Annotated in this window: 55 protein-coding genes, 1 tRNA gene and 1 riboswitch; of the genes, 3 read left to right on the forward strand and 53 right to left on the reverse strand. The window is 34.5% G+C overall.

Annotation, left to right across the window (positions count from 1 at the left end):
• From CTER_RS01035 to CTER_RS01130, 19 genes are all read right to left on the reverse strand, one after another.
• Nucleotides 1–338 (reverse strand): BppU family phage baseplate upper protein (locus CTER_RS01035; protein WP_004623106.1); only part of this gene is annotated, 338 nt, incomplete at its 3' end.
• Between the two features lie 14 nt (nucleotides 339–352).
• On the reverse strand, nucleotides 353–604 hold the full coding sequence (locus CTER_RS01040; protein ID WP_004623095.1) for a hypothetical protein: 252 nt from the start codon (nucleotides 602–604) through the stop codon (nucleotides 353–355).
• Nucleotides 601–1,719, reverse strand: a complete 1,119-nt coding sequence (locus CTER_RS01045) for a hypothetical protein (RefSeq protein ID WP_004623104.1) — start codon at nucleotides 1,717–1,719, stop codon at nucleotides 601–603. The genes CTER_RS01040 and CTER_RS01045 overlap by 4 nt, the downstream gene beginning before the upstream one ends.
• Before the next feature lie 3 nt (nucleotides 1,720–1,722).
• Nucleotides 1,723–3,513, reverse strand: coding sequence for a DNRLRE domain-containing protein (locus CTER_RS01050; RefSeq protein WP_004623076.1), 1,791 nt, complete (start codon nucleotides 3,511–3,513; stop codon nucleotides 1,723–1,725).
• The gene (locus tag CTER_RS26705) at nucleotides 3,513–5,213 is read right to left on the reverse strand and encodes a hypothetical protein (protein ID WP_004623099.1); all 1,701 of its coding nucleotides are present in this window, start codon (nucleotides 5,211–5,213) and stop codon (nucleotides 3,513–3,515) included. Before CTER_RS26705 ends, CTER_RS01050 begins: the two co-directional genes overlap by 1 nt.
• 176 nt (nucleotides 5,214–5,389) lie before the next feature.
• On the reverse strand, nucleotides 5,390–5,821 hold the full coding sequence (locus CTER_RS01060) for a hypothetical protein (protein ID WP_004623079.1): 432 nt from the start codon (nucleotides 5,819–5,821) through the stop codon (nucleotides 5,390–5,392).
• A gap of 16 nt (nucleotides 5,822–5,837) precedes the next feature.
• Nucleotides 5,838–6,413 (reverse strand): major tail protein, encoded by a 576-nt coding sequence (locus CTER_RS01065; protein ID WP_004623055.1) that lies wholly within the window; start codon nucleotides 6,411–6,413, stop codon nucleotides 5,838–5,840.
• A gap of 1 nt (nucleotide 6,414) precedes the next feature.
• Nucleotides 6,415–6,765 (reverse strand): hypothetical protein, encoded by a 351-nt coding sequence (locus CTER_RS01070; RefSeq protein WP_040759948.1) that lies wholly within the window; start codon nucleotides 6,763–6,765, stop codon nucleotides 6,415–6,417.
• The gene (locus CTER_RS01075) at nucleotides 6,762–7,172 is read right to left on the reverse strand and encodes an HK97 gp10 family phage protein (RefSeq protein WP_004623061.1); all 411 of its coding nucleotides are present in this window, start codon (nucleotides 7,170–7,172) and stop codon (nucleotides 6,762–6,764) included. The genes CTER_RS01070 and CTER_RS01075 overlap by 4 nt, the downstream gene beginning before the upstream one ends.
• Nucleotides 7,172–7,507 (reverse strand): phage head closure protein, encoded by a 336-nt coding sequence (locus CTER_RS01080; RefSeq protein WP_004623050.1) that lies wholly within the window; start codon nucleotides 7,505–7,507, stop codon nucleotides 7,172–7,174. Before CTER_RS01080 ends, CTER_RS01075 begins: the two co-directional genes overlap by 1 nt.
• Nucleotides 7,507–7,791 (reverse strand): head-tail connector protein, encoded by a 285-nt coding sequence (locus CTER_RS01085; RefSeq protein ID WP_004623077.1) that lies wholly within the window; start codon nucleotides 7,789–7,791, stop codon nucleotides 7,507–7,509. The genes CTER_RS01080 and CTER_RS01085 overlap by 1 nt, the downstream gene beginning before the upstream one ends.
• A 36-nt stretch (nucleotides 7,792–7,827) precedes the next feature.
• Nucleotides 7,828–8,913, reverse strand: a complete 1,086-nt coding sequence (locus tag CTER_RS01090; RefSeq protein WP_004623051.1) for a phage major capsid protein — start codon at nucleotides 8,911–8,913, stop codon at nucleotides 7,828–7,830.
• A gap of 46 nt (nucleotides 8,914–8,959) precedes the next feature.
• Nucleotides 8,960–9,571, reverse strand: coding sequence for an HK97 family phage prohead protease (locus CTER_RS01095; RefSeq protein ID WP_004623090.1), 612 nt, complete (start codon nucleotides 9,569–9,571; stop codon nucleotides 8,960–8,962).
• Complete coding sequence (locus CTER_RS01100) at nucleotides 9,561–10,814, reverse strand: phage portal protein (RefSeq protein WP_004623039.1); 1,254 nt, start codon at nucleotides 10,812–10,814, stop codon at nucleotides 9,561–9,563. The genes CTER_RS01095 and CTER_RS01100 overlap by 11 nt, the downstream gene beginning before the upstream one ends.
• A 226-nt stretch (nucleotides 10,815–11,040) precedes the next feature.
• Nucleotides 11,041–12,708, reverse strand: a complete 1,668-nt coding sequence (locus CTER_RS01110) for a terminase large subunit (protein WP_004623057.1) — start codon at nucleotides 12,706–12,708, stop codon at nucleotides 11,041–11,043.
• Nucleotides 12,708–13,103, reverse strand: a complete 396-nt coding sequence (locus CTER_RS01115) for a phage terminase small subunit P27 family (RefSeq protein WP_004623063.1) — start codon at nucleotides 13,101–13,103, stop codon at nucleotides 12,708–12,710. The genes CTER_RS01110 and CTER_RS01115 overlap by 1 nt, the downstream gene beginning before the upstream one ends.
• A gap of 155 nt (nucleotides 13,104–13,258) precedes the next feature.
• Nucleotides 13,259–13,717: a hypothetical protein gene (locus tag CTER_RS01120; RefSeq protein ID WP_423219190.1), complete on the reverse strand. Its 459-nt coding sequence runs from the start codon at nucleotides 13,715–13,717 to the stop codon at nucleotides 13,259–13,261.
• A gap of 8 nt (nucleotides 13,718–13,725) precedes the next feature.
• The gene (locus CTER_RS01125; RefSeq protein ID WP_004623035.1) at nucleotides 13,726–13,971 is read right to left on the reverse strand and encodes a hypothetical protein; all 246 of its coding nucleotides are present in this window, start codon (nucleotides 13,969–13,971) and stop codon (nucleotides 13,726–13,728) included.
• A 50-nt stretch (nucleotides 13,972–14,021) separates the two neighbouring features.
• Nucleotides 14,022–14,288: a hypothetical protein gene (locus CTER_RS01130; RefSeq protein ID WP_131469358.1), complete on the reverse strand. Its 267-nt coding sequence runs from the start codon at nucleotides 14,286–14,288 to the stop codon at nucleotides 14,022–14,024.
• Between the two features lie 155 nt (nucleotides 14,289–14,443).
• Between CTER_RS01130 and CTER_RS01135 the strand changes: the two genes are divergently transcribed.
• Nucleotides 14,444–14,635, forward strand: a complete 192-nt coding sequence (locus CTER_RS01135; RefSeq protein WP_423219189.1) for a CopG family transcriptional regulator — start codon at nucleotides 14,444–14,446, stop codon at nucleotides 14,633–14,635.
• 135 nt (nucleotides 14,636–14,770) lie between these two features.
• Here CTER_RS01135 and CTER_RS01140 read toward each other — a convergent pair whose 3' ends face one another.
• From CTER_RS01140 to CTER_RS01165, 6 genes are all read right to left on the reverse strand, one after another.
• Complete coding sequence (locus CTER_RS01140) at nucleotides 14,771–15,592, reverse strand: hypothetical protein (RefSeq protein ID WP_004623048.1); 822 nt, start codon at nucleotides 15,590–15,592, stop codon at nucleotides 14,771–14,773.
• Between the two features lie 69 nt (nucleotides 15,593–15,661).
• Nucleotides 15,662–16,618 (reverse strand): hypothetical protein, encoded by a 957-nt coding sequence (locus CTER_RS01145; protein ID WP_004623053.1) that lies wholly within the window; start codon nucleotides 16,616–16,618, stop codon nucleotides 15,662–15,664.
• A 1,339-nt stretch (nucleotides 16,619–17,957) separates the two neighbouring features.
• Nucleotides 17,958–19,103 (reverse strand): hypothetical protein, encoded by a 1,146-nt coding sequence (locus CTER_RS01150; RefSeq protein ID WP_004623056.1) that lies wholly within the window; start codon nucleotides 19,101–19,103, stop codon nucleotides 17,958–17,960.
• Nucleotides 19,104–19,109: 6 nt separating this feature from the next.
• Nucleotides 19,110–19,349 (reverse strand): hypothetical protein, encoded by a 240-nt coding sequence (locus CTER_RS01155; protein ID WP_004623043.1) that lies wholly within the window; start codon nucleotides 19,347–19,349, stop codon nucleotides 19,110–19,112.
• A gap of 76 nt (nucleotides 19,350–19,425) precedes the next feature.
• Nucleotides 19,426–19,641, reverse strand: a complete 216-nt coding sequence (locus CTER_RS01160) for a hypothetical protein (RefSeq protein WP_004623065.1) — start codon at nucleotides 19,639–19,641, stop codon at nucleotides 19,426–19,428.
• A 954-nt stretch (nucleotides 19,642–20,595) separates the two neighbouring features.
• Nucleotides 20,596–20,868 carry a hypothetical protein gene (locus tag CTER_RS01165; protein WP_004623083.1) on the reverse strand — a complete coding sequence of 91 codons (273 nt, stop codon included), beginning with the start codon at nucleotides 20,866–20,868 and terminating at the stop codon, nucleotides 20,596–20,598.
• 152 nt (nucleotides 20,869–21,020) lie between these two features.
• On the opposite strand from CTER_RS01165, the gene CTER_RS01170 reads away from it, so the two are divergent.
• A complete protein-coding gene (locus CTER_RS01170; protein ID WP_004623047.1) occupies nucleotides 21,021–21,242 on the forward strand; it encodes a helix-turn-helix domain-containing protein in 222 nt (73 codons plus the stop codon).
• Between the two features lie 469 nt (nucleotides 21,243–21,711).
• Here the strand turns inward: CTER_RS01170 and CTER_RS29025 are convergent, their stop codons facing one another.
• The 13 genes from CTER_RS29025 to CTER_RS01230 all read right to left on the reverse strand — a co-directional run bounded on the left by CTER_RS29025 (nucleotide 21,712) and on the right by CTER_RS01230 (nucleotide 30,623).
• The gene (locus CTER_RS29025) at nucleotides 21,712–21,837 is read right to left on the reverse strand and encodes a hypothetical protein (RefSeq protein ID WP_004623033.1); all 126 of its coding nucleotides are present in this window, start codon (nucleotides 21,835–21,837) and stop codon (nucleotides 21,712–21,714) included.
• A 78-nt stretch (nucleotides 21,838–21,915) separates the two neighbouring features.
• Complete coding sequence (locus CTER_RS28635; RefSeq protein ID WP_004623085.1) at nucleotides 21,916–22,722, reverse strand: helix-hairpin-helix domain-containing protein; 807 nt, start codon at nucleotides 22,720–22,722, stop codon at nucleotides 21,916–21,918.
• Nucleotides 22,723–23,108: 386 nt separating this feature from the next.
• Entirely contained in the window at nucleotides 23,109–23,480 is a 372-nt protein-coding gene (locus tag CTER_RS01180) for a hypothetical protein (RefSeq protein ID WP_004623069.1), read from the reverse strand.
• 328 nt (nucleotides 23,481–23,808) lie between these two features.
• Complete coding sequence (locus tag CTER_RS01185) at nucleotides 23,809–24,024, reverse strand: hypothetical protein (protein WP_004623041.1); 216 nt, start codon at nucleotides 24,022–24,024, stop codon at nucleotides 23,809–23,811.
• Nucleotides 24,025–24,356: 332 nt separating this feature from the next.
• Nucleotides 24,357–24,554: a hypothetical protein gene (locus tag CTER_RS01190; protein WP_004623034.1), complete on the reverse strand. Its 198-nt coding sequence runs from the start codon at nucleotides 24,552–24,554 to the stop codon at nucleotides 24,357–24,359.
• Between the two features lie 281 nt (nucleotides 24,555–24,835).
• Complete coding sequence (locus CTER_RS01195; RefSeq protein WP_004623124.1) at nucleotides 24,836–26,224, reverse strand: hypothetical protein; 1,389 nt, start codon at nucleotides 26,222–26,224, stop codon at nucleotides 24,836–24,838.
• A gap of 287 nt (nucleotides 26,225–26,511) precedes the next feature.
• A complete protein-coding gene (locus tag CTER_RS01200) occupies nucleotides 26,512–26,940 on the reverse strand; it encodes a hypothetical protein (RefSeq protein WP_004623052.1) in 429 nt (142 codons plus the stop codon).
• A 126-nt stretch (nucleotides 26,941–27,066) separates the two neighbouring features.
• Nucleotides 27,067–27,348 carry a hypothetical protein gene (locus tag CTER_RS01205; RefSeq protein WP_004623036.1) on the reverse strand — a complete coding sequence of 94 codons (282 nt, stop codon included), beginning with the start codon at nucleotides 27,346–27,348 and terminating at the stop codon, nucleotides 27,067–27,069.
• Nucleotides 27,341–27,598 (reverse strand): hypothetical protein, encoded by a 258-nt coding sequence (locus CTER_RS01210; protein ID WP_004623066.1) that lies wholly within the window; start codon nucleotides 27,596–27,598, stop codon nucleotides 27,341–27,343. Before CTER_RS01210 ends, CTER_RS01205 begins: the two co-directional genes overlap by 8 nt.
• A 221-nt stretch (nucleotides 27,599–27,819) precedes the next feature.
• Nucleotides 27,820–28,134 (reverse strand): hypothetical protein, encoded by a 315-nt coding sequence (locus CTER_RS01215; RefSeq protein ID WP_004623040.1) that lies wholly within the window; start codon nucleotides 28,132–28,134, stop codon nucleotides 27,820–27,822.
• A 153-nt stretch (nucleotides 28,135–28,287) separates the two neighbouring features.
• Nucleotides 28,288–29,232 (reverse strand): tyrosine-type recombinase/integrase, encoded by a 945-nt coding sequence (locus CTER_RS01220; protein ID WP_004623122.1) that lies wholly within the window; start codon nucleotides 29,230–29,232, stop codon nucleotides 28,288–28,290.
• Between the two features lie 146 nt (nucleotides 29,233–29,378).
• Nucleotides 29,379–29,461, reverse strand: a tRNA-Leu gene (locus tag CTER_RS01225).
• An 88-nt stretch (nucleotides 29,462–29,549) separates the two neighbouring features.
• Entirely contained in the window at nucleotides 29,550–30,623 is a 1,074-nt protein-coding gene (locus CTER_RS01230; protein ID WP_004623049.1) for an HD-GYP domain-containing protein, read from the reverse strand.
• A gap of 243 nt (nucleotides 30,624–30,866) precedes the next feature.
• On the opposite strand from CTER_RS01230, the gene CTER_RS01235 reads away from it, so the two are divergent.
• On the forward strand, nucleotides 30,867–31,673 hold the full coding sequence (locus CTER_RS01235) for a metallophosphoesterase (protein WP_004623046.1): 807 nt from the start codon (nucleotides 30,867–30,869) through the stop codon (nucleotides 31,671–31,673).
• A 92-nt stretch (nucleotides 31,674–31,765) separates the two neighbouring features.
• Here the strand turns inward: CTER_RS01235 and CTER_RS01240 are convergent, their stop codons facing one another.
• The 15 genes from CTER_RS01240 to CTER_RS01305 form a co-directional block, all read right to left on the reverse strand.
• Nucleotides 31,766–33,496, reverse strand: a complete 1,731-nt coding sequence (locus CTER_RS01240) for a phospho-sugar mutase (protein WP_004623087.1) — start codon at nucleotides 33,494–33,496, stop codon at nucleotides 31,766–31,768.
• A 174-nt stretch (nucleotides 33,497–33,670) separates the two neighbouring features.
• Entirely contained in the window at nucleotides 33,671–34,351 is a 681-nt protein-coding gene (locus CTER_RS01245) for a hypothetical protein (RefSeq protein WP_004623042.1), read from the reverse strand.
• Between the two features lie 125 nt (nucleotides 34,352–34,476).
• Complete coding sequence (locus tag CTER_RS01250; protein WP_004623097.1) at nucleotides 34,477–35,172, reverse strand: LrgB family protein; 696 nt, start codon at nucleotides 35,170–35,172, stop codon at nucleotides 34,477–34,479.
• On the reverse strand, nucleotides 35,169–35,519 hold the full coding sequence (locus CTER_RS01255; protein WP_004623054.1) for a CidA/LrgA family protein: 351 nt from the start codon (nucleotides 35,517–35,519) through the stop codon (nucleotides 35,169–35,171). Before CTER_RS01255 ends, CTER_RS01250 begins: the two co-directional genes overlap by 4 nt.
• Before the next feature lie 63 nt (nucleotides 35,520–35,582).
• On the reverse strand, nucleotides 35,583–37,562 hold the full coding sequence (gene uvrB, locus CTER_RS01260) for an excinuclease ABC subunit UvrB (RefSeq protein ID WP_004623038.1): 1,980 nt from the start codon (nucleotides 37,560–37,562) through the stop codon (nucleotides 35,583–35,585).
• 144 nt (nucleotides 37,563–37,706) lie between these two features.
• Complete coding sequence (locus CTER_RS01265; protein WP_004623110.1) at nucleotides 37,707–38,276, reverse strand: manganese efflux pump MntP; 570 nt, start codon at nucleotides 38,274–38,276, stop codon at nucleotides 37,707–37,709.
• 216 nt (nucleotides 38,277–38,492) lie between these two features.
• Nucleotides 38,493–39,503, reverse strand: coding sequence for a tryptophan--tRNA ligase (gene trpS / locus CTER_RS01270; RefSeq protein WP_004623082.1), 1,011 nt, complete (start codon nucleotides 39,501–39,503; stop codon nucleotides 38,493–38,495).
• Between the two features lie 155 nt (nucleotides 39,504–39,658).
• Nucleotides 39,659–39,835 carry a hypothetical protein gene (locus tag CTER_RS28150; RefSeq protein WP_004623102.1) on the reverse strand — a complete coding sequence of 59 codons (177 nt, stop codon included), beginning with the start codon at nucleotides 39,833–39,835 and terminating at the stop codon, nucleotides 39,659–39,661.
• A 212-nt stretch (nucleotides 39,836–40,047) separates the two neighbouring features.
• Nucleotides 40,048–40,989 (reverse strand): ABC transporter permease, encoded by a 942-nt coding sequence (locus tag CTER_RS01275; protein ID WP_004623044.1) that lies wholly within the window; start codon nucleotides 40,987–40,989, stop codon nucleotides 40,048–40,050.
• 5 nt (nucleotides 40,990–40,994) lie between these two features.
• The gene (locus CTER_RS01280) at nucleotides 40,995–42,074 is read right to left on the reverse strand and encodes an ABC transporter permease (RefSeq protein WP_004623120.1); all 1,080 of its coding nucleotides are present in this window, start codon (nucleotides 42,072–42,074) and stop codon (nucleotides 40,995–40,997) included.
• A complete protein-coding gene (locus tag CTER_RS01285; RefSeq protein WP_004623092.1) occupies nucleotides 42,075–43,604 on the reverse strand; it encodes an ABC transporter ATP-binding protein in 1,530 nt (509 codons plus the stop codon).
• 258 nt (nucleotides 43,605–43,862) lie between these two features.
• Nucleotides 43,863–44,963: a BMP family ABC transporter substrate-binding protein gene (locus CTER_RS01290; protein ID WP_004623074.1), complete on the reverse strand. Its 1,101-nt coding sequence runs from the start codon at nucleotides 44,961–44,963 to the stop codon at nucleotides 43,863–43,865.
• A 97-nt stretch (nucleotides 44,964–45,060) separates the two neighbouring features.
• Nucleotides 45,061–45,633: a xanthine phosphoribosyltransferase gene (locus tag CTER_RS01295; RefSeq protein ID WP_004623072.1), complete on the reverse strand. Its 573-nt coding sequence runs from the start codon at nucleotides 45,631–45,633 to the stop codon at nucleotides 45,061–45,063.
• 150 nt (nucleotides 45,634–45,783) lie between these two features.
• Nucleotides 45,784–45,885: riboswitch (purine riboswitch) on the reverse strand.
• Between the two features lie 92 nt (nucleotides 45,886–45,977).
• Complete coding sequence (locus CTER_RS01300; RefSeq protein WP_004623037.1) at nucleotides 45,978–46,490, reverse strand: QueT transporter family protein; 513 nt, start codon at nucleotides 46,488–46,490, stop codon at nucleotides 45,978–45,980.
• Between the two features lie 293 nt (nucleotides 46,491–46,783).
• The gene (locus tag CTER_RS01305; protein WP_004623108.1) at nucleotides 46,784–47,740 is read right to left on the reverse strand and encodes an MraY family glycosyltransferase; all 957 of its coding nucleotides are present in this window, start codon (nucleotides 47,738–47,740) and stop codon (nucleotides 46,784–46,786) included.
• Nucleotides 47,741–48,420: the final 680 nt, after the last annotated feature.

The following is a 48,420-nucleotide window of genomic DNA, read 5'->3' on the forward strand; positions in this document are numbered from 1 at the left end:
ACTGAAACTAATGTAACCGTCTTGACAGTGATTCTTTGTATACCGCTAAAGATTTCTATATAAGCTTTAACCAAGCCATTTACTTGTAATTCCGTAGTTCCGACATCATATATCAATTTATTATCATTAACAGTGGGAATACTTTGAACCAATATGCCATCAGGACGTTGTAAAATTATTTTATAAGTATAATTTGAAAGATTAACAGGCTGATCGTCATTTGTGATTGTTATTATTACCTTGTTTAATGTATCTCCTTGCGTGAATTCAATATATTGTTGCTCAGTCTCTTTTTTAATATCAAGGGTAATATTATAAATTTTTTCAATTTCGGACATTTCCTCACCCTTCACTAATTCTTTATTTTTCCTAAAATCACATAGGTGCTGCTTACTGCTGCTAACAGAACTCTATCATTGATTGCAGGAGTATATGAAGCTAATATGGGATATTTTTTTGCACTAGAAGTACTCTCCCCATCGAATTTTATCTGTGGAAAACCGTTTGTAAATAATGCTGTTACTGTTGCAAGTTTAAAAGTTTTGTAATCATTATCTTTATTGATATTATTAAAAAAATCAAAAGCGCTTGGTATTTCACTCATATATTTATAACCCTCCTTACGCTATGGCTCATTTTCGCACCAGCCTGTAAATCTATGCTCCATTCGGTTTCAATAAATTCAGATGCAATATTTAAATTTTTATATTCAATATACAAAACATTCATAAAGTCATGATGGGGCATTAAGCAGGTATTAAAGTAAAATTTTTCATATATATTACTTGCATTATAAGAAATACGGCGTGTATAGTTATCTAAGACTTCCTGAGAATATATATCATCAATTTGCCTAAAATCTGTAATTACACGTCCTCTATTGATTGTAGAAGTAATAGAATTTAGAGAATCATTGACATATACACTTGTAAGCGGTGCCTTTTCTGGGTTAGAAGCTGTTATAATCCACTTGTTTGGGACATTAAAAAGGTCAAGTTCGTTTACTGCTCCATCATATGTAATACTTAAATCGTCTGTCTTATATGAATATTCCGTTTCACGGTCACCCGGTAATATATATGGTTTACTGGTAAAGTAACCGAAAGTATCAACCCATATAGATGTAAAATTAATTTCTGATAATAATTGATTTATAGCTTCTAGTTTAGATGTTCCGATTTCGAATTCTTTATCAATAGATATAATACCATTGTGATTTGTAATGTTAACTTTTCTTATCCCAGCACTATTTAAAATTGTAGTTATTGCATCTATGTATTTTGTGTTAGCTTGTATATAATACCTATTATCAAATCTATTTTCATTTAATATAACGCTTGGATCGTAGGCTTCTACTTCTCTCCAAACACCGAAGTTATCTTTTCGCGTTGGAGACGATAATAAAAACATACCTAATGGCCACTTAATAAATTTCCCATCTGGCATTTTTAATAAAAAGACTGGTTGTACTCTATCATTCAACCAGTCAACATCCTTTAATTCTGTTTCTCTAAAATTAAAAATTCCTGTTCTCTTTATATTTGCAAGACTATTAAAATTTATTGAATTTTCTGAATCTGCTACTAATAATTCACCAATTTTGACCTCGTATTTGTTGAGCAGATCATACCTGAATTTAACTTCTCTAACCCCGTTTTTAGCATGAAGCTGATTTATTACATCTGTTGTGCTATATTCTCCTATAGCCAAATTAAGCATATTTTACACCTCCAAATACTCGTTGTAATCAGTCTGATTAATGGATAGATTAACAACATATCCAGCAAAATGATCTGTTACATTTATTCCACTGAGGTTTCCATAAAATTTATGTCTTCCGTCCCTATATAAAACAATTCCTTTTAGGTATAGAATGTTAAGTAGTTGCTGATATTCTGTATCTTCTCTAATAAAGAAAGATAAAGTTATTCCATACGCTAAGTGTTCCGAATATTCCATAACAGGATATTCCCGGCCGGAAAAATAGCTTATTGAATTCGGTGTGCTGATAGTAATATTCTTAACTGGCCTTTCATTTAAACTATATTTAATTTCAAATATATTACTTAAATCTGTCACAGGAGATAAAACAGACCTATTGATTTTAGCTGAAACAATAGTCTTTATATCACTGTCAAGGTAGGTTCCTGTACTACTAATAGCACGTACAAAATATTGATATTGCTTATTACTTTCAACTGTGAAATCCTTAAGATTATTGGTTGTAGATTTTGCAATACATTTAAAACTACTAGAACTGTTATCCGCTCTATAAAGTAATAAATACCTATTATCTGAAATGTTACTTACAACATCAATATTATATTTACTACTAGTAAGTACAATAGGCGGCTTTACTGGTTTCGGAGTATCTATTGTAAAATTGACGTTTGCCCATTCCGAATACAAATCATATTCGTTTTTAACTCTAACCCTAGCAATATAATTTCCGTCCATTAAAAAAATGGCAACTGTATGAGTTTTTGTGCTAATGCTTGATATATTACCAGTATCATAAACAATATTTTCATTCTGTAATATTTGAATTTGATACACTTGCTGAGAATCAGAATTCCATGTTATGGTTGGTTTAGGAGTATTCGTATTTGTTATTCCTGTTATTGTTGGAGTTGATGGAGCACCTATACATGTAAAAACCTGAACCGAGCTTTCAGGACTGGCTTCTCCATACCTATTGTAAGTTATTACCTTCCAATTTATAGCTCCTGTTGGTAAAGTGTTTGCTGGCATGTCATAATAATTATTTGCTGTAATTTGCGTTATAGTTGTCCATGTAATACCGTTAGTACTCCATTTTAGGTCAAATTTATTTTGCACATCCCCTGCCACTGGACTATTATAAGCCCAACTAAATCTTATAGTCTCTGTTTTATTTACAAAAATCCCTATAGGACTTAAAGGTGTGGGGACAGATGGAGGTATATCCTCAAAAACTATACGCAATACAGGAGGTGTTGAGGTCTCTCTTGATGCAACTATCATGTTATCGTTAACATCAGGATGGTTTATGTTTATGACAGGATCATCCCATTGGGCTATGATATTTCCCATTCTAGCAATCCCTGGGTCTTCAGAAAAATGTGTGAGGTCAATTTCAATCCAACTATTTGCCGGTAAAGTCGTGAGGTTTTGGTTCTCGTCAGCATCATTACCTCTCAAAAGCGGGTATGTAATGCCTTCTTTAAAACAATTGTTAAAAGTAGCTGTATACTCATACCAAGGCAAAGTTGGGAATCCTATGTTTATTATGCACCAAGATTCTTTTACCCTTCTGTATTCAAGGTTATATAATCTTAGTTTTGCGCTTATAATTTCTTTGTTTGTCGGATACAAGCTCATGTTAAATTTTAACAATATATAAGTATTTGCAGTGTTATTGTTGCTCTCTCCACCACCTCGTAAATATGTTGAGCCACCATAATTAGTATTAGGACTTACCCTATTTATCCACGTGTCCTCTGTACATGGTATATCTAATACATGTTGCGCCATTATCCTATCACCATCCCTACTCTACTTGCTTGATTTGTTCCTTTAATAAGCTTGGTTATATCATTAAATTCCTTTACGTTTTTTGGGTCTATAATGATACTTCCTGCTTGGAAAATATATGTTTCACTGGCTACTGCTGACGTACGAGCCATTGCTGTTGATAAATCGTGAGGATAGACTCTGGAACCAGATGGTAAATCAACAATTTCTCCACCCTCTTCGTTTATCCAGGTATATCCTCCACGCCAATTTGTAGTACCATTGGCATTATGTCCCATATTAATCTTATTACCTGCATTGTTAACAGTGTTGGTCATATTGCCTACACTACTTCCAATATTAGTCATAGTCCTATCTAGTTCGTCACCTTTACCCACTATTACCGCAATAATTGCAGCCAAAGCTATCAATGCAGCAGTAATACCAACGACTATCATAGTCGTCTTTAATGTTGCTGGATTCATGGCAGAAAATGTTGAAGTAATATCTCCAACAGCCTTGATAACAGAAATTGCTACAACCGAAATACCCCCAATTATTGCAACTGTTGCAAGTATCTTCGGATCAAGGTTATTCAACATTTCAAACAGTCCTGTCAAGACTGGTAGCATAACAACAGCAATACTATTTTTAAAACTTTGAGATTGATTATTGAACATCTGCATTGCATCATCTAAACGGCCAAATGAATCCAGTGTATTTGAATCCATAACATAACCCATTTGCCGCGCTTGATCTCCAAATTCTTTAAGAGTTTTACTACCCACATCAATCAAAGGATTTAATTCTTGCGCTGACTTTCCAAATATTTGCATAGCCAGAGCATCCCGCTCTGTTTCATTTTTTACTTTCCCTAATGCATCTATTAATTCGTAAAACATTTGTTCGGAATCTTTTAACTTACCATTGCTCGTGATACTTAAATGCAGTGTCCTAAATGCTTCTGAAGCTTCTTTACTTCCGCCTTTTGCATCATCCATACTTTTAATCATTTTTCGCATTGCACCTGTCATATTTTCAGAAGAAACATCAATAAGTTCAGATGCATAATTCATTTCCTGAATAGTATCTGTAGATAAACCAGTTATTTTTGATAGTGTCAATATTTCATCTGCTGTTTTGGCAGTCTCAATTGTTGCTTTTGATAGCCCTGTAATTAATGTTGCTGTTGCTCCTACCAAGGCTAAAGTTGAAACTTTCTGACCATCCAATGCTTTTATAGCCTGTTGAGCACCAGACGGAAGATTTATACCTAAAGAACTTATAACACTATTTAATTTGTCACCAAATTCAGATGTCTTTTTCTTTGTTTCATCTGTTTCATCAGCAAATTCTTTCAGTTCCTTTTGGTTATCATTAAGTTCTTTTTCCATTTTTATAAGTTCAACTTCGGCAAGATTTAATGATGTCTGCCATGTCATTGTTTTCTTATCAGCTTCACCGTACTTTTGGGCGGCATTAGTTAAAGCATCTCTAAGTTTATCGACTTTTTCTTTTTGAGAATTGAATCTGTTTTCAAGAACTATATTTTTCGCTGATAAAGCTTCTAATGATTTTGAATTATCGCTATATCTTGCAGTTACCAAACTTAATTCACTTGCTGTTACCCTTAATCCATTATTTATATCTGTTACAGCCTGTTTAAATTCTTTTTCCCCATCAATTTTTACTGTAGCTCCTAATGTTGGCTTTCTTCCCATTACTCACACTCCTTCTGGGATAATATCATCAATAGTTGTTGATTTAGAGGTTTTAATGCCATAGAAATGACAATAACAATCAAACAATTTGTCAAGCTTTCTTAGTGTCATTCTCCAAACCTCATCTTCTGAATATCCCAGTAAAGTTTTCCCTCTGAAAATAAGCTGTGCAAAATCTACTTCTTCTTTTCGCTCTGATTCTGCACAGCCATCAAGTTTTTTCCGATTTCCTCTACCTGTCTGACTTTATCTTCAGGTAAACCCTTTAAAATGGCTTCTTGAACTTTTTGCTGTAATACACCAAATCCACCCAATCCCTGAACATATCTACATAGCTTTCTTTCATCATATAATTGCTTTTTATCAGGATTTTTATCATTCCAGATTTCAACTCCTTCATTAACCATTTGAACAGCTAGCCATTTGGTTACTTCAAGGTTGTTTGCAGAATCATTTAAAATATTATCCATTCTTCCATACTTATTTATAGCATCACTCATTACATTTAAAGTGAATACGAGTTCTCTTTCTTCATCCAACATTACTTTTACACTTGTGTTTTTAATATCACTCATAATATAAAAGGAAGGGGTTAATTCCCCTTCCATACCTCCAATCCTTTATTTAAGCTATATTTGCCATACTATTTAACCATACTCTTGCTGTTGCTTCAGTATCAACAGTAACTTCTTTCTTCCAGTCACCTTCAGAATTCAACATAATTGTTCCTGTGGTCGTAGGAGTCTGGAACGAAACCTTTTCACCTTTTGTTTCATACGATTCAGCCGGAATACCGAACTGTACTTTTGTTAACCAAATTGCTCTATACTTTATTACCCCTTGCACAACTCTTGAAGCGTAGAATCCGACACCAACATAAGCTCCGGTGTCACCGCCCCCGGCTACCAGCATTTTAGTTGTGCTATCTCCTTCAATTTCAGCATTTACAAGTTTATGCCCATATAAATCAGCCTTTACTTCATCTTCCAAATCATCAACCTGTAATGCTATAGTCCCTTTTGAGAATTGCTTTACACTTTCCGCTGCACCATCATCTGCATACAGGATAGCATCAGCTATATCAATACTTAAATCAGCTTTAATAGCCTTTGCCATAACTTTTCCTGAATTGTATGTAATAGTTCCATTAGTTTCAGCATATTTACTATAAATTGGATTCTTAAGTCCTATAACGGCCATATTAGTAATCTCCCTTCACTGTTTCAGATATATCATCATAACGTACCTCAATCACGATATGATAATATTTTTCTTCTTTTTCATAAAATTCACTTGTAGATAAATAAATAAACCCTGCATTTCGCAAGGCTTTACGAATTTCTTTTGATTTACTTTTAGGATTATTGGAAGTAAAATAATGAACCTGCACTATTGCACTTTCAGTTATATCCAAATCATCTGCATAATCTGTAGCTCTGTTATCAGCATCAATAAATGTTATGTACTTAGATTCATCACCCGAATATGTTATCGATTCTACGGGCAATCCTATATCTTTTAAAGCGTTAATTATCAAAGGGTTAGTATTCACCACTCACCACCAACCTCTCTGTTAAACACCTCTTGCATAGCATCATTAACATTCTGCTCCACATCGTTGACACTTTTGTCCATAAAAGGCTCAGCAGTTCTATCTTTCGTACCATATTCAATAACATTAGCTTTTAAGTCGTTAGGAGTTCGCTGTTTATCACTACCATAACCATCAAAATATACTTTCCCATAGTATCCTCCCGACTTACCGTTTGATGCTTTTTTTACTTTCACTGATCTCTCTAAATCACCAGATTGCTTATGTTTTCTCACGTTATATTTAATAGAATCTGCTACTATTGGTGTAGCTTTATTAATCATTTTGGGAGCAATCTCATCAATATTAGCTAATTTTTCTAACTGATTCATTAACTCAGTAGGCATTTCAAATGAAAAGCTAGCCATTAATCCTTCACTCCTTTTATTATCTGGCAGTCAATATACATAAAATTATCTTTATAATTTCCTTGGTAAATACGGATAACTTTATATATTTCATTCCTGTATATAACCCTCATTGACTCATCAATTTTGTTGTTATATCTGACTTTGCATGTGATTGTCTTAACTTGCTGCTCTGAGTTCAGTTGATAGAAAGCACTTCCAGATAAATCTTTTACATTAGCCCATATGGATAAAAAGTCATTCCACTCTTTATTAGAAAATCCATCTTTATCTTTTTCGACCTCATCAAATAATTTCCTAATGATTATTCTTTTATCAAATTCACCTGCATTCATTATCCAGACACCTCACTAAATAGACTTAATTTATCTAGAATAGTTGTAACTATTGTATCTTGCTTGGTTTTATCTGGAATGTTTGCACTTCTATTTTCATATAAATCGTTTATTATTTTTTTCTGAACCAATTCAGCAAGCTTAACAGCTTTTACATCTTTTTTATATCCTGAACCCACACAGCTATCTATATAAATTTGAGATGTTTCAATTAGTTCTGCCAAAAAAATATCTTCTATTTCGTTGTCTATTCTTAAAAACAATTTTAATTCGCTTAAGGTCATTTATAAAACCTCACTTTCATAATAAAGAGGAGGGATTTAAAATTCAATTTTCTTTATACTTCTTGTTGATCCAGGTATAGGAATAAATCTTTCAAGAATTCTCAGCTTAATAGTATCATCATTAAATCCTGCTTCAGTACTTCTTGCTACAGTTACTACCTTTCTGTCACAATACTTTACAGCCTCTTTTATGTTAGCTATGTAGAAAACATTCTTACCTTCAGTTGCTGGAAGCATTTCATCCTCCACTGTAACAATAGGCTTGCTGTGGAAATATTCTACGCCATTAACCTCTGTAATGAGATTTAAAGGTCTCTTCTGAGAATCCTTCATATTCTTTAAGAGTACATAACCACTCACGTTAGTAAATGTTGTAAGTCCAGACTTTACTGATGGCAGTGCTGAATCAATAGCCTTTTCTAAATCTTCATACGAAGTTGCATCCGTGATAACTGTTGCATTGTCTTTTATCACTTTAAGGATTTTAGAGTTTTCTTTAACTGTAGCTATATTAGCAAAATTCTTTTTTACCAATGACTCCATTTCAACTTCAGCATCATCAACTGTTTCAGAATTTAATGTCTGAATCAGACCAACTTTGGCACACTTAAAAGAAATATCATCAGTAACAAGAGTTCCATCAACAATATCTTCCCCCTCACCAATATCAGCCAATTCATTCTGATCTAAATTTACGACTGGAATTGTACCCTCATTTTTTGTAACAGGAATTATGTCACATAATTCCCTCAACGAACCGTAACCTTTCTGAATCTCTATAAGTTGATTTACAAACTGTTTAGGAATGACAGCTCCATTATCAACACTGTTAATATTGGCTCTTTCTTCGGCAGTTGTTTCTTTACCCATAACATGCTTTACTACCGCCCTAAATTCATTAACTTTGTCCATATTTTTATTACCTCTTTCTTCATTACCCTTTTGGTTTTCCAGTTCCGCTCTTTCTTCGTTCTCTTTTTCTTCTGCAAGTTTTAACAGTTCTTTGGCCTGTCTGATTTCTTCCTTTAATGCCTTGGCACCCTCTACATCCCTTGCTTCAATTTTCTGTCCAAGCTCTTCAGTCTTTGCTGTAATTTCGCTTCTTAATTCATTTATGTCCATAAATATTTACCTTCTTTCTTATTTTTTGATATAAAAAAAGAACTACCTAAAGTAATTCATTTTCAAGTTTTATAAGTTCCAAATCTGTTTTAAGTTCCACCAACTCTTTTTCCTGAAGTATTCTGTTCCTCTCTTCAGCACAAATCTCTCTAGCCCTTGTAAATACATCTACAGAGGTATCTTCATATTGTGGAATACACAATATTGAACCTTCATATAATTCAACCTTTAATAATGTTCTTACTACAGTATCATCAACCGAATTATAGTGTATATCCTCTTCTTGACAATAAAATCCGAAAGAGCAGCCTTCAATAAGTCTTTCCCTTATTAATTCAATAGCATCTTTACCATATGTAAGATTACTATTTATTGTTGCCTTAAATCTCAAACCGATATTATCGACTTCAAGAATTAATGTACCTGTTTTAGTACTTGCCAGAGGCTTTGACCAGTCATGATGATACAATAAAAATATATTGTGGCCATCAGCTATTGTATCATCAAATGCATGTCTATCTACTTGTTCCCAATAGCCTTCCCATAATTCTGAGGGACTGTCAAATTTAGCAATATATCCTTCAATCTCAACAGAGTTACTTTCAACTATTTGCCTAATTTCATAATGGTCTATTTTTCTGAATTCTCTATTTTCCATTTGTATTTTCACCCCCTCCCCCAGATTTATTTTTCAAATAGCTAACATTGCCAGCTAATAAATCTCTAAGAAGTATTTGTCCTGAAGGAAGTGTTATAATAGGCTCTCCACCCAGTTTAGGAACTCCAAGGATTCCTCTTGCATAATCCAGGTCGTAGACCCCATTATTAACATAAGAATTAATAACTTTGGCCTGAGTCTTACTATCTGTTCTTAATAAAACATTTATATTGAACCTTATTTTATAACCTAAACTCCTTTCTTTTTCTGTTAGTAACTTCCAATCCATTTCTTGCTCAATGGCCTCAAATATTATTAACAATGTATCAGATAGAAATTTAAGATTATCTTGTTCTTCAGACTTGGCATTCTCTTTAACAAATCCCAGTTTAGATAATGGTACACCCATCATAGTGGCTATTTCCTCTTTTGAAAGTCTTCGAAGCTGTTCGTATTGTGCATCTGCAAGTGATAAGTTGAGTGCTTGAATACTGTATCCTGCCGGAATTGTGAATATCTTGCCATTACTACTATAAACTCTATCGAACAGTTTCTGTGTCTTTTTTAAATCAGTTTCATTCTTTATATCACTGGTAAGTTGTACGACAACCTTATTAGTCAATCCATTACAAAATAGGGTATTGAGATATTTTTGACTCTTCAATGAAGTATCAATACTTTCACTCAATATTTCTCTTGTAGCTTTGGTATTTATTCCATCTAATGTAAAATCTCTAAGAATAATTATATCTTTATCAAAACAACTCCCAGTTTCACCATTAACACATTCAAAGTCATACAGTATTTTATTTGTTTTGCTACCTTTGATTAGGCCTTTATCATCAACTGTAATTTGTTTTATTTTAGCAGGATATAAACCTTCAACCATCCCTTTTTTATCTCTATTAATAAACAAACCGCTTATTCCCTCGTGTTTAGCTATAGTAACAAATGCTTTTACAGTATCTATTGCAGACATATACGGGTTGAATCTTAATCGCAATTTATCATGGAGATAATGTGATTTTACAATTTTCTCACCTTTATCAGTCTCCTGTTTAACCTGTAGACTACATTTGGCAATACTTTCTGATATAATTTTTATAGCTGAAAAATATGTATTTTCCTTTGGCATACCTTCAAAGTCAGAAATATCATAACCTTTTTCGAAGCTATATATATCCTTCCAGTCGTTTACATTATGGGTTTTAGATTCACGTTTTTCAATTTTGTCAAATATCAATTATTTCGCCTCATTTCTGTCTAAATTTAAATAGGAATATGCTATAGGCCATTAATGCAAAGCCTACAAAGTATAGTCCTAAATACAAATTTACTAAAAAATTGGTGAACACTATTATAAAAAGCCCAATAAAAAAGACCATTTCAATAACAAAATATCTTTTAGAAACAGCCAGTTTTAATAGTTTATTAAGTTTTTCTTTCACTTTTTTTCACCTCACCTTACCTTACCAATCCATTTGATTTAATACATCTAGTGCATCATAGTGTCCTATTCCATTTTCTTCAATCGCTAATAACAATCCCATTAACATTGCTACAATTCCGTCTATTACAAATTTTGATTTCTTTTTACTGTACTTAACATCCATATTTTCGTTATAACAGGCCACACAGTTCTTAGCCATAAAATGCAATACATCATTATTTGCAATAATTAAGTTACCATCAATTAAAAGATTCTCAAAATCTCTTATAGCTCTAGTCATAGTGACTGTACCCTGCCCAAGCGGAACCATATCCCAGGTATCTTCTAGCCTACTCATTATTGTCGGTGAACCAAACCTATCAAACCCAATCTTTTGAATATCATATTCCTTATCAAGTTCATACATTTTTTCAAGTACCTCTTCGAAACGTATATATTTACCTTTTGTAGTAAGAAGAAATTTATTTTTAACCCATGTTGAATATGGATTCTTATCTTTTTCCTCTCGCTCCAATAATGTATCCTTGGGTGTAAATAAGTATGGAACTACTATATATTTTCTTGTATCTTCATTGAAAAATATCAAAACAAATGCAGTAATATCATGATTACTACTAAGGTCAAGACCTCCCCAGCTTCTACAGCCCTTCAATTCCTTAATATCAATATCTTTTACACATTGATGCCACAATTCCATGTTTATGGCATTCTTTATATGATCAGTAGCTACATGCTGGTTTAAGAATAGTCTTCTGAAAATATTTTCCTGGAGCGGCATTAATTTTACTCGTTTTGCAAAATTTACTATATCTTCAGGCTTTCTAAAATCTCCAAGTGCTGGATTTGCTTTAAACCATTGCTCATAATCATCTATTTCGCAATCTTGGTCGGCTTCATAGATTTTATAGTAAAATGTTTCATCTGGCTCTTCACTAGTTCCCTCTTCTAATTGCTTACACATAGTGTATAGCTGCATTTCTAAATTAATAGGGTCTTCACCAGATGATGCAGTTGTAATTGTAAAAACTAAGGGATCGTCCCATATGCCCTGACCTGTGGTTAGCTTTCCATAGATTTCATCACTTGAATATTCATGAATTTCATCAAGAGCACAGCAATATACGGCATAGCTATCAGCTCCCCCACCATCATTAGAGAGTACAAGAAGTTTATTCTTGTTATCTTTTCGAATAATAGTCTTAGTGCTATCAAGTATTTTACACTTCTTCAATAATGACTTATTACTTTCTACGAAGGCTTTAAAAGTGTTATATAACTCTGTAGCTTGCTTTACTGTATTTCCAACGATAATAAAAAGGGCACCGAATATCTTCGGCTGACAAAAGAACAGGTACGACATGATAATACCAATTAGAAAAGATTTACTATTCTTACGAGCAATATTTATATGTGCTTCTCTAAACCTTCTTAGATTATTACTTCTATGCTTAACACATAGGATTTCTGATATAATTTCAAATTGGAATTTTAGAATTTTAAACTTTTTGGATGTTCCTTTATCATTTTTTAAAAGACTTATGTACTTAAATATTTTCCGGGCTTCATCAACATCATAATAGTATGTTTCATTATCCCATTTTTCCTGCATTTCAACTAAGAATGATTCTAATTTTAATTTCTGTTTGATCCTGTTATCTTCAAGTAATTTTTGTAATATTGGATTCATTATGACATCAATTCGTCCATATCTTTTTCATCCTGAGTTTTATTAGAATCATCATCATTTGCAGGACTATTTTTATTCATTCTTGATCTAGCAGCAGGAGTTAAACCTAATTCACGGGCACATGTTAACATTGTTTTTTGTGCATTTGATGATATGGTAACCTCTGGATATTGACTTGGATAGCCACTTTTACAAATATAACTGTAACCATTCTTTTTCAAAAACTTTTCACATCTTAACCACTTATCATAACTATCAGCATACAACTCTAATGTTTTATAATCTTTTTCAGTGAACTCTTTACCTTCTTTCAACAATAATTCCGCAATCCGTTTATATTCTTCTTTACCTTTTGGCCCCAACCAACTGGGGACTTTTATGTCCAAAAATTCCATACTCATCACCTCATTTCTACATAAAAAATAACCACCCCCATATAAAAAGTGGTCAAAAAATTTACGAACACTTGGGGGTCGCGATATTTCTAGCTTACAGGGTTTTTCACGCCCCTCCCCCATGTTCAGATTTAAATACATTAGTCTCGTCACACTCAAATCACAAACGCATCATTCCATTTCTGTTTCAAATCAAAAAGAATTTTCTGCATCTGTTCCTTTTCTCTTTGCCCTTTTAAGTATTCAACATGAATTCTTTGATGATTTGATTCACTGATATAAATCAAATTCTCAGTATCAAATCGACTGTTCCAATCATCCTCTATCGGAATAATATGATGAACTGTAAACCCAGGAACTAAATTACCTGTCCTAAAGAACTCTATGATATCAATAGAAAAACAATTAGCTATTATTGCATCTCTGATCCTTTTCCAATCGTCAGAATTGTAAAATGACTGATACTTCTTTTGTTCAGCATCTTGCATACGTTTTTTACTATATACTTTATATCTTTCCTTCTCGCTTATATCAAATTTTTTCCGATGGTAATCACAATATTTAACACCATCTTGAATAATCTTTGTGCATCCTCTATAGCTGCATAGTTTCATTAATGGCACTATGATCTATCCTTGCTTATTAAATGTATTGTCTTTGACTTTGGTATAAATGCTAAATTATATTGACTTTTATCATATCCATGTTGTTCAATTAATTTGAAAACATTATCCCTATATAATTTAGCGTAAAACTTTCTTTCACTATCATCAAAGTCTATATCGTATATATAATTATTAGATAGTTCTAAGCACTTTTCGTACAAACTATATATCTCATCTGGAATATCTATATAAATCTTATTCATTTAAGTACCTCAATTTATCTTTCTTCTCGCACAATAAAAGAGACTCAGTATCAACTAAGTCTCTTATAATTACTTTTATTCTTTTTTGATTTAACAGTTTTTTTATGTTGTTGTTCATCTTCCATATCATTATTCCTTTTCCAAAGTACATACCCAGTTCCAAAACTAAGAATAGAGAATAGAGCTGCCGCACCAGTTTCCACATACTGGCAATTGTTGATAGCTATAACAGCTATTGCAAAGTTGTAGCCTGAATAAGAAATACTTATTAATGACACAAACCAATCATCCATAATCAAATTAATTATTTTCTTCATACCAATCCTCTCTAAATAATCTTTAATTACTTGTATTATCTCCATATACTTCCATTTCCTATTATCATATCATGTTTGTAGTTTTAAGACAATACAAAAACAATACATTTGTAATATATCTATATATCTGGACATACTTATACTATGTAATAGAGGTGTTTCAATTGGGTGATTTTATTGTAAAGAAAAATAAGACTGAACAAACCACTGTGATAAGTTTGAGAATTGATAAAGACTTATTAGAAAAATATGATGATATCGCTAATAAAGCTAATATCAGTAGAAATGAATTAATTTCTAAAGCTCTCGAATTTAGTCTTCGGAATTTAAAATTAATTGACGATTAGTATTATTTTTATTGGGTTTAAAAATGTGATATATTACTCGGATATCCTGCTCCGATAAGTTTTCATGACCTTTTATAAAATCTTTTATATCCAATTTGACCTCCATTTTTGGGGTAACAAAAAAGAGCCTTATGGTTAAGGCTCAAATTCTTCATAATTATCTAATGAAAGCACCTTTTTTCTTTTATCTTTTGGTTCTCGTTTTGGAATTACATAATTATTAAATAAATGGCTTAGATATTTATTCTGCAATTCATTGGAAAAATCCCCAAGATAGGAACTACACTCATAATATAATGATTCTAAATTTCTTATTTTTTCTTGAATGTTCTCTAAAACTACATTATTAATTTGATTTTTCAAATTTATATCAGAAAACAATTCTACTTGATATATACTTGTTATTTTTAAATAACTTATAAAATATTCATTCAACTTACTTAATAACAATTGGTAAATTGGCACAAACTCATTTAGAATTACTTGTTTAGATTCAAATATAGTCCAAAACAAATTAAATGAATTCGTAAGTTCTTGGAATGTCAGTCTTATTTCTTCAAATTTATCCATAACTAATTTAATATGTATATTCAAAACAGATTCATAAGTACTATATACACTATCAGATCTATTCACATTTCTTAATCCTAATTCATTAAAAGAACACTTATATTGCTGAAGAAAGAAAATAAAATCTGATAAATTACTATTTGTCCTTAACAATGAATTTTTAAGAATATATATTTGATAAATTATATCCTGTGATGACTTTATCTGCAAATCTGAAACTAAAGATTTTTTCATTTGCTTAAGACTAAGCCTATAAGTAATATACCAACCAAGAGTTATGCTTAACAAACCCACCAATACTGTTATTAAAGTGTTCGCATCAAATAATGGTTTGTCCAATTTATTAGAAATATTATTTAAAGCTGTAACAATATCATTTGTATTCAACCTAATCACCTCCACTACACGGTTACATATTCTGTAAAGTTTAGTGATTTTCTGTGTAATATGTAAATATTAATAATAAATAATTATTACATCTTTCCGATTATCGTTACTATGATCTGTTAATGAGTGTATGATTTTTATTTTATCTATAGATTCTGTTTGATGTTTACCTTTAAACTTGTCTATTTCAAGAAAGATTAACTCCGGTTTCACACTTTTGATGATTGCTTTTTTAGATTTAAATATTCTCTTTAATTTTGAAACTAACTTCTCTTTTCTTTTAGCCTCAGTTTCATCTATAATTGGTTGTATTATATCAACCAAGCTCTTTTTTATTCGCATTGCTGGTTGATTATCAGTTCTAATAATGTACTCATCATTATCTTCACATATAAGATACCCGACAATATGATTACTTTCTATCATCTCTTTAAAATACTCAGGTTTTGTCACATAAAACTTATATTTTTTTAAATTGCTTATGTGATGTATACTCATAATTAATCCAGATAAAAAAATAGATAAAAAATACCCTAAAGATATAAGAATAATTATTGAAGTTAAATCATTTTCTAAATTCTGTACAAGGCTTATCATAAATACCATTCCAGAAATAAACAAAAAAATGATATTTACAAGATAATATCCTTTTTTACTGACATTAATTTTTACAGCAGAAAACATAATTTTTTTATATTTCTTAATAAATACGTTGCTAAAAATATAAAAGATAACTAAGTAAAATGTAAAATATATTATTATTGATAAATAATTTCGTATATATTCTTCACTATTGACCTGACTATTTTTTGGGGATTCATAAAAAAATATCGCGTAAAAAGCTAATCCATAAAATAAGCCAACAAAAACATAAAACATTGCCATTATTGTAATTGGCTTATTATAAGATTTGCTAAGTCCTTTAAAGCTATCTATAACGTTATTAATATTAATACTATAAATAAAAACACTAATAATTAATAAGCCTGATAAAATGATTGTTACATTCTTTAAAGTTTCAAACATATAAACCTCCTGTAAAATACACTTTTACTAATATTCTACAGGATGATTAATGAATCATCAATAAATATTAAAGACCTCAATGCATTAATTAATGTCTATTCAGGAAAAACAGTTTTAATATTACTTTCTAATATACTCGAATTCCAACTCAGTAATTTTTTTAATAGCTTCATTTAATACACCAATGTTATTGTCTTTTATAGCCTGGTATATAAATCCTAATCCTCAAAGATATAAACGTCTGTTTTTGTTAATGGTTTCTATGCGCCGAAGATTACCACAAACTTCAATTTAAATGCCAATAGTTTTATATACTACAGGTAAATTTGTTCGACTTTATACCTTGATATAAATTTTATTCCTTTTTAAAACAGGCAGCTACCCCGAATTTTGAGGTAGCCCAGCCAAATGAAAGGATGATATATATGAACGGCAAGTTATTAACCGTAAATATCAGACGCCCATATTATGGGCAATTAGAAATGAATTTTGGGGGAACCATAAATCTCAAGCAGTAATGAATTAAATAATATCCATCTTTTATCTCATTAGTTATGTTTCCCTTAAATACCATTAAGGAAATATGGGCATAATTTTAAAACCCTGGTATTTCAAGGGTTTTAAAATTATTATAATTTAAATATATACTCAAATGCAGCCATACCAAATCTTTTAGCTCTGATTACATTTTTTTCTTTTCCTAAAGTTTTTTACATTATTCCTTACTTTTTCCTTCCTATTTTCCATTGAACACTTATGACAATACTCTTGTGAGTGATTTTTTTTATTAGTAATTTCTACCAAGTCACCACATCTCTCACAATAAATATTACCAGTAGATATATTATTCTTTAAATTTTTAACGATAATATTTTAGTTATATCCATATACAAAGTTTTAGCAAAATTATAAACCCGTTGATATTAGCAATATTGTTTTACCACTAATTTTAAATATTTAGCTCATATCTATATGATTTTTTGAGTATTTCTGCACCTTCAATGTGTTGTATTTTTATTCCATCTATGATATAAATCGCCTCCTATATTTATCACGATTGTTTATTTAACTATTCAATACTATTAATTTATAACCAGGAAACCAATTGGCAATTGCGGTTGTTTTTGTTTTTCTACGCTGCGCTTCGAAAAGACAAAAGACAACTCGACAATTGCTCGTGCTGCGCACGAAATTTATATTTTTTATTTTTAAATTGATTGATTTGTAGTAGAATATTACAATTATACTTAGAGAAAAAACGTTCCATTTCAAAGTACTAAATAGTGATTATTATATATTTATGAGTTTGAAATGGAACGTTTTGGGGAATCAAATAGAATCAGAATGTCAATTCATTCTCAAAAATACTTTGCCACATTTCTTGATCTTCTTCATTTTGATTCGAAATAAATTCTGAATACATTTCAATTTTCTTAATCTTTTTATTGTTAATAGATGTTATATTCAATATTTGTTGTTTTATATCGACACTATTGATATTTATTAATAAATCTATTACATATTTACCAAATGAAAGATAATTATTTGCAATACGATTAATTACCTTGCCCATTCTAGGTGGAGGTTTACCTATCAAATTTTCTGCTTTTTTTCTAGCCTCCTCCTGCCTTGCTTCAAGTTTTTTATAAGTCGTTTCAATTATAATATTATTAAGCTGTTTCATTAATATTGAACTGCTTTTTGATATATTAGCTAACTTATCTTTATCAAAATTAATCTCATAGGCTTGATATATATAATTTAATTTTTCAACATTTTCTTTTACTACACCTTGTACTTTTGTATAATATTCATGCCTTAGTGTATCGTTATAAAATAATTCGCTCTTTTTTCTTACGCCAATTTCTTTAAGTATATCTATTTCCACTTGTTGGATCATTTCATTTTCATCTTGGTTTGCCGGTCTATGTTCATTACAAAATGCCATCATATAAATACTGCTATATGTAATTAATTTGTGTTTCTCAAGTCGCTCAAGGCTTGATTTTAATGAGGATTTGATGGTTTCTTTAATAATATAAAGTACATCATACATAGCTGTTTCATTTGTATCTTGTACATTATAATGACACAAAGACAAGAATTTTTGTTTGTTATCTTCCGTAATACAATAATTTTTGTTGACCATTCCGAAAATGTAAGCCAATTTGTTTGAAGTCGCATATGTCGGGGTCGAACCACACATATAAAGATATTGCTTTAATAATTTATCAATATAACTGCTGTATATATTGTGATTACCTCCTCTTTTATCAATTTTTTCTTTGGGTTCAGTAAAAACTTTTGTTATTATAAAACTATGCCCTTGTAGCTCCCAATAAAAATACCTTTTCCAATTTTTAAATTGACTGTTTCTGGAATTGCCTCGGCTACGTTCTTTATCATTTAGTATAAAACATAATTCAGAATATTTATATTTTTTATTAAGTATCAATTGACTGATATCTAAATTGATTGATTTCATTATTGATTAATCGGTATCCTTTCTGCCATATGTACTCTTTAAAATATTTAACTGAGTCAATGCACTTCTAAAGTTTTCTGTATCCTTGAAGTTATAAATGATATTCCCATCATTAGTAAATTTGAAATATCGGAAACCTAAAAAGCTTAATGCTTCAGCAAGATATCGTTTCCTGATTTCATAATATTTTTTATTGGCTTGACTATCTTTTTTATTCTCCATGATAAACCTCATTACTTCTAACATTTTCAGCAATCTCCTCTATGCACTTTCTGTTTAGTTTAGTTTGAAAGAGCAGGTTCTTCCTGCTCCCAACGCACAATTATTTTCTTAACTTAATATTTATTGGATCTCCGTGATGTGGGTGTGGCTTTCCATCTCGAAGTATATTTTGATATATATCAAATATAATAATGCCTTCAGCTATTAATTCTTCTAGAATAAGTTTAAATTCATTATTGGTTATTCCATACCTACGATATCTTAGCGGGATTCCTGATTTTAAATCATTTATTATTTTCTCTTTTAAATCTAACATTTTAATTACCTCCAAAACATTTATCAATTTTTATAAAAAAATTACCTCTAGCTTTTTACTTTTGCTCCTCCCAATTACACATACCATGTCCATTTAAAGCCATTTTTTGTTTAATACAAAAGTATTAAATAATACTTGAGTTATTTGATACTTTGTATTATAATTGTTATGTAATATGTCTAATTTACTTTATTTAGTTTTTAAGGAACAGTTGGGAGCTATCCAATAAAAACACAACAAAAATTAGTGCTTCTTAATAGCATAAGAACTAAGCACTTACAGTAAAGTTTTGATATAAAGTTTATAAGTTAACTACAATCAAATAATACATCATCCTTTCCTTGAGTATTTTGGAGTTGAGTCAGCAAAATTGCAGACACGTACCCCCAAGTTAATTATACTCTTTTTTGCATATTTGTCTATTGTGTGATTTGTACAAATTTGATATGATTTTAATTACATTTTCAAATATTTATTTTCAAGGTTCAATTAATTTTATGCATCCTTTATAACTTATTATTTACCGATTTAGTGTTCTCTGTCAAGTTATTAAAATACAATCTACAAGATTAAAGGGTGGTAATGTCTCCCTGTACCGTTGGGTGTCCCACTACCTGCTAAATTTATAGCAGGTTTCGGCATAGTCCCTCTATGCCCTCATCAGGTGGGTTATTTTTTATTGAAGCGCGGATCATCAAAATATCCTTCAGGAAAGTCTATATAAGGCTTAATCAAATGTGGAAAATAATTATGCTTAACTTGTTCTATGAACCTAAGACGTTTGTATGTATACCAGGAATTAACTAAATAAAGTTTAATGTTTAGTGCTGATGATACTATTAATAATATTATTAAAATATTCAGATATATCACGTTCCCTTCCCTTATGCATATTTCGGCTGCATCCGGACAGCGTTTCGGAATCAGTGTCCGGATGTGCCTGAGAATGCATCTCTATATCTCTACCTCTACAATTTCAAATTTTCTCTCTCTATTTTCAACTTCTACCCTGTGTATGTTTTTCTGTAGCCATTTTAAAACTTGTATAATATCATTTTTGGAATAGATTCTTGCCATTTCACCAAGGATCTTCTTTTGAACCTCATCTTTGACCATATATGTCCATTTATCTGATAATGAACATTTGTGAATGGTATCCTTATCACAATAATTCCCCAAATCATCCTTAATGGCATAGAATTTTGTACATGATAAAATATTAATCATAATTTTATTCTCCCCTCATTTATTAGCTTTGCCGTTTTTTGTTTTATGTTATAATCTTATTATAATCTGCACTTTATATAATGTCAACATTATATATTGAATAATTTATATAATTTTGATATTATATAACCACAAAATAATGAGGTGATTTTATGATTAAAGTTAAAGTAATTGAAAAGCTTCATCAAATTGATAAAAGTATCTATTGGCTAGCTCAAGAATCAGGTATAAGTTATCCTACCCTTCATAAAATAGTAAATGAAAAGACCTCTTCAATTAGTTATGAGGTCTTAAATCAATTATGTAGAGTTTTTAACTGCCAATTGGGAGAATTATTTGAATATGTCTCTGATGCAGAAAAAGAAACCCCTTAAGGCTTCTTCTTACTTTAAAATATCCACTATTTTTTGACGAGGGAAACCCGTCAACTTTTGGACTTTTTCTTGCAGCGGTAATATTTTAATTCATTTACTGTTTAGGTGCAAATTTTTAAATTCAATGGATTTATCATTATACACTGTTATAGTTTTAAATACATTTTTCAAATTGCTATTTTTCCACCTTGAAGCCGAGTATGCAAATATATCATTTAGTTCATCCTTTAATTATAAATCATCATTTGGATTTACTTTAGGGGTCTTTAGCAATTCAATTTTAGCTTGTGTCAATCTCTCTAATTCCTCGTCAATTTTTTTTATTTGTAATTCATACAGAGTTAGGTACAATAGAAAAAGGACAAGTATTTGCACCTTTAATAAAAAAAATTCTGTAATACTTCTGCTCTACTTTTAATATCACTGTATCTTTTTAATACCCTAAAACATTTTTTATGAATTTTTTTAACTAGAATTTTAAGATATATATATCTTCATAAAAAGCATGTTCCTCCATTTCTTTTAAGTTTTTTTCTATCTTTTGTAATTCTTCGTCTGTCACCCCAGCCATTTCACAAAATTTTTGTAAGTTCATCTTTGCGTCCTTAGTTTTCGTATATCCTCCATAAAGTTATTAGTTATTGTCTAAAAGCTGAAAAAGCTCCAATAAAGGCTACACTTCAAAATAGGTCTTTAATCTCTCAAATTTTTTCTTTCCAATTCCGTCAATATATCTTAACTCATCAATTGACTTAAATAAATTTTTCTCTCTATAGATCAATATTTTCTCATACCAGTATATATTGAATCCAGGTATTTTTAGAAAGTCAGCATATTTTGCCGTATTTAGATTAATTTTGGGAATATCTTCAATTGAAACAACCGGTTCTTCGTTGCTAATTTTATTTTGTTTTTTGTTTTCTTTATAGTTGTCTACAGATACTGAAATTACTGGTTGACGTCCATTTAGCTTTTTAAGTATATCGTTTAGATATTTATTTAAAACGTCATTCATAAATTCAAAGTCATCAGAACTTATCTTTCTTTTTTTGAATTCATTCTCCAAATTGAAAATAAGAATTCTTGTATAAAGAAAATTTATGCTTAATTCCTCTTGTTCCTTATCTGGAATAATTTCAACCATCGGAGATGTATCTTCTTCCACGATCTCATTAAAAGAAATAACTATTTCATCTTTATCTGACTTTAATGATGACTCTCCTATGATAAGCAATTTATATGATAAGGTTAGTTTACTTTTTTTAAGGCATTCTTCAATCCTTTTACTTTGAATATGCATAACTCTATCATAATAATCCTCTAATCTATCATTTTCCCTGTTATAATACTTTTTGATTGATTCTTCATAAATATCTATAACAATTGAATTTTCCATATCTAATTTGGAATAAGTAAAATGAATTTCTATTTTATATGTTGAATTTTTAAGCTTATCAATATTTTCCTCAATTGCTATCAAAATTTTATTCTCAATGCCTTTTTCAAAAAAAATTGTTATCTTGCAATTTTATCTCCATAATTGTTTCTCCTGTATACAATTAATTTTAGAAAATAAGCTAGCTAGTTAACTTAATTTCCATTATACGCAACCAAATTATAATGTCAATAAAAAAATCCAAATTTTCAATTTATCTCACTCATGATCTGTTTCTCTAGCTCTTACACATCATATTATAATATTTTAATTTATTTTGGTTAATTATACGAAACCTTTATCCCAGACGGTTATATGATTCTTTATAAAAAGTACATTAAGATTTTTATGTATTATAATATTCTAATTAAAAGACAAACAAAAAAAACGCCCCCGGCTAAAGGCGTTGAGCTATTACTTTCTCTATAAAACTAAATTTTTATACCCATAGCTTCAGCAAATTCATCCCAATGCTGATATTCTCTAACCTCTTTAAGATTTCTTTTAAAAATGTTATCATATTCAGTTTCTTTTACATCTGGATAATAATATGTAAAATATCCTTCTCCTGGCATATATGATTTTTTATTTACAACAATGGTACTTAACAATGGCATACCCAATTCTTTACATACATCAGATACAATGCCTAAAGGATAATCTAAATTTCTTGGGCCAATCTTTCTGTTTATTTTTTCAGATAATGATCCATAAGTAATCAATGCATGTTCTGGATCGTTTTTTAATAGTATTAATAATTGTTCAATAATATCAATACATATACTATCCATGTCATTATTCATTAATAATCCTCCAATCCAATTTTATTATATAAAATAGAATTTCTTATAAGAAGTCTACCATTTTATACTAAAATATAAGCGTTAATACTACATTTATCCACATCCCAATGAATCCATAAACTAAAGATGATGTAAGTCGGTTAAATGCCCATTTATTATTTTTGTGATCTTCCTTATCTCCCATTGTACATAAGGCTATATCCCTCCCTAATTTACCTTCAGAATGTTATTAACATATCAGTAAACGGTCATGCAACTTGAGCAATTCCAGGGCATTTAGCTCGGGCAGAAACACCAAAACTCTTCTTATCCAACTTCTTTTATTGATCTATTTAACTTGAAATTGCTCAGAATCTTCATCAAATACAAATCTTGATAAAGTCTCATAAATGTTCTTTATATCAAAAGCTTTCATGTAGCAAAAGAATTTCTGATCCTTTGTTATTTTCCATTTTCTCGCAGATAATTGTGTTACATTATATTTATCTCCATCTATATATAAATCAAATTGCCCTTTGTCAGTTTCATTATAGCCGTTTAACATTTGAATTTTCTCTCCTGGATAAAAATAGTATTTTTAACTAACTTATTTCATATTTATCATTAACAATTAGTCTATGCATGTTATAGTTGGAACTACCAAGGCTCCTTTTTTCTAACTGTTCTGTAAGTTCTTTTTTCTGTACTTTAAAGCCATATTTAATTCTCCTTTTAGCTGTTATTCTAAATTTATATTTATTGATGCATTAATTTAAATTCTATTAATATTCATGATTTCATCCTCATGTATTATCTGTTAATAAACCCAGGACATTCTTCATGCCAACTAGATTCAGATCAATACATTTCAATCTAACCTCCTTTTTATTACCTTATTTATTTTTCACTCCATTTACTCTCATTGATTAGAATTTGCTTGAGTTGCTTAAACAGGTGAGGATTGCCTCTCTTTGATATCACATTATTATTTACAGATGTAATTCCTGTGATACCTTCTTGCTTACCAAAGGAGATTTTAATTGACCTACTGTTTTCTTGCCAAAAGGATATTTCCATATGATGTGTTATTGGCATAATCAACCTCCAAAATTAGCATTTTTTTACTTAATTGTATCGCTATAGAGGGTAACTTGCAAGAAAAATGTCAGTAACAGAGAATCCATAACTGGTTTTTCGATGTTTGCAAGGGTTTGAATTATGTCCATTTTAAGGTGTTGGTATTATTGCACCTCAAAAAATGAGTCCGTCTGAAGGACTGAGTTTTGCAATCGCCAAATACGATTAGTTTTCTCCAGGTTATTTAAAAAGATTACACGAGAGTATAAATATTCCTTTTTGTGGAGGCAATCTTTTGCTTAATCTCTATTTAATGATGGTATCCTACTAATGTTACCAATATCATATTTAGATTTTTCCTCTTTAGATTTCCAACTTACTTTATTTAACATTTCCTCAAGAGATTGTTTAGCTTGTTTATCATTCATAAAAATTAAAGGGGTCTGTCCTTCACAAAAAATTTTAAGAACTCCTGTAGAATACATTGATTTACGTTTATCATTAAACTCAATACTGTTATTTACATAATCATGTTTAATATAATAACCACTTCTTCGTAAAATAAAATCAACTTTGTTAAATAGGCTTTTTATATTACTATCTATAAAAACAATAGAAAGTTTTTTGGACAGTATTGAAAAATCTATTGAATAAGAAGAATTAATAAAAACCTCTCCGAAATTTAGCATGAAATCTTTGATATCACATCTTAGTATATACTCAATCCTATCATCTTGGTTTTTATAAGAAAAAAATATATTGCTATCTCTGAATTCTATAAATTTAATTTGTAATTTATCAACTGCTTCCTTTAATACCACTAATCTGTTTTTTATAAAATTTTCTTCATATATGTACTTTATAGTATTCTCATTAATAAGACCATTATTTTTCATTATTGCTACTAAAACACGTAGCTTATTATTATCTATAAGCCAGTTTCTTACTTTCGAGTCACAAGCAAAGTTACTATTTATATGAGTTTCTACAAACAGTTTAGATTTTTGCTCATATTCATCATACTTCATAATTATATTGTTTAGATGTTCTAATTCTGAATCTTTACTTTTACCTTCGATATATGAGTCATATAAAGTAAAACCCTCCTTAATTGCCAACTTTAAGCCTTCATTAATGTCAAAAGGTAAAATCAGAGGAATTTCTTCATAATCTATCTTCCATTGACTTAACCTATTTTCTATACCAGGAAACAAGCTATTAATTTTATTTATTCTTTCAATCCTTTTAAATTTCTTTATTCTATCATTCTTTATTTGGGATAATTGTCTATGATTAAATCCCAAACTCGGAAATTTATATATACATTCAGAGCCGACATTAAGTTCTTTTTTATTATTTTTATTAACAATATAATATACTAATTTATTTTTAGTATTGCATAAGGAACAAGTTGGCCATTCATCTTTACTACTAGGCATCTCATTCATACGATTACTCGCATACCATTCATTTGATGCTAATTTAACTAACTCATTAAAGGTATATTCAAAAAATGTTTGTGTTTGTTTATTAAAATCCTCAGTGTCCTCAAAATCTGATTTATAAATTTTATCATACTTTGTTAAAATTTGTTCAACAACAGGGTATTGTTTAACTACTTCAGAGTTTAAGACAATTTGTCTATCTTCCAAAGAAACTAGATTATGGATTTTCCTTCTGTTGACCATCGGCACACCTCTTTCTATAAAATAGGTAACTAAGTTATATTAGTTTGATGCTATGCAAATATTAAATAGAAATTTGGAATGAAAATTAGATATACTAATCTGTGTATAAAGACATTAAATGCTATGAATAAAGTATTTTTTCTATATCTAGTATTGCAAAACAATCTCGCTACTATATATTGTAACATACTTATGATATTAATTCAAACATATGTTTGTAAGATTTAGTAACAAAAAAACCCTGTCGGTATTATCGGCAAGGCTCTTGGATGTGCTTTGGTTATAACTTATGCTTTTTTTACAATAAACGTAAACTTCCAAATAGCTTTGTTTCCTGAGTATCTACCTCTATTTTCCGCTACAGTTACCTGGGATGTATATGTAGTATCTTTTTTAACCTTTAATTTACTAATTGGGATAGATAGAGTTTTGGAACCAATATCAGGAATGCTATCCTCTTCTTCAACAGAAGATACTATAGTAATTTTACCTGTTGGAGTTGTAGATATGGAGATTGAATCCCCTTCAGCTAATTCTTTTTTATTAACTGTGCATCCAAATGACCATTCATTGCCAACGTGGTTATTTTCGACACATTCAATTGAATCCAACTTAACAGTCACTTTCACCTTAGAAGTGGCTGCTGCTGTAGTAAACAAGTTACATGAGATTATAATGCATAGCATTAAGAAAAAACTTATGAATCGTTTGTTCATCTTAATCATCTCCAATATATGTAATGTTTTACCTATATTGTATCCTCATAACAATTTATATGCAATAAAATGACAATATTTTTTAATCAAAAAAACGCCTCCATTTTGGGGAAGGCGTTGACAATCTTAATCATCTGGATGATACTTTTCAATATATTCCTTACACTTTTTATGAAGTTCGGGAATTAAATCAGTAGTATTAATGCTTTTTATATACTCTTTAGCCAGTTCTATATTTGATTCATATTCTATCATTTCTTCATTTGTTGGTATCCATATTCCCAATGCTCCTTCTAATGTATCAACTAATGCAATTATTTCGTCTTTAGTAAATAGGGAATCATCATATTCTATATTAATCTCTTTCAATTTCTGCAAGGCACTATGTACATCTTTATAATCAATCATTTATTTCCCTCTTCTCTGCCCACTCCAACAAACTCTTAAAACAATCTTCTAGTGCTTCTTCTTTGCATGAATACTTTTTAATACAAAAGATTTTAGTTACCTCTTTTCCACCTTCGTAAATTGTATAACTGCAACCATAATCATTATTATTGTATGAATACGTCAAACTAATATCTGTTGAGTAATTTGGTGGGAAAACATAATGGTATTCCGTTGTTGTTGATAAATATGTATTCTCTGGTATATTCATATAAACCTCCATTAGCATTATTTCCCTATATTGTATCGCTGTGGAGCAGAATTTGCAAGAATATGTAAGATTGTTGTTGTGGCTCTATTAAGCGACCTCGGATTTTATGATAAGAATATTATTTCGTTCAGATTTTCCATTGTAAATTAATCAAATACAGCCGTTCTGACCGTCTATTACGAGATACAGGTATAAACGTATTTAGACGGTTTAAAGCTATTTTAGCGCTTAATTTTACGTTCTACAAAAAATTTGAATTCCCCATCATCAAAAAATAAATAAGTCTCTTTATTGCATATACGCACTTTATAGCGTATACCCGTCCCTCCGACCTTAAGGCTCGCTGCTTTTTTCATCTCAAGAATCTTATCTATTTCGTATTTGTGATCGGAATCAAAGTATACTACCAAAGGGATAAGCTTACCCTCATTTGTTATTAAGGATTGAACATCTACATACTGTTTTTGATAGTTTTTGTATGATTCTTTCTCAGCTTTCTGTTTTAGTATTTGTTTTTGCTCAAAACCAAAGGGCATAATAATCAACTCCTATTCTAAAAAAGAACATATGTTCGATATACTTATTATTATAATATTAAGGCCATGTTATGTAAATGCCAAAATTATATAAAAAAATAAACCTTGCTCTATAGGCAAGGCTCTTAATGGAATACGGATTGTTTTGTTGGATTATTTTTTTATTTGTCCTACTCTATTTTTGTTTTTAATTAACCTATTTAATGGGCTAGCTGTTTTATGCATCTCCTGAAGATCATTACCAGATAGATTTACATATTTTTTGCTCATGTTCATATCTGTATGTCCAAGTGATGCTTGAAGTCCGAAGGCGTTTCCACCACTCCTGAGATATAATAATGCAAAAGAATGCCTTAGATCATATGGACATACTTTAAATCCAAGCTGCTTACTATATAATTCCAGTCTATCTCCCCACGAACTTGTTCCAAGCTTTGTACCCTCGTTACTACAAAATACAGGTGCTGTACTTTTCCAACTTGGGTGTCGAACTTGAATTAAATAATCTATAGCATCTGCCGTAGATTTTAACATTGGAAGTGTCCTTGCGGTTCTGGTTTTAGCGATCTCAGCAGGAATAGTTACTATTAATCGTTTCAGGTCAAAATTGTCAATTATTAAAGATAATACTTCCTTTGGTCTTAGTCCAGTATCAAGTGTAAAAATAATTAAAGCTTTGTCTCTTACTCCTGTAAAAGTATTATGGTCTGGTAGCTTTAAAAGCCTTTCTAAGATATCTTCAGGTACATCTACTATTCTTTCCTGTGCTTTACGTTTTTTAAAACCTTCAAGTGGATTTTCGCTTATATAACCTTGATTTAAACACCATTCAAAAAAGGCTTTAAGATATGCTCTTCTAATGTTATATGTGGCTGGCTTAATATTGTCAGACATATACTGCATTACCGAGACTTTTAATGCTCCGTTAGTCCATGAATTTGGGAATCTGTTAAAGAAATAATAGATATGTCTTTCATAATCATCAAGAGTTATTCTACTCCTACCTTCTGCTTTCTTAAGGAGCAAAAATTCATTTAGTGCATCTTCCCATGACCTACTCTTCATTGACTGATTGATTTTTGTTACTCGTTTGCCCATAATTATCTTTCCCCTTCTCTTTTGAGATAGGTGAAAGCTTTATTTGAGTCCAGTGTGTTAAATTTCACCCACTGGATTTTTGCAAAAAAATAAAGGATTTCATGAAGTCCGAAAACCTCTGAAACCCTTTATTCTGCTTCTTTTTCTGGTGCGGATGAAGGGACTTGAACCCCCACGGTCGCCCACTGGAACCTAAATCCAGCGCGTCTGCCAATTCCGCCACATCCGCACGAGCATTTCCTATTATAAATACAAACACCGGGTTTGTCAACTACAATTTGCCGTTAAAATCATATGCTGCCATAGCAGTTTTATTCTCAGGACTGCTTGATCAGCTCGGTATTATTAATAATAGTGTATCCAACTTTTTCTGCAAGGTTGATTTCTTCAAAGAGCTCTTTCTTGCTGCCATCGGAATTAAATACAATCCTGACAACAGGCCTTGTAGGAAAATTCTTATTTATACCTATTACCACTCCCTTTTCCCCGTTGTTTAAAACAACGCCCGAACCCACAGGAAATGGTGGTATTATCTCAATAAAGCAATTTAAAACCCTGGTGTCCAGTGTGGGTGCCGCTATTACAGTCATGTATTCCAAGGCCTGATTTGCACTTATTTTGTCTCTGTATATCCTGTTTGATGTAAGTGCGTCAAAAATATCCGTAATGGCCACTATTTTCGAAAATAAATGAATCTGATCACCTTTCAGGCCATTGGGATAACCTTTTCCGTCTATTCTCTCATGATGCTCAAGGGCTACCCTTGCCGAAGCTTCACTGATAAGGGGCAATTTCCTTAATATATTGTAACCGTATATGGAATGCTCTTTTACAATTTCATATTCATTAGTGGATAAAGCCGCTTTCTTTAACAATATTTCAGCAGGTATCATTAATTTACCTATATCGTGCAAAAGCGCCCCTACCCCCAGCTCCCTGAGATGAGCCGTGTTGAGATTAAGTTTTATTCCGGTAATTACAGAGAGGATACATACATTTACACAGTGGAAATATGTGTATGAATCGCGGGTTTTTATATCCATCAGATTTATAATGACATCATCCGAGCTTAATATTTCTTCGAGTATTTTATTGACTATTTCTATTGCTTCAGCTGAATTTAACAACTGCATGGATGTGTAGTTTTCCATTGATTCTTTGATAAACCGTATTGCTTCCCGCCTTGTTTCTTCCTTGACAACATCAGGTATAACCACACCGCCGGATATATCGTCATCAATATATACTTCGGTGATTCCCAGGTCTTTAAGACGCTCGATGTATGAATTGGTCAAAAGAGCGCCAGCCTCCAACAGAATTAAATTATCATTGAATATTGCCTTGCCAAGAATCATGCCGGGTTCACAATTGGATATCCTTATCTGTCTCATTTCTTCCTCTTTTGTCTAGTTGTGACTTAAGTTGCTCATTAAAAATAAAACATTAATAATTTTTACACCCAGGAATTGAAAATTTATGCAGTTTAATAACATAATTATACTTACTGTTCCAAAAAGTAGCAATACATTTTTACTTAATGCTGCAAATGGTACCCGATGTTTTACAAAACATGATTTTTTCTATATACTTATTAGACACAGGATAGGTTTATATAACAGGAGTAACCGATAAACATGATCTATTTTATTATTGCAATATTATTAATTCTTATATACATGAAAATTGAGACGACCTTTTTATCCAAAAGCGTCATAAACTTCAGCACAAGCCCTAAGGGCCTGAAAATAGCACATTTGTCCGATATACATATAAATAAGTTCTATGTATCGGCATATAAACTGCTGTCAGCTTTAAACGATGCCCAACCGGACATCATTGTTTTGAGCGGCGATTACATTGAAACCCCAAAAAATATTACAAAATTTATTAACTTTTTGAAGCTGCTGACTAAGAATCACAAGGTCTATCTGACCTTGGGCAATCATGATCATAAAGCCCTGAAGCAGGACGCCGGAAACATATCTGCCTTTATAAAGGCGATAGAAGCTGCAGGTGCAAAAGTGCTGTTAAATTCCAATGTTAAAATAAATAAGAATGGTCAGTCATACAATTTGATTGGGATTGATGATTTAAAGCAAGGCAAGCCTGACCTCCAAAAGGCCTTCAAAGGCATTGAAGACTCCTTTTCCGGCGGGTGTATAAATATTGTCGTATCTCATAACCCCGACATGGTTTTTCAGCTGCCTGAGAATAAGGTGGATTATTTCTTCTGCGGGCATTTTCACGGCGGTCAGATATGGATGCCCTTCCACCTGGAATTCAGACTGATGAGAAGTGAAAAACTGTGTAAAATGAAATGCTACAGAGGACTTCATAAAGTTAATGGCATTAACCTCTACATTAACAGGGGCCTTGGGAACGTCATATTTCCCTTCAGGTTCTTTTCCCCGCCTGAAATGGCAATCGTACAACTTCCGTGAGACAGAATAAATAACTATATAAAAGCCAGGTTTGAAAAAGCCTCCGGAAGTACTTGCTTATTTGCTCCGGAGGCTTGATTATTCAATTACAGTTACAGTAAAGGTTTAATAACTTCAAGAACACTGTTTTTCAGGTTCTCCAATCTTTGCTGGGATAATTCCAGAGTCTTGTCGGAGACACCGTAGTATATCTTTATTTTGGGTTCTGTTCCGGAAGGTCTTACACAGAACCATGAGCCGTCTTCCATTTCAAAGTAAAGCACGTCCGACTCAGGTAAGGTAATTTTTTCCGTTGAACCGTCTGCAACCACAAATCTCTTCGAATTCTGGTAATCCCTTATTGCCTTTACCTTCAAGCTTCCAAAACCGGTGTATCCGGCTGTACGCATGGTTGACATGGCAGATTTTATTTTCATCAGTCCGTCCTTGCCTTCCAGTGTAAAGGAGTTTATTCCCTCAATAAAATAGCCGTACTTTTCAAAGAGTTTTATAAGGGCGTCATACAGAGACATACCCTTTACCTTGTAGTAGGCAGCCATTTCAGCTATCAGCATTGAAGCAACTACCGCATCCTTGTCACGGACATCGGTGCCTGCAAGGTACCCGTAACTTTCCTCAAAACCGAAAAGGTATTTCTGATTCCCCTTCTCGTCTCTCAGCATTATCTGCTCACCGATAAATTTAAATCCGGTGAGAACTTCAACGAGCTCTACATCATAATATTTTGCAATTTCTCTTGAAAGCTCGGTAGTGACAATTGTTTTAACTGCAAAACCGTTCTTCGGAAGCTTGCCCGCTTCATTCATTGCAGTCAGGATATATTCCAGCAGGAGACAGCCTGTCTGATTGCCGGTCAGAACGGCATATTCCCCGTCGTTCTTCCTTACTACAACTCCGACTCTGTCACTGTCCGGATCGGTTCCGATAATAAGATCGACGTTATTATCCGAAGCCAGTTTGATAGCAAGCTCAAAGGCCGACCGTTCCTCCGGATTTGGAGACTTTACGGTAGAAAACTGGGAATCAGGAAGTTCCTGCTCCTTTACAACCAAAACGTTCTTAAAACCGTTTTCTGAAAGGATTCTTCTTACAGGCTTGTTCCCCGCACCGTGCAGCGGTGTATAAACAATCTTAAAGGTATCCGCAACCTGTGCAACAGCCTCCTTGTTAACCTGCAAGGTTTTGAGCATTGCAATATAGGCATCGTCGACCTTGCTTCCGATAATTTCAAGCAAGCCCTTTTCGACGGCAGCTTCTTTGTCCATTATGTTAACTTTTGTGATATCGGAAATTTTATTGATTTCAGCAATAACAGCGTTTGAACCGTCCAGAGAAAGCTGACCGCCATCTTCTCCGTAAACCTTGTAACCATTGTACTGCTTTGGATTATGACTGGCTGTGACTACTATTCCCGCGGAGGCTTTCAAATATCTCACCGCAAAGGATAATTGAGGGGTGGGGCGTAATTCATCAAAAAGATAGGCTTTAATACCATTTGCACAAAATACTTTTGCTGCCTCAAGCGAAAATTCCGGCGACATGAATCTTGAATCATAAGCTATGACAATACCCTTGCCCTGTTTGCCAAGGCTTTTTATATAGTTTGCCAGGCCCTGTGAAGCAACTCTCACGGTGTATATATTTATTCTGTTTGTGCCTGCACCTATTATGCCTCTCAGTCCTCCGGTTCCGAATTCAAGACTTTTATAAAAACGGTCCTCTACTTCTTTTTCATCATTTTTTATTGATATAAGTTCATTTTTTGTATCCTGATCAAAATAATCATTTTCCAACCAAAAATTCAGTTTTGCCATGCTATCCATAATTGCTGCATACCCTCCTAAAATATATCTTATTACAACCAGCATCCACTTATAAGAGCAAACAATGGTTTAGTTTGGTAATAGTATAGCATAGCCCGGCACAAGCTGCAAGGCAGCGCAGTGCGGCCCAATAATCTTCCTCTGCCGTAACTAGCCGTTTTTTATTATAAAATATTAAATTTGCTGTGATTTACCTGAGACATAAAAATAGTTGGCCATGTTATTCCGCTTTATCAGGTTATAAAAGTGAAGGCAGGTCTTTGTAACTTCCTTTACAAATCCAAGTCTCATATAGAACTCACCCGACTCGGGACAGGTATTTGCAACCGGTTTATAATTCTTTAAGCATCCGCTGAAAACAGTGTATCTATCCAGAAACATCTGCATTTCATCAGGAACTATATTTCTTGATACATAACTGTTGGAAATGATTTTTCCCCTTGACAGGGACTGTGCAACAAAATCCGAACAGGTATACGCTTTATAGGTATTAACTCTATGACCCAGGAAAATACCTATGGCAGCCAGCGTATTATATATATTTTCCTCGCTGTCATCCCTGATACCATATATGAACATCTTAATTTTTTCATACTGCTTGTTGCTTACAGGAATTTTATATACTTTTATATGAACCTCGTCCTGGTCCCTTCCATGTGAGAGCCTTTGAGGAAATTCCCTGACAAAACCACCTACTAAAGGATTGGAAGCTCTGTAACGAGCAAAGGAATACATCTCTTCCCAGCCTTCTGTCAAACTGATGGAGGAATGATTAAAGGAACTTCTGGTCAGTACTCTTATAAACTTCCCCATCATTGTAGGAGTAGCGGATAATATGACGTATATATTCTTCACAATAACCTCCACAAACAAATAAGTCAATGCAAACTGAAACTATAATTTGAGGGTTGCAACCCCGCTGAAACAATTTGCCGCTATAATGATATATACGATAATGATTTAGGAAAGTATGATTTCCTTTAGAATAATCCCACCCTGGAAAGTATTGTGGCTATTATAACGGTGACAAGCCCTGCCAGTCCTATGGCCAGGCCGCTCATGGCTCCTTCGGTTTCACCTAGCTCAACTGCCTTGGTTGTCCCCAGTGCATGTGCCGAGGTACCAATTGCTATACCTTTGGCTGTTTTATCCTTTATACCCAATACCTTCAATAATGCCGGTGCCAAAACCGCCCCAACTATCCCGGTTATAACTATGGCTGCTACTGTAACCGACGGTATTCCACCGAGTTGGTTTGACAGCTCTATGCCCAAAGGTGTGGTTATTGACTTTGGAATCAGCGAGGCAAGTAATTCCGGCGAAAGGCCAAATGCCTTTCCCATAAGCCATATACTAAGAATGGCAGTAATGCAGCCCATAATCACACCGCCAATTATTGCCACATAGTCCTTTTTCAGAGAATGGATATTTTTATATAGAGGAACAGCAAGTATCACCGTAGCCGGAGTTAAAAACAGGGATATAAAATCTCCGCCCTTTTTGTAATCCTCCAGCGGTATTTTAAAAACAATCAAGATTCCAATAACAATTAAAATTGCCAGCATTAAAGGATTAAAAACAGCCAGCCTTGTTTTTTTATTAACAAAAATACCTATTTCAAAGGCCAGTAATGAGATCAACAATGCAAATACAGGTGTTGCTAATATTTCTTTCACTTTGCTTTCCTCCCCTTGATCAACTGTACGGTCAGACCTGTAACAATCATTACCAGAATGGTGGAAACAAAGCATATGACCATGATAGGTACCAGATTCTTTTTCAGTATGCCTGCATATGCCAGAAGGCCCACTCCCGAGGGTATAAAAAAGAATGCAAGGTGATCAAGCAAAAAACAGCTTATTTCCTCTATCATTTTAACTTTAATAACTCCGGTAATCAGGCAGACAAACAGCAATATCATACCGATGATACTGCCTGGAAGCGGAACATGTACAACCTTATTCAGCACTTCACCTATAACACAAATTATTAGTACGATTAAAAACTGCCTCAATAATTTCATTTAACCCCGACACACCCTCATTCATACATCTAAATATTGTTATGTCTATTGTTCATCTGTATGCTATACTCTCTTCTTCAGCTCTTCGATTTTGTCTCTCAGTTGAGCTGCCCGTTCAAATTGCAGGTCTGTGGCAGCCTGCTTCATCTCTTTCTGAAGTTTTGAAATCAGTTTTTCCAACTCCTCAACAGACATGAGATTTGGTTTATCCTTACCAGTATAATATGATTCCTCCTCCTCTGCAACCTTTGTCGCTTCGATTAAGTCTCTGACAGATTTTTGTATGGTTGTAGGCACAATACCATGAGCCTTGTTAAAATCCATCTGAAGCTGCCTTCTTCTGTTGGTTTCACTTATGGCTCTGTGCATTGAACCGGTTATATTGTCGGCATACATGATTACCTTTCCTTCAGAGTTTCTGGCGGCACGCCCTATTGTCTGGATCAGGGAAGTTTCCGATCTGAGGAAACCTTCCTTGTCTGCATCCAGTATGGCAACAAGCGAAACCTCCGGTATATCAAGCCCCTCTCTGAGAAGGTTTATACCTATCAGCACGTCAAATACCCCCAGACGCAAATCCCTGATTATTTCCATTCTCTCGAAAGTAGCAACATCGGAATGAAGATATTTTACTTTAATATCGAGTTCCTTCATATAATCGGTCAAATCTTCGGACATTTTCTTGGTAAGTGTTGTAACAAGTACTCTCTGTCTTATTTCCGCCCTGGAATTTATTTCTCCGATCAAATCATCTATCTGTCCCTTGACCGGTCTTATTATTATCTCAGGATCAATAAGTCCGGTAGGCCTGATGATCTGCTCAACCACCTGTGTGGAATGCTCTCTCTCATAGGCAGCCGGCGTGGCGCTGACATAGACCACTTGATTTACTCTTTCCTCAAATTCATTGAATTTAAGCGGCCTGTTATCAAAAGCGGAAGGCAGTCTAAAGCCGTACTCAACCAGTGATTCCTTTCTGGATCTGTCTCCGTTGTACATTGCCCCTACCTGGGAAACTGTAACATGGGATTCGTCTATTACCAGAAGGTAATCGTCGGGAAAGTAATCCATTAGTGTAAAGGGCGAACTTCCGGGCTCTCTGCCGCTGATATGCCTTGAATAATTTTCGATACCCTGGCAGAAACCTATTTCAGACATCATCTCAAGATCATATCTGGTTCTCTGCTCAAGCCGCTGGGCTTCAAGCAGCTTGCCCTCCATTTTCAGCTGTTCAAGACGTTCTTCCAGCTCCTGCTCAATGGTCACCATGGCTTTTTCCATTTTAGGCCTCGTGGTAGCGTAGTGAGATGCCGGGAAAACAGCTATATGCGATCTTGTTCCTTTTATTTCCCCAGTCAGGTAATCAACCTCTGTTATCCTTTCTATCTCATCTCCGAAAAATTCAACTCTCAGAACCATTTCAGAGCTGTTTGCCGGAAAGATTTCAAGCACATCCCCTCTTGCTCTGAATCTGCCTCTTCTGAAATCTATCTCATTTCTTTCATATTGAATATCAACAAGCTTGCGTATTATTTCATCCCTGTCCTTCTGCATCCCCACCCTGAGTGAAAGCATAAGGTCGGTATAGTCCTCCGGGTCACCCAGGCCATATATGCAGGAAACACTGGCAACGATAATTACGTCTCTTCTTTCAAAAAGCGCGGCAGTTGCCGAGTGACGGAGCTTATCTATTTCCTCGTTCACCGAGGAATCCTTCTCGATATAGGTATCCGTCGACGGGATATAAGCCTCTGGCTGATAATAATCATAATAACTTACAAAATACTCTACTACATTATTCGGAAAAAATTCCTTAAACTCGCTGCAGAGCTGTGCGGCAAGGGTTTTGTTATGGGCGATGACAAGCGTAGGCTTTTGAACCTGTTCTATGACCTTTGCCACAGTATAGGTCTTACCGGAACCGGTAACACCCAGCAGAGTCTGATGCTTTTGTCCCTCCATTATCCCCTTGCTCAACTTTTCTATAGCTACAGGCTGATCGCCCTTTGGTTTATATTCCGAAACAACCTCAAATCTGTTCATATGTCCTCCTTGCCATTAACCGGTCTCTCATAACTTATATTGCTTCAAACAATCAAATTAAATTATAACATAAAGCAGAGCAAAAGCAAACATACGTTTGCCTTTGCTCTGCTTTATGTTTATGTTATATGCGCTCCAAGTATCTCATACATGAAAAAACATGTGCTCGATGAATATTTTAACTCCTATGGATATTAAAATAATACCGCCTGCTATACCGGCCCGCTTTCCCAGCAGATTTCCAAACCTTTTGGCTACAAGTATCGCTGCCGTACAACAGACAAATGTTACAATGCTTATAATAGTTATTGAATAATAAATATCCACATTCAGAGCCGATAAACTCACTCCGACCGCCAGGGCGTCAATGCTTGTTGCCACAGCCTGAACAAAAAGCAGCTTCAAGGTAAGTGAAAACAAGCTGCACTCCTGATTTATCTCGGCCTTTATTGCTTCATGCAGCATTTTCCCGCCTATTATGGCCAGAAGAATAAATGCTATCCAGTGATCAAACCTGCTGATTACATCCTCAAAATTGCTTGCGGCAAAATAGCCTATCAGCGGCATGATGCCCTGAAAAGCAGCAAATATCAGAGCCATCTTCAGGACATGTTTAAGTTTTATTTTATCAATACACAGGGAATTGGATATGGACACTGCCGAAGCATCCATGGAAAGTCCCAATGCCAATAATATCAATTCTGTCAGTGCCATACAATTCTCCTAAAACACATGTATATTATCAGCAAAATAATTTACTGATAGGAAAAATAGCAGCTTTGTTAAGGATTTAATGAATATATTCTTTCGACGCTCGTATCACTAATTTATATTCCTCAAACAGGAGTATTATTTCCTTAACATAAAAAAACAGGAACCATTCCACTGCAAAGTCAAATCGACGTATGAAATGATCCCTGTTTCATTTCCCTAGCTTCTTGGCAGCAAACCAATTTTTCTTTGAACCTTTGAAAGTGTCTTTCTTGCCATATAAGCCGCTTTTTCAGAATTTTCCTTTAATATGGAATTAAGATAATCCTTGTTTGCAGTCAGGTCGTTATATTTCTGCTGAACAGGTCTGAGCATTTCAGCAACAGACTGGCCTGCGACTTCCTTTAAGTCACCATAGGACCTTCCGTCAAATTCCTTTTCTATATCAGAAAAAGTCTTGCCGGTTACTGCGGAATATATACTTATCAAGTTGCTTACACCGGGTTTATTGACCTCATCATATCTTATTTCACGTTCTGAATCGGTAACCGCCCTTTTAAACTTGCGAAGGACCGCATCTTCCTTGTCAAGTATAAATACGTATGCATTTTCATTTTCATCGGATTTGGACATTTTCTTTTCCGGCTCCTGGAGGCTCATTATCTTTGCACCTATTTTAGGAATATAAGGTTCAGGAATGGTAAAAGTATCTCCGTAAACATTATTAAATCTTTCGGCAATATCTCTTGCTATTTCCAGATGCTGTTTCTGGTCCTGACCTATGGGTACAAGCTCGGTCTGGTACAAAAGTATGTCTGCCGCCATAAGTACGGGATATGTGAATAACCCCGCATTTATATTGTCGGAATGTTTTGCTGATTTATCCTTAAACTGGGTCATTCTGTTCAGTTCACCCATATAGGTATAACAATTTAAAATCCATGCCAGCTCGGAATGAGCACTTACATGGGATTGCAGAAACAGGATACATTTCTGCGGATCAAGGCCGCAGGCCATATATAAAGCCAGCAGGTTCAGGCTGCGCTGTCTCAGCTCTGCAGGATTCTGTCTTACGGTGAGAGTATGGAGATCAACCACACAATAGAGGCATTCAAACTCATCCTGCATGGGAATCCAGTTTTTTATGGCACCGAGGTAATTACCTATTGTAAGATTCCCTGAAGGCTGAACTCCGCTGAATATCCTCTTCTTTTGTTCTGTCCGTTCCATTTTAAAACACATCCTTAAACAAATATTATTGGTATTTTATTGCACCCGTTGTACGAATAAGTTTTTGTCACACCCGACAAGTTAAAAGCATCATAAATGATTTTATCATTAAAATAACAGTCATAACAAGGTATTTGTCCATATTCATACTTTATTTATTTTGATGCTCCGCCTTTTCTCGAATATGATATAAAAACAATAAGGAAGCCTATTCCTGCTATAAAATAAAAAATAGAAGTTCTGGTACTTCCTGCAGAATATTTTAAGGCTGCAAAGCCCAACAGAATAATTGTAAAAAATATGCTCCCTGACCGCATTATTTTTTTATTCATATTAACCTCCATGAGCCGCTTAGCAGCCACAAAACTGTAATGAAATCTCTTCACTCCCTCATCCGCTATAAGGCGAATAAAGGAGGTTAATTGGCCATGTGCGCTTTCAAAGTATTGGTAAATACTTTGAATATTTCGCACGGCCATAAATTCACAGGTTTGCTTGGAAGACGAACGCAAGTGAAGTCTTTCAAGCTAACCTCCATCTCCTGCTATCTGTCTTCCCTGAAATAAGGTTCTCCCAACGCCTTTGGCGGGTTATTTTCTTTGGACTTTTTCAAAGAAATCATAATCAATACTATTATTGTAGCAAAATATGGCAGCATGTCAAAAATACTTTGAGGTATATGCACATAACCCTGTAAATATAAACCCAGAATGCTCAGTGCTCCGAAAAAATACGAGCCCAGCATGGCCTTGTATGGATTCCATGTTACGAATATGACAAGTGCAACGGCTATCCAGCCTCTGCCCCCTGTTACTCCATCCTGCCAGGATGGAACTGTGATCATCGACATATATGCCCCGGCAATCCCGCAAAGCATACCCCCGATAAGTATATGCACATATTTGTACAGGGCTACATTAATTCCCGCAGTATCGGCCGCTCCCGGATTCTCTCCCACCATCCGCATATTCAGGCCCAATCTGGTTTTATACAGATATATTGCCAGAATGACAGCTACAACATAGCCCGCATATACCAGCACATTCTGATTGAACAAAGCCGGTCCCAGCACCGGAATATCTCCCAGCAAGGGCAGTTTTATAGGTGCAAAGCTGTTTCTCACAGAATCAGCCAACCCCTGTCCAACCATCTTTTGTCCCACAAAACTTGAAAAGCCTGTACCGAAAATAGTCAGTGAAAGACCTGAAACAATCTGATTTGCCCTGAGTGTTATTGTAAGGAAAGCAAAGATCAATGCTCCGCAAGCGCCGGCTATCATCCCGGCAAGTATGCCCAGAACAGGATTTCCTGTTGAAAGGGCAGCACTGAAGCCAATTACGGCACCCATCAGCATCATACCTTCCACACCGAGGTTCAGCTGGCCGACCTTTTCAGTAATAATTTCCCCCAGTGTGGCAAATAGCAGAGGAGTTCCGGCAGTGACCGCACCAGTTAGAATAAATGTTAAAATATTTATAAATGTCATCTGCTCTACGCTGCCTCCTTCTTTATCAATTTATCCGTTTTTTGCTTTAATACCAGTTTATATTGGATAAAGAACTCACTTCCAAGTACAAAGAATAAAATCATACCCTGAATCAGCTGTGCAGCCGAGGAATGTATGCTGAACGCCGTTTGTATAAAGGTCCCCCCCTGCTGCAGCACTGCAAACAGGAAACAGACTATTACAATAACAGGAGCACTCAAACCTGCCAGCCAGGTTGTTATTATAGCAGTAAACCCGACCCCGTTGGCCACCTGATAGCTTAATGTATGGTTGACTCCCGATACCTGGAACATGCCGACCAGCCCGCAGAGTGCACCGCTCAGGATCAATGAGGACAATATTATCTTTTTAACATTCATACCTGCATATCTTGCAGTATTTTCACTTTCTCCTATAACCTGTATCTCATAGCCCCGCTTTGTTTTATTAATGAAAATATATACCAGAACTACAAGGACAACGGTTATTATCCAGCCTATGTGAATGCCGAACACTTCGGGGAGCGCCGCATTATCGCCAAAAAGTGCGATTTTTCCTGCCCCCAGGGCTTTTGGGTCCTTCCACGGACCATACTGTACATAGACTATTATTTTTTGGGCTATATAGTTCATCATCAGTGTAAACAAGGTTTCGTTGGTACCAAACTGCGCCTTGAAAATGGCAGGTATCAAAGCCCATATGCCGCCTGCAGCAGCCGAGGCCAGAAACATAAGCGGCAGCATAACATATACCGGCAGGTTTGACCAATACAAGGCGAAATAGCTGGCAGCAAATGCGCCCATTATTATCTGGCCTTCGGCACCAATATTCCAGAATTTCATTCTGAAAGCTATTGAAATACCCAGTGATGAAACAATGAGGGGAATGGCCTGAATGATTGATTCCTTAAACCTGTACAGGGAGCCGAAGGACCCATCCAGCATGGAAAGGTAAACCCTAAAGGGATTGAATCCAAGAAATAATATAAATATTCCGGCGGCAAGCAGTGCTCCCAGAATTGCAAGCAGTCTGAACATTACCGATTGCCGTTTTGTCAAATCCGTTCTTTTAACTATTCTGACCATTTACGCTCCCACCCCCATAACCGTTTCCATAGTTTCTCCCGCCATCATCATACCGAGCTGCTCCTTGTTAACCTTATGGGCATCAACCATGCCGGTTATTTTACCGTTGCATATGACCATGATCCTGTCGCAAAGCTCGATAAGCACGTCGAGATCCTCTCCGATATAAAGTATTCCGACACCTTTTTCCTTCTGCTCGTTAAGCAGGTCATAAATTGTATAGGATGCATTTATATCAAGACCCCTGACCGGATAAGCCGTTATGAGCAAATGGGGATTTGATTCTATCTCACGCCCCAGCAGAACCTTCTGGATATTGCCGCCTGATAATTGCCGGACAGGATGGTAAATACCGGGAGTATTTATTTCCAGCTTCTTTATAAGATTTTGCGAAAGGGACCTGGCAATTTTTTTATCGATCATAAATCCTTTTTGATTCTGATATTCCTTCAAAATCATGTTGTCCACCATGCCCATAGATGCCACAAGTCCCATGCCAAGCCTGTCTTCGGGTATGAAGCTCATGCTTATTCCCTTTTTTATTATATCACGAGGATTTTTACCTACGATATTTTCGCCTTTATATTCTATCTTTCCTGAAGCAACCGGAAAAAGTCCGGCAATTGCTTCGCAGAGCTCCTTCTGTCCGCTGCCTGCAACCCCAGCCACTCCCAGGATTTCACCTGCCGACAGTTTGAAGCTTATGTTGTCGAGAGCCTTTACTTTTTCATCATCGACCACTGTCAGACCTTCAATGTTTAATATTGTTTTTTTGTCCTTGCATTCAACCCTGCTAATAGACAGGTCGACAGCACGCCCAACCATAAGGTTGGTAAGTTCGGCGGAATTTGTATCTTCTTTGTTTACTGTGCCTACTGTTTCGCCTTTTCTTAATACAGTGATCTTATCGGCAATTTCCATGACCTCATTCAGCTTATGGGTTATGATTATTACCGCACTTCCCGATTCTTTCATTTTTCTGAGAATTTTAAAAAGCCCTTCCGTTTCCTGTGGAGTTAAAACTGCCGTGGGCTCATCGAGAATAAGAATCTCAGCTCCTCTGTAAATAACCTTGAGAATCTCTACTGTCTGTTTTTCACCTACAGACATATTATATATTTTTTTATCCGGATCAACTGCCAGACCATATTTATCAGATATTTTACGGATTTTCCCGGAAAGTTTTGCACTTCCCACAAAAAGCCTGCCCTTTTGGCCGGCTATTATATTTTCCTTTGCAGACATTACCTCCACCAGCTTGAAATGCTGATGAATCATACCTATCCCCATTGCCATTGAATCCTTGGGAGTTCTGAAAGTAACCTGCCTGCCCTTGATGTATATTTGTCCGCTGTCAGGTGTGTATATGCCGGAAAGCATATTCATAAGGGTACTTTTGCCCGAGCCGTTTTCCCCGAGAAGGGCGTGTATTTCTCCCCTGTTTACCTCAAGACAGACGTTATTATTTGCTATTACGGGTCCGAAGGTTTTTGTTAAATTTTCAATTTTGATGTAAACTTCATTTCTCACAGTATCACCTTTTAAATTTTTAAAGATTTTTTGACTGCATGTCTTTATTATAACCCATGGTTCAAAAGAACGTTTACGTTCTTAAAAATTTTTTCGTCTGCAGAAACTTCCTTGCCTTGGCACTTTCAACGAGGTTGGAAACATCCTCACGTCCCGTTATAAAACCTTATTAGCAGTAGTCGAGTCCAATGCTGGCGAAGGGGCTTCAACTACTGCTAATATTGTATTTGTCAAAATAAATCAGTTATCGTTTTTATATTAGTCTATTTTTCCGTTTACACCTTCAACAAACCATTTGCATGCCTGCTGTTCTTCGACAGTCATTGTAGCACCTTCCGCAATTTTAACCGCACCTGTCTGATCCTTTACAGGACCTGCAAATACATCCAGTGAACCGTCAAGAATTTTGGCCTTGACTTCTTCAACCTTTGCCTTTATGTCGGCGTCCACAAGATCTGTCATAGGTCCTATATCCACAACGCCTTCATGCATTCCGCCGAGGTAATTTTCAGCCTTCCATGAACCGTCAAGAATTTTCTGAACCTGATCTACATAGTATACGCCCCAGTTCCATACCGGAGCTGTGAGATACGCCTTTGGTGCAGCCTTGCTGCTGTCTGAATTGTAACCGATTGCAAAAGCACCTTTTTCCTGGGCTGCTATCTGCGGAGCAGTTGAATCCTGATGCTGTGCAATAACGTCATTTCCCTCGTTCAATAATGCTTCGGCAGCACTCTTTTCCAGCTGGGGATCATACCAGGTGTTTGTCCACTTGACGTTTACAACAGCTGTGGGGTTTACCGAACGTACTCCCAGTGTAAATGCATCGATACCTCTGATAACTTCGGGTATCTGCATTGCTGCAACATATCCGATTTTTCCGGACTTTGTCTTCAAACCTGCAACTATTCCGGTGAGATATCTGGCTTGTTCAATCTTTCCAAAATAGTTTACGAAGTTGGTTTCGTTTGATTTGTTGCCGGAGCAGTGGAAGAACTTAACATCAGGGTACTCCTTAGCCACTTTTTCAACGAAATCCATGTAACCGAAGCTTGTAGCAAATATTACCTTGCAGCCCTGGTCAATGAGGTTTTTTATGGCCTTTTCGGAATCCGCCGTTTCAGGCACACTTTCAACTTTAGCTGTTGTAACACCCTTATCCTTTAATTGTTCTTCCAGGTAGATACGCCCCTGGTCATGAGCAAAGGTATATCCCACATCTCCAGGAGTTCCGATGTAAATAAAACCAACTTTTAAGCCTTCACCACCTGCCGGCGCTGCCGAACCCGATCCGCAGCCGGTAAGTACAGCTGCAGTGATCATAACAACAGCCAGCATTAATGCCAATAATCTTTTCATTTTTGAATCCCCCTAAGTTCTAATTAATAATTAATTGATATATTATAATGCTTCCGTTTTCCGGGAGCATTTTAAACCAAGTATGTTAACATAAAACCTATTCACTGAAGCTGATCTTTCCGTTTTGCATGCTTTGCACAATAGCCAGGGACTGGACTTCAAGACCTTTTTCACGCAGGAGCTTTCCCCCGTCCTGAAAACCCTTTTCTATGGCAATTCCAATACCGGCAACCTGAGCTCCTGCCTGTCCGACAATGTCGGCAAGTCCCAGTGCCGCTTTTCCGTTGGCAAGGAAATCATCTATTATTAATACGATATCATTGGGATTTATATATTTTTGTGAAACTCTCACACTATAGGTTTTGCCTTTTGTAAATGAAAATACTTCTGCCAGATAAGTATCGGAATCCAGGTTCTTTGCTTCGGTTTTTTTGGCAAAAACCACCGGGACATTGAAATATTGTGCGGCTATGCATGCAATGCCTATACCTGAAGATTCAATTGTGAGAATTTTGGTAACATTTTTGTGAGCAAACAATCTGAAAAATTCCTTGCCCATTTCATTGAAAAGCTGAACATCCATCTGATGATTCAAAAAAGAATCCACCTTAAGGATGTCATTGCCTAAAACCTGTCCGTCTTTCAAGATTCTTTGCTTTAAGAGTTCCATCTCAATCCTCCGGAAAATAGTGAAATATACTGCTTTAACAGAATATTCCTAGTCATAACAACTCAACTGAAGTCTTATAAAAAGACCCAGTTAATTATAAAAGCTCCCAATCATGGATTGGGAGCTCTGATTCTTACGACAAATAAAAATATGTCAAAGATGAACACCCGTAGCAAAGCCATTTACGGCGGCTTCGTAGAGACTTTCGGACCATATCACCGAGAATATACGGGATATTTTTCAATATACGGATATATATATTGAAAAACACCATTATTAAGTTTTTTCGACAAAGTTATTGTATCTTAGACTATCAAAAAAATCAAGATAAAATATGAACATTTTTAAGAAATACGCTTAAAAAGTTCACTTATTTTTTTGCTTCTCTCAAATAATAACATAAGTGGAAATCCTATTACATAACATGCAATGATCTGTCCTATGCCCACCGACAGCATTATTCCTAAAAATGCCTCCCAGGTTGGAGAACCTGATAAAAGATTGAGCTCTGCTCCGACAATTACCGCATTCAGCAATACAGGCGGAAGCGGCGCAAGCCACTTTCTCCGGGGTTTGTTAAAAGTCAGCCTGTAGGTCAGGTATGCAGCCAAAAGTGAAGTAAGACTTCCAATTACCACGTCCCATATTCCGTAGCCCCCTATTATGTTTGCCAGTATACAGCCTATAAATAATCCCGGTATGGCTACAGGCGTAAAATACGGTAAAACCGTAAGTGCCTCTGCCAGCCTGCTTTGCATGGGTGTAAAACTTATTGCGTAAAAAATCATTGTGAGCACCAGATATACTGCCGCTATCATGGCCGAAGTTGTCAGCCATAATATTTTTTTGTTTTTCATAAAAACCCCTCTCATTTGCCGCAACCAACAGTACATTTTAAAACACAGGGCATGCAGCTTGCGGACTACATCAATAGGCCGGGATGCAAAACAAAATACTGCCCTGCAATGCAGGCAGCGTCGCCGTAGTTTTAATCAAAGCTTGTATTTCAGCATCTCTCATTTTGCCGTTTTCGCACTTTAAAATACAAGCTTCAGACAGGATGGTCACGAACTGTCTTTATTATTTTTCTTTTTATCAAATTATATCATTGATTTACCGGTAATACAAAATAAATTTATTAATAAGTTTATTACAGAAGCAGTAAAATTATTGCGCTTAAATTCAAACAAATACAGACAAGATACAGGATATATACTGTTTGTTTTTGGGTGAGCCCTTTGTTGATCAACCTGTAATGAATCTGCGAGGAATCCCCCTCATATATCCGTTTCCCTTCTCTTATCCTCTTTATGACGACAAAAATATTATCAAATATGGGCAGGCCCAGAGCCAGTATTGGTATGAAAATCGACACTGCCGTGGCCTGTTTGAAAGCACCGCCCAGGGAAATAGCCGCCAGGATAAAGCCTAAAAAAGTAGCTCCTGCATCACCCATCAATATTTTTGCAGGGTATTTGTTATATTTTAAATATCCAAGGCACACTCCTACCAGGGTTATAGACATGATTCCAAGCAATTGGTTGCCTTTTGTGACAGATACTATAAACAGGGTGGCGGCAGATATGCATGAAATCCCTCCTGCCAGGCCATCCAGACCATCGGAAAAATTAATTACTGTCGTCACTCCGAACAGCCACAGAACGGAGAGAAGAAATTGTATCCACTCCGGGAACAATATATAAGTGCCGTTAATGGGATTTGTAATCCCGGAAAACTCAATATTTGTGAAATATACCAGCAGCATGCATGCAAGCAGCTGCAGTATAAATTTGGGCAATGCCTTTAAATCCCTGCCATTGATCTTAAACCAGTCATCCACCATACCCACACACCAGATGATGAAGGAACTTGTGAGCAGAACTATTGATTTTTGGCTGAAATCCCGGGTAAATAAAAAGTAGCAAAACCAGAAAGTAAAGAATATTCCCACAGCCGCCAGATATGCTTTGCTTTCTGTATGGATTTTTCTGCCGCTTTCGGGATTTGGTTTTTCTGTATAATTGATTTTATGGGCAAGTTTTGTCAGTTTAGGTGTTACAATCAGCATTATTACAAGTGACAGAAAAAAGGTCAAATAGTAACTCATACCCTGTTAACTCCATTTCATCCTTAGTATTTATACATTCGTTTATACATTTAAAATATACTATTAAAAACTACTTTTCAACATTTTGGAGAAAAATTAAGAGATTATTAATAATTTAACGAGTTGTGCCGGTTAGCTGATCAACTTTGCGAGAAAGAAATTATTACTGATTATACCGGTACTTCCGTACTAACTTCAAGCAATGGATTGCACACAAAGCGCTTACTTGAAATAGTACGGCTCACAACAAGTATTTTTCGCCGTCGCAGCAACTCGACCATCCGGGTCTCGTGTGCTGCTCAAATTGACCTCCTGTCAATTTCCCGGCATAAATACTTGTTTCTCGCCTACAAATTTCAGCAAGCACTTTTACCGTGCTGTCCATTGCTTGAAGTTGTACTCGCATATCGGTATAAAAGGTTCTTTAAAGCTGGTTCCCGGCGAGGCAGCAGCTTTTTATTACGGAAAGTACCTGCGCTTTTAAACCAGCACAACGTGTTAATTTAATTTGTTATGCTAATTGAAATTTCGTTTTGCTTTACAGATAGATTTAATCAGAATCAACTGGTGCGCGAGTACAACTTCATGAAATAAGATGCACGGTTAAAAACAATTACGGTAAATTGTCGACGAAGGTAAAGTTGTTTTGCCGACAAAGCAGCAGGACGCTGCTTTGAGCT

It is taken from the genome of Ruminiclostridium cellobioparum subsp. termitidis CT1112, assembly GCF_000350485.1.
GTDB classification, from domain to species: domain Bacteria; phylum Bacillota; class Clostridia; order Acetivibrionales; family DSM-1351; genus Ruminiclostridium; species Ruminiclostridium termitidis.

Excerpts from the sequence above, each read along its gene's own strand:
- CTER_RS01040 (WP_004623095.1), bottom strand. The coding sequence starts at position 604 with ATGAGTGAAATACCAAGCGCTTTTGATTTTTTTAATAATATCAATAAA.
- CTER_RS01045 (WP_004623104.1), bottom strand. The coding sequence starts at position 1,719 with ATGCTTAATTTGGCTATAGGAGAATATAGCACAACAGATGTAATAAAT.
- CTER_RS01050 (WP_004623076.1), bottom strand. The coding sequence starts at position 3,513 with ATGGCGCAACATGTATTAGATATACCATGTACAGAGGACACGTGGATA.
- CTER_RS26705 (WP_004623099.1), bottom strand. The coding sequence starts at position 5,213 with ATGGGAAGAAAGCCAACATTAGGAGCTACAGTAAAAATTGATGGGGAA.
- CTER_RS01060 (WP_004623079.1), bottom strand. The coding sequence starts at position 5,821 with ATGGAAGGGGAATTAACCCCTTCCTTTTATATTATGAGTGATATTAAA.
- CTER_RS01065 (WP_004623055.1), bottom strand. The coding sequence starts at position 6,413 with ATGGCCGTTATAGGACTTAAGAATCCAATTTATAGTAAATATGCTGAA.
- CTER_RS01075 (WP_004623061.1), bottom strand. The coding sequence starts at position 7,172 with ATGGCTAGCTTTTCATTTGAAATGCCTACTGAGTTAATGAATCAGTTA.
- CTER_RS01080 (WP_004623050.1), bottom strand. The coding sequence starts at position 7,507 with ATGAATGCAGGTGAATTTGATAAAAGAATAATCATTAGGAAATTATTT.
- CTER_RS01085 (WP_004623077.1), bottom strand. The coding sequence starts at position 7,791 with ATGACCTTAAGCGAATTAAAATTGTTTTTAAGAATAGACAACGAAATA.
- CTER_RS01090 (WP_004623051.1), bottom strand. The coding sequence starts at position 8,913 with ATGGACATAAATGAATTAAGAAGCGAAATTACAGCAAAGACTGAAGAG.
- CTER_RS01095 (WP_004623090.1), bottom strand. The coding sequence starts at position 9,571 with ATGGAAAATAGAGAATTCAGAAAAATAGACCATTATGAAATTAGGCAA.
- CTER_RS01110 (WP_004623057.1), bottom strand. The coding sequence starts at position 12,708 with ATGAATCCAATATTACAAAAATTACTTGAAGATAACAGGATCAAACAG.
- CTER_RS01115 (WP_004623063.1), bottom strand. The coding sequence starts at position 13,103 with ATGGAATTTTTGGACATAAAAGTCCCCAGTTGGTTGGGGCCAAAAGGT.
- CTER_RS01120 (WP_423219190.1), bottom strand. The coding sequence starts at position 13,717 with ATGAAACTATGCAGCTATAGAGGATGCACAAAGATTATTCAAGATGGT.
- CTER_RS01125 (WP_004623035.1), bottom strand. The coding sequence starts at position 13,971 with ATGAATAAGATTTATATAGATATTCCAGATGAGATATATAGTTTGTAC.
- CTER_RS01130 (WP_131469358.1), bottom strand. The coding sequence starts at position 14,288 with ATGAAGAAAATAATTAATTTGATTATGGATGATTGGTTTGTGTCATTA.
- CTER_RS01145 (WP_004623053.1), bottom strand. The coding sequence starts at position 16,618 with ATGTTTGAAACTTTAAAGAATGTAACAATCATTTTATCAGGCTTATTA.
- CTER_RS01150 (WP_004623056.1), bottom strand. The coding sequence starts at position 19,103 with ATGAAATCAATCAATTTAGATATCAGTCAATTGATACTTAATAAAAAA.
- CTER_RS01155 (WP_004623043.1), bottom strand. The coding sequence starts at position 19,349 with ATGTTAGAAGTAATGAGGTTTATCATGGAGAATAAAAAAGATAGTCAA.
- CTER_RS01160 (WP_004623065.1), bottom strand. The coding sequence starts at position 19,641 with ATGTTAGATTTAAAAGAGAAAATAATAAATGATTTAAAATCAGGAATC.
- CTER_RS01165 (WP_004623083.1), bottom strand. The coding sequence starts at position 20,868 with ATGATTAATATTTTATCATGTACAAAATTCTATGCCATTAAGGATGAT.
- CTER_RS01170 (WP_004623047.1), top strand. The coding sequence starts at position 21,021 with ATGATTAAAGTTAAAGTAATTGAAAAGCTTCATCAAATTGATAAAAGT.
- CTER_RS29025 (WP_004623033.1), bottom strand. The coding sequence starts at position 21,837 with ATGAACTTACAAAAATTTTGTGAAATGGCTGGGGTGACAGACGAAGAA.
- CTER_RS01180 (WP_004623069.1), bottom strand. The coding sequence starts at position 23,480 with ATGAATAATGACATGGATAGTATATGTATTGATATTATTGAACAATTA.
- CTER_RS01185 (WP_004623041.1), bottom strand. The coding sequence starts at position 24,024 with ATGTTAAACGGCTATAATGAAACTGACAAAGGGCAATTTGATTTATAT.
- CTER_RS01190 (WP_004623034.1), bottom strand. The coding sequence starts at position 24,554 with ATGCCAATAACACATCATATGGAAATATCCTTTTGGCAAGAAAACAGT.
- CTER_RS01195 (WP_004623124.1), bottom strand. The coding sequence starts at position 26,224 with ATGGTCAACAGAAGGAAAATCCATAATCTAGTTTCTTTGGAAGATAGA.
- CTER_RS01200 (WP_004623052.1), bottom strand. The coding sequence starts at position 26,940 with ATGAACAAACGATTCATAAGTTTTTTCTTAATGCTATGCATTATAATC.
- CTER_RS01205 (WP_004623036.1), bottom strand. The coding sequence starts at position 27,348 with ATGATTGATTATAAAGATGTACATAGTGCCTTGCAGAAATTGAAAGAG.
- CTER_RS01210 (WP_004623066.1), bottom strand. The coding sequence starts at position 27,598 with ATGAATATACCAGAGAATACATATTTATCAACAACAACGGAATACCAT.
- CTER_RS01215 (WP_004623040.1), bottom strand. The coding sequence starts at position 28,134 with ATGCCCTTTGGTTTTGAGCAAAAACAAATACTAAAACAGAAAGCTGAG.
- CTER_RS01220 (WP_004623122.1), bottom strand. The coding sequence starts at position 29,232 with ATGGGCAAACGAGTAACAAAAATCAATCAGTCAATGAAGAGTAGGTCA.
- CTER_RS01230 (WP_004623049.1), bottom strand. The coding sequence starts at position 30,623 with ATGAGACAGATAAGGATATCCAATTGTGAACCCGGCATGATTCTTGGC.
- CTER_RS01235 (WP_004623046.1), top strand. The coding sequence starts at position 30,867 with ATGATCTATTTTATTATTGCAATATTATTAATTCTTATATACATGAAA.
- CTER_RS01240 (WP_004623087.1), bottom strand. The coding sequence starts at position 33,496 with ATGGATAGCATGGCAAAACTGAATTTTTGGTTGGAAAATGATTATTTT.
- CTER_RS01255 (WP_004623054.1), bottom strand. The coding sequence starts at position 35,519 with ATGAAATTATTGAGGCAGTTTTTAATCGTACTAATAATTTGTGTTATA.
- uvrB (WP_004623038.1), bottom strand. The coding sequence starts at position 37,562 with ATGAACAGATTTGAGGTTGTTTCGGAATATAAACCAAAGGGCGATCAG.
- CTER_RS01265 (WP_004623110.1), bottom strand. The coding sequence starts at position 38,276 with ATGGCACTGACAGAATTGATATTATTGGCATTGGGACTTTCCATGGAT.
- trpS (WP_004623082.1), bottom strand. The coding sequence starts at position 39,503 with ATGGAACGGACAGAACAAAAGAAGAGGATATTCAGCGGAGTTCAGCCT.
- CTER_RS28150 (WP_004623102.1), bottom strand. The coding sequence starts at position 39,835 with ATGAATAAAAAAATAATGCGGTCAGGGAGCATATTTTTTACAATTATT.
- CTER_RS01275 (WP_004623044.1), bottom strand. The coding sequence starts at position 40,989 with ATGACATTTATAAATATTTTAACATTTATTCTAACTGGTGCGGTCACT.
- CTER_RS01280 (WP_004623120.1), bottom strand. The coding sequence starts at position 42,074 with ATGGTCAGAATAGTTAAAAGAACGGATTTGACAAAACGGCAATCGGTA.
- CTER_RS01290 (WP_004623074.1), bottom strand. The coding sequence starts at position 44,963 with ATGAAAAGATTATTGGCATTAATGCTGGCTGTTGTTATGATCACTGCA.
- CTER_RS01295 (WP_004623072.1), bottom strand. The coding sequence starts at position 45,633 with ATGGAACTCTTAAAGCAAAGAATCTTGAAAGACGGACAGGTTTTAGGC.
- CTER_RS01300 (WP_004623037.1), bottom strand. The coding sequence starts at position 46,490 with ATGAAAAACAAAAAAATATTATGGCTGACAACTTCGGCCATGATAGCG.
- CTER_RS01305 (WP_004623108.1), bottom strand. The coding sequence starts at position 47,740 with ATGAGTTACTATTTGACCTTTTTTCTGTCACTTGTAATAATGCTGATT.